The sequence below is a fragment of the Geodermatophilaceae bacterium NBWT11 genome (assembly GCA_014218215.1).
GTDB lineage: Bacteria > Actinomycetota > Actinomycetes > Mycobacteriales > Geodermatophilaceae > Klenkia.
The window spans coordinates 4,528,871-4,586,541 of record CP043652.1; the positions used below are offsets into that span (position 1 = coordinate 4,528,871).

At 74.9% G+C, this 57,671-nt stretch carries 46 protein-coding genes and 5 pseudogenes (2 of these 51 running past the window's edge); 32 read left to right on the forward strand and 19 right to left on the reverse strand.

The annotated features are described in order from the left end of the window. The 5 genes and pseudogenes from F1C76_21940 to F1C76_21960 all read left to right on the forward strand — a co-directional run. Positions 1 to 98, forward strand: partial view of a cyclase family protein gene (locus F1C76_21940; protein QNG39470.1) — the 3' portion only. Its footprint begins 880 nt before the window's first position; 98 of the gene's 978 nt are visible here — the last part of the coding sequence; its start codon lies off the left edge, out of view; it ends in the stop codon at positions 96 to 98. Between the two features lie 9 nt (positions 99 to 107). Beyond that, positions 108 to 1,238, forward strand: a complete 1,131-nt coding sequence (locus F1C76_21945; GenBank protein QNG38842.1) for a 2-polyprenyl-6-methoxyphenol hydroxylase — start codon at positions 108 to 110, stop codon at positions 1,236 to 1,238. Between the two features lie 17 nt (positions 1,239 to 1,255). Beyond that, positions 1,256 to 2,194, forward strand: coding sequence for an oxidoreductase (locus tag F1C76_21950; GenBank protein QNG38843.1), 939 nt, complete (start codon positions 1,256 to 1,258; stop codon positions 2,192 to 2,194). Then, positions 2,194 to 3,156: a DUF2437 domain-containing protein gene (locus F1C76_21955; GenBank protein QNG38844.1), complete on the forward strand. Its 963-nt coding sequence runs from the start codon at positions 2,194 to 2,196 to the stop codon at positions 3,154 to 3,156. Before F1C76_21950 ends, F1C76_21955 begins: the two co-directional genes overlap by 1 nt. 12 nt (positions 3,157 to 3,168) lie before the next feature. Then, positions 3,169 to 4,349, forward strand: a pseudogene (locus tag F1C76_21960) (alpha/beta hydrolase). Positions 4,350 to 4,435: 86 nt separating this feature from the next. Here F1C76_21960 and F1C76_21965 read toward each other — a convergent pair. Next, positions 4,436 to 5,458: a zinc-binding dehydrogenase gene (locus F1C76_21965; protein QNG39471.1), complete on the reverse strand. Its 1,023-nt coding sequence runs from the start codon at positions 5,456 to 5,458 to the stop codon at positions 4,436 to 4,438. A 2-nt stretch (positions 5,459 to 5,460) separates the two neighbouring features. Next, complete coding sequence (locus tag F1C76_21970; GenBank protein ID QNG38845.1) at positions 5,461 to 6,945, reverse strand: MHS family MFS transporter; 1,485 nt, start codon at positions 6,943 to 6,945, stop codon at positions 5,461 to 5,463. Between the two features lie 94 nt (positions 6,946 to 7,039). On the opposite strand from F1C76_21970, the gene F1C76_21975 reads away from it, so the two are divergent. The 6 genes and pseudogenes from F1C76_21975 (at position 7,040) to F1C76_22000 (ending at position 13,310) form a co-directional block, all read left to right on the forward strand. Next, positions 7,040 to 8,656: an AMP-binding protein gene (locus tag F1C76_21975; GenBank protein QNG38846.1), complete on the forward strand. Its 1,617-nt coding sequence runs from the start codon at positions 7,040 to 7,042 to the stop codon at positions 8,654 to 8,656. After that, positions 8,653 to 9,528: a cyclase family protein gene (locus F1C76_21980; protein QNG38847.1), complete on the forward strand. Its 876-nt coding sequence runs from the start codon at positions 8,653 to 8,655 to the stop codon at positions 9,526 to 9,528. Before F1C76_21975 ends, F1C76_21980 begins: the two co-directional genes overlap by 4 nt. Beyond that, a pseudogene (locus tag F1C76_21985) lies at positions 9,525 to 10,738 on the forward strand (acetyl-CoA transferase). The gene F1C76_21980 and the pseudogene F1C76_21985 overlap by 4 nt, the downstream one beginning before the upstream one ends. Next, positions 10,735 to 11,757, forward strand: coding sequence for a phosphotransferase family protein (locus F1C76_21990; protein ID QNG38848.1), 1,023 nt, complete (start codon positions 10,735 to 10,737; stop codon positions 11,755 to 11,757). The pseudogene F1C76_21985 and the gene F1C76_21990 overlap by 4 nt, the downstream one beginning before the upstream one ends. A gap of 2 nt (positions 11,758 to 11,759) precedes the next feature. Further along, positions 11,760 to 12,167, forward strand: a complete 408-nt coding sequence (locus F1C76_21995) for a hypothetical protein (GenBank protein QNG38849.1) — start codon at positions 11,760 to 11,762, stop codon at positions 12,165 to 12,167. A 15-nt stretch (positions 12,168 to 12,182) separates the two neighbouring features. Then, a complete protein-coding gene (locus tag F1C76_22000) occupies positions 12,183 to 13,310 on the forward strand; it encodes a hypothetical protein (protein QNG38850.1) in 1,128 nt (375 codons plus the stop codon). On the opposite strand, the gene F1C76_22005 is transcribed toward F1C76_22000, so the two are convergent. Further along, the gene (locus F1C76_22005; GenBank protein ID QNG38851.1) at positions 13,307 to 14,752 is read right to left on the reverse strand and encodes a SidA/IucD/PvdA family monooxygenase; all 1,446 of its coding nucleotides are present in this window, start codon (positions 14,750 to 14,752) and stop codon (positions 13,307 to 13,309) included. The two genes, F1C76_22000 and F1C76_22005, sit on opposite strands and share 4 nt — an antisense overlap. Then, positions 14,602 to 16,530 carry an NAD(P)/FAD-dependent oxidoreductase gene (locus tag F1C76_22010; GenBank protein QNG38852.1) on the reverse strand — a complete coding sequence of 643 codons (1,929 nt, stop codon included), beginning with the start codon at positions 16,528 to 16,530 and terminating at the stop codon, positions 14,602 to 14,604. The genes F1C76_22005 and F1C76_22010 overlap by 151 nt, the downstream gene beginning before the upstream one ends. 63 nt (positions 16,531 to 16,593) lie before the next feature. Here F1C76_22010 and F1C76_22015 point away from each other — a divergent pair, with 63 nt between their 5' ends. The 4 genes from F1C76_22015 (at position 16,594) to F1C76_22030 (ending at position 20,111) form a co-directional block, all read left to right on the forward strand. Continuing rightward, positions 16,594 to 17,241, forward strand: a complete 648-nt coding sequence (locus F1C76_22015; GenBank protein ID QNG38853.1) for a TetR/AcrR family transcriptional regulator — start codon at positions 16,594 to 16,596, stop codon at positions 17,239 to 17,241. A gap of 85 nt (positions 17,242 to 17,326) precedes the next feature. Further along, positions 17,327 to 18,109: an AMP-binding protein gene (locus F1C76_22020; protein ID QNG38854.1), complete on the forward strand. Its 783-nt coding sequence runs from the start codon at positions 17,327 to 17,329 to the stop codon at positions 18,107 to 18,109. After that, a complete protein-coding gene (locus F1C76_22025; GenBank protein ID QNG38855.1) occupies positions 17,632 to 18,948 on the forward strand; it encodes a long-chain fatty acid--CoA ligase in 1,317 nt (438 codons plus the stop codon). The genes F1C76_22020 and F1C76_22025 overlap by 478 nt, the downstream gene beginning before the upstream one ends. Next, a complete protein-coding gene (locus F1C76_22030) occupies positions 18,945 to 20,111 on the forward strand; it encodes a CoA transferase (GenBank protein ID QNG38856.1) in 1,167 nt (388 codons plus the stop codon). Before F1C76_22025 ends, F1C76_22030 begins: the two co-directional genes overlap by 4 nt. On the opposite strand, the gene F1C76_22035 is transcribed toward F1C76_22030, so the two are convergent. Next, complete coding sequence (locus F1C76_22035) at positions 20,099 to 21,850, reverse strand: AMP-binding protein (GenBank protein QNG38857.1); 1,752 nt, start codon at positions 21,848 to 21,850, stop codon at positions 20,099 to 20,101. The genes F1C76_22030 and F1C76_22035 overlap by 13 nt on opposite strands. Here F1C76_22035 and F1C76_22040 point away from each other — a divergent pair. The 9 genes from F1C76_22040 (at position 21,697) to F1C76_22080 (ending at position 30,687) form a co-directional block, all read left to right on the forward strand. Then, a complete protein-coding gene (locus tag F1C76_22040; protein ID QNG38858.1) occupies positions 21,697 to 22,608 on the forward strand; it encodes an IclR family transcriptional regulator in 912 nt (303 codons plus the stop codon). The two genes, F1C76_22035 and F1C76_22040, sit on opposite strands and share 154 nt — an antisense overlap. Before the next feature lie 119 nt (positions 22,609 to 22,727). After that, positions 22,728 to 23,888: an acyl-CoA dehydrogenase gene (locus tag F1C76_22045; protein ID QNG38859.1), complete on the forward strand. Its 1,161-nt coding sequence runs from the start codon at positions 22,728 to 22,730 to the stop codon at positions 23,886 to 23,888. Then, the gene (locus F1C76_22050) at positions 23,885 to 25,195 is read left to right on the forward strand and encodes a SidA/IucD/PvdA family monooxygenase (protein QNG38860.1); all 1,311 of its coding nucleotides are present in this window, start codon (positions 23,885 to 23,887) and stop codon (positions 25,193 to 25,195) included. Before F1C76_22045 ends, F1C76_22050 begins: the two co-directional genes overlap by 4 nt. Next, positions 25,192 to 26,340, forward strand: a complete 1,149-nt coding sequence (locus tag F1C76_22055) for a transporter (protein ID QNG38861.1) — start codon at positions 25,192 to 25,194, stop codon at positions 26,338 to 26,340. Before F1C76_22050 ends, F1C76_22055 begins: the two co-directional genes overlap by 4 nt. After that, on the forward strand, positions 26,337 to 26,732 hold the full coding sequence (locus F1C76_22060; protein QNG38862.1) for a hypothetical protein: 396 nt from the start codon (positions 26,337 to 26,339) through the stop codon (positions 26,730 to 26,732). The genes F1C76_22055 and F1C76_22060 overlap by 4 nt, the downstream gene beginning before the upstream one ends. Further along, positions 26,729 to 27,853: a nitronate monooxygenase gene (locus F1C76_22065; GenBank protein QNG38863.1), complete on the forward strand. Its 1,125-nt coding sequence runs from the start codon at positions 26,729 to 26,731 to the stop codon at positions 27,851 to 27,853. Before F1C76_22060 ends, F1C76_22065 begins: the two co-directional genes overlap by 4 nt. A gap of 40 nt (positions 27,854 to 27,893) precedes the next feature. Next, positions 27,894 to 28,658: a crotonase/enoyl-CoA hydratase family protein gene (locus F1C76_22070; protein ID QNG38864.1), complete on the forward strand. Its 765-nt coding sequence runs from the start codon at positions 27,894 to 27,896 to the stop codon at positions 28,656 to 28,658. 8 nt (positions 28,659 to 28,666) lie between these two features. After that, positions 28,667 to 29,839, forward strand: coding sequence for a CoA transferase (locus tag F1C76_22075; GenBank protein QNG39472.1), 1,173 nt, complete (start codon positions 28,667 to 28,669; stop codon positions 29,837 to 29,839). Positions 29,840 to 29,910: 71 nt separating this feature from the next. Then, on the forward strand, positions 29,911 to 30,687 hold the full coding sequence (locus F1C76_22080) for an alpha/beta hydrolase (GenBank protein ID QNG39473.1): 777 nt from the start codon (positions 29,911 to 29,913) through the stop codon (positions 30,685 to 30,687). On the opposite strand, the pseudogene F1C76_22085 reads toward F1C76_22080, so the two are convergent. Next, positions 30,677 to 31,748: pseudogene (locus F1C76_22085) on the reverse strand (winged helix-turn-helix domain-containing protein). The gene F1C76_22080 and the pseudogene F1C76_22085 overlap by 11 nt on opposite strands. A 32-nt stretch (positions 31,749 to 31,780) precedes the next feature. Between F1C76_22085 and F1C76_22090 the strand changes: the two are divergent. Together F1C76_22090 and F1C76_22095 are read left to right on the forward strand one after the other, a co-directional pair. After that, complete coding sequence (locus F1C76_22090; protein QNG38865.1) at positions 31,781 to 32,164, forward strand: hypothetical protein; 384 nt, start codon at positions 31,781 to 31,783, stop codon at positions 32,162 to 32,164. 15 nt (positions 32,165 to 32,179) lie between these two features. Beyond that, complete coding sequence (locus tag F1C76_22095) at positions 32,180 to 33,076, forward strand: alpha/beta hydrolase (protein QNG38866.1); 897 nt, start codon at positions 32,180 to 32,182, stop codon at positions 33,074 to 33,076. A 1-nt stretch (position 33,077) separates the two neighbouring features. Here F1C76_22095 and recD read toward each other — a convergent pair whose 3' ends face one another. The 5 genes from recD to F1C76_22120 form a co-directional block, all read right to left on the reverse strand. Continuing rightward, on the reverse strand, positions 33,078 to 34,835 hold the full coding sequence (gene recD, locus F1C76_22100; GenBank protein QNG38867.1) for an exodeoxyribonuclease V subunit alpha: 1,758 nt from the start codon (positions 34,833 to 34,835) through the stop codon (positions 33,078 to 33,080). Next, positions 34,832 to 38,089, reverse strand: a complete 3,258-nt coding sequence (locus tag F1C76_22105; GenBank protein QNG38868.1) for an AAA family ATPase — start codon at positions 38,087 to 38,089, stop codon at positions 34,832 to 34,834. The genes recD and F1C76_22105 overlap by 4 nt, the downstream gene beginning before the upstream one ends. Continuing rightward, on the reverse strand, positions 38,086 to 41,343 hold the full coding sequence (recC, locus tag F1C76_22110; protein QNG38869.1) for an exodeoxyribonuclease V subunit gamma: 3,258 nt from the start codon (positions 41,341 to 41,343) through the stop codon (positions 38,086 to 38,088). The genes F1C76_22105 and recC overlap by 4 nt, the downstream gene beginning before the upstream one ends. Beyond that, positions 41,337 to 42,644: a DUF222 domain-containing protein gene (locus F1C76_22115; GenBank protein QNG38870.1), complete on the reverse strand. Its 1,308-nt coding sequence runs from the start codon at positions 42,642 to 42,644 to the stop codon at positions 41,337 to 41,339. Before F1C76_22115 ends, recC begins: the two co-directional genes overlap by 7 nt. 350 nt (positions 42,645 to 42,994) lie before the next feature. Beyond that, a complete protein-coding gene (locus F1C76_22120; GenBank protein ID QNG38871.1) occupies positions 42,995 to 43,441 on the reverse strand; it encodes a hypothetical protein in 447 nt (148 codons plus the stop codon). A gap of 83 nt (positions 43,442 to 43,524) precedes the next feature. Here F1C76_22120 and F1C76_22125 point away from each other — a divergent pair, with 83 nt between their 5' ends. Next, on the forward strand, positions 43,525 to 44,988 hold the full coding sequence (locus tag F1C76_22125) for a YdiU family protein (GenBank protein ID QNG38872.1): 1,464 nt from the start codon (positions 43,525 to 43,527) through the stop codon (positions 44,986 to 44,988). A 65-nt stretch (positions 44,989 to 45,053) separates the two neighbouring features. Further along, positions 45,054 to 45,425, forward strand: coding sequence for a hypothetical protein (locus tag F1C76_22130; GenBank protein QNG38873.1), 372 nt, complete (start codon positions 45,054 to 45,056; stop codon positions 45,423 to 45,425). 51 nt (positions 45,426 to 45,476) lie between these two features. Here the strand turns inward: F1C76_22130 and F1C76_22135 are convergent, their stop codons facing one another. From F1C76_22135 to F1C76_22145, 3 genes and pseudogenes are all read right to left on the reverse strand, one after another. Further along, complete coding sequence (locus F1C76_22135) at positions 45,477 to 46,301, reverse strand: hypothetical protein (GenBank protein QNG39474.1); 825 nt, start codon at positions 46,299 to 46,301, stop codon at positions 45,477 to 45,479. A gap of 376 nt (positions 46,302 to 46,677) precedes the next feature. Continuing rightward, positions 46,678 to 47,277, reverse strand: coding sequence for a pentapeptide repeat-containing protein (locus tag F1C76_22140; GenBank protein ID QNG38874.1), 600 nt, complete (start codon positions 47,275 to 47,277; stop codon positions 46,678 to 46,680). A 67-nt stretch (positions 47,278 to 47,344) separates the two neighbouring features. Beyond that, positions 47,345 to 48,424, reverse strand: a pseudogene (locus tag F1C76_22145) (RNA polymerase sigma factor). Between the two features lie 382 nt (positions 48,425 to 48,806). On the opposite strand from F1C76_22145, the gene F1C76_22150 reads away from it, so the two are divergent. Next, the gene (locus tag F1C76_22150) at positions 48,807 to 50,129 is read left to right on the forward strand and encodes a carboxylesterase family protein (GenBank protein QNG39475.1); all 1,323 of its coding nucleotides are present in this window, start codon (positions 48,807 to 48,809) and stop codon (positions 50,127 to 50,129) included. Here F1C76_22150 and F1C76_22155 read toward each other — a convergent pair. Then, entirely contained in the window at positions 50,119 to 51,039 is a 921-nt protein-coding gene (locus F1C76_22155; protein QNG38875.1) for an aldose 1-epimerase family protein, read from the reverse strand. The two genes, F1C76_22150 and F1C76_22155, sit on opposite strands and share 11 nt — an antisense overlap. 124 nt (positions 51,040 to 51,163) lie before the next feature. On the opposite strand from F1C76_22155, the gene F1C76_22160 reads away from it, so the two are divergent. From F1C76_22160 to F1C76_22170, 3 genes and pseudogenes are all read left to right on the forward strand, one after another. Further along, on the forward strand, positions 51,164 to 52,159 hold the full coding sequence (locus tag F1C76_22160) for a LacI family DNA-binding transcriptional regulator (protein ID QNG39476.1): 996 nt from the start codon (positions 51,164 to 51,166) through the stop codon (positions 52,157 to 52,159). An 82-nt stretch (positions 52,160 to 52,241) separates the two neighbouring features. Continuing rightward, positions 52,242 to 53,196 (forward strand): annotated as a pseudogene (locus tag F1C76_22165) (Gfo/Idh/MocA family oxidoreductase). Further along, on the forward strand, positions 53,193 to 54,275 hold the full coding sequence (locus F1C76_22170; GenBank protein ID QNG38876.1) for a zinc-binding alcohol dehydrogenase: 1,083 nt from the start codon (positions 53,193 to 53,195) through the stop codon (positions 54,273 to 54,275). The pseudogene F1C76_22165 and the gene F1C76_22170 overlap by 4 nt, the downstream one beginning before the upstream one ends. Here F1C76_22170 and F1C76_22175 read toward each other — a convergent pair. The 4 genes from F1C76_22175 to F1C76_22190 all read right to left on the reverse strand — a co-directional run. Continuing rightward, positions 54,220 to 55,440, reverse strand: a complete 1,221-nt coding sequence (locus F1C76_22175) for a glycosyltransferase family 4 protein (GenBank protein QNG38877.1) — start codon at positions 55,438 to 55,440, stop codon at positions 54,220 to 54,222. The genes F1C76_22170 and F1C76_22175 overlap by 56 nt on opposite strands. Further along, positions 55,437 to 56,387, reverse strand: coding sequence for a glucosyl-3-phosphoglycerate synthase (locus F1C76_22180; protein QNG38878.1), 951 nt, complete (start codon positions 56,385 to 56,387; stop codon positions 55,437 to 55,439). The genes F1C76_22175 and F1C76_22180 overlap by 4 nt, the downstream gene beginning before the upstream one ends. A 110-nt stretch (positions 56,388 to 56,497) precedes the next feature. Further along, positions 56,498 to 57,244, reverse strand: coding sequence for a hypothetical protein (locus tag F1C76_22185; protein ID QNG38879.1), 747 nt, complete (start codon positions 57,242 to 57,244; stop codon positions 56,498 to 56,500). Between the two features lie 43 nt (positions 57,245 to 57,287). Next, positions 57,288 to 57,671: the 3' portion of a helix-turn-helix domain-containing protein gene (locus tag F1C76_22190; GenBank protein ID QNG38880.1), read on the reverse strand. Its footprint extends 438 nt past the window's final position; 384 of the gene's 822 nt are visible here — the last part of the coding sequence; the start codon falls outside the window, past its right edge; the stop codon is at positions 57,288 to 57,290.

Here is a 57,671-nt window from a genome sequence, read left to right on the forward strand (position 1 = left end):
GCGCCACCTCGGGGGTGCACGAGTTCCTGCTCGCCGCCGCACCCCTGCCCGTCACCGGAGCGGTCGGTGCCCCCGTGGCCCCGATCGCCGTCCTCTAGGAGAGCCCCGTGAGCGCAGTGCAGGACGTCCTGGTCATCGGCGGCGGGCTGGCCGGGGCCGCCGTCGCGGTCCACCTGGCCCAGGCCGGCGTGGCGGTGGACCTGGTGGAGATCAAGCCCGACGCGCACGCCCTCGGGTCCGGCATCACCCTGCAGGGCAACGCCCTGCGGGAGCTGGACCACCTCGGCGTCTGGGACCGGGCGAAGGAGCGCGGCTACCCCTTCGACGTGACCGGGATCCGGGCCCCCGACCCGGCCGGCACCGTCCTCTTCGAGATCCCCGACGCCCGGACCGGCGGCCCGGACTACCCGGCGGCCATGGGCATGACCCGGCCCGACCTGGCCGGCCTGCTGCACGACCGGGCCCGCGAGGTCGGCGTCCAGGTCCGGTACGCGACCACGACCACCCAGCTCGCCCAGGACGACGACGGCGTCGACGTCACGTTCTCCGACGGCACCTCCCGCCGCTACGACCTGGTGATCGGCGCCGACGGCGTCCGCTCCTGGACCCGTCGCATGCTCGGCATCGGGCTGGAGACCCGGTCGATCGGCATGGGCATCTGGCGCGCGTTCGGGCCGCGGCCCGAGAGCGTCACCCGCACCGATCTCTTCTACGGCGGACCGGCCTACATCGCCGGCTACTGCCCGACCGGGGAGGACTCGATCTACGCCTACATCGTCGAGGACGCCCAGGACCGCTCCACGCTGACCCCGCAGGAGCAGCTGGACACCATGCGCGGGCTCGCCGGGGCCTACCACGGGCCCTGGGACGAGATCCGCGAGACGCTCACCGACCCCGAGCGGGTCAACTACACCTGGTTCGAGACCCACCTGCTGGCCGCCCCGTGGAACCGCGGCCGGGTCGTCGTCATCGGCGACGCCGCGCACACCTGCCCGCCCACCGTGGCCCAGGGCGGCGCGCAGGCCCTGGAGGACGCCGCCGTCCTCGGTGACCTGCTCACCTCCCGAGACACCCTCGACCAGGACCTCTGGGACGCCTTCCACGACCGCCGGGTCGAGCGCGCCCGCACCGTCGTCGAGGCCTCCAACCAGCTCGCCCAGTGGCAGCTGGACCACGTGCAGGGCGACATCCCGGCGCTCATGCGCAGCGTCGCCACCCTCGTCAGCCAGCCCGCCTGATCCGCCAGGAGACCGTCATGACCGAACGCCTCATCACCCACCTGCGGCACATCGACCTCGCCGTGCCCGACCTGCGCACCCAGACCGACTTCTTCACCCACACCTGGGGCCTGAAGGAGGAGACCACCGACGGCGGGCTCTCCTTCCTGGCCGCCGAGGGCAGCCCGGAGGCCTACGTCGTCCGGCTGCGGGAGGCGAGCGAGAAGCGGATCGACCTGGTCTCCTTCGGCGCCGCGACCGCCGCCGACGTCGACACCCTGGCCGCCCGGATGGCCACCGCCGGCGTGCAGCTGGTGCACGAGCCGACCGACCTGCAGACCCCCGGCGGCGGCTACGGCTTCCGGTTCTTCGACAACGAGGGCCGCACCGTGGAGGTCTCGGCCGACGTCGCCGTCCGGGAGCACCGCAGGATCGAGGAGGGCGAGTCGATCCCGGTGCGCCTGTCGCACGTGGTGCTCAACTCGACCGAGCCGGAGAAGACGGTGGCCTTCTACGAGCAGCACTTCGGGTTCGCACTCTCGGACACCCTGATGCACCCGCGGATGGGCTCGATGATGTGGTTCATGCGCACCAACGCCTGGCACCACAGCATGGCCGTCGCCCGCGGCCCGCACGCCTCCCTGCACCACGCCTCCTTCGAGCTGCGCGGCATCGACGAGTACATGCGCGGCACCGGCCGGGCACTGCGCGCCGGCGTGGAGAAGATCTGGGGTCCCGGTCGGCACATGGCCGGCAACAACACGTTCTCCTACTTCCTCGACCCGCACGGCAACACCGTGGAGTACACGACCGAGCTCGACCTGGTCGACGAGGACACCTGGCACCCCTCGCTCTACGACTTCAGCAACCCCGAGGTCAGCGACCAGTGGGGCACGGCCAACGCGATGAACGAGTTCGTCGCCCAGAAGTCGTTCAACGACCCGGACACGGGCCTCTTCGTGGCCCCTCCCGTCTGATGCGCTTCGCCACGTACGTCCACGACGGCGAGGTCTCCGCCGGGGTCGTCTCCGACGCCGGCGTCCACGCCCTGCCCGGGACCACGGTGCTGGACCTGGTCCGCGCCGGACTGCCCACCGCGATCGCCGCCGGCGAGCAGGCCCTGGACGGCCCGGCCGTGCCGCTGGACGCCGTCCGGCTGCTGCCGCCGCTGGAGGCGCCCACGGTGCGCGACTTCGTCGCCTTCGAGGAGCACGTCGAGGGCGTCGTCGCCGGCATGGGGATGGGGGCCGGGGTGGTGCCCGAGTGGTACCAGGCGCCGACCTTCTACTTCACCAACCCCTACGCCCTGCACGGCGCGCACGACGACGTCGCCGTCCCACCGGGCTCGCAGCGGTTCGACTTCGAGCTGGAGGTCGCCGTGGTCGTCGGTCGGGACGGCGCCTCGCTGACCCCGGAGGCCGCCCGCGAGCACGTCTTCGGCTACACGGTCCTCAACGACTGGTCGGCCCGGGACCTGCAGCGCCGCGAGATGCAGGTCAGCCTCGGCCCGGCCAAGGGCAAGGACTCCGCCACCACGCTCGGGCCGTTCCTGGTCACCGCCGACGAGCTGGAGCCCTACCGCGACGACGAGGGCTTCCTGGCCCTGGACATGCGGGTGTCGGTCAACGGCGAGCTGGTCGGGCAGGACCTGCTGTCGAACATGGGCTGGCCGTTCGAGGAGCTCGTCGCCTACGCCTCCCGCGGCACCGAGGTGCGGGCCGGCGACGTCCTCGGCTCGGGCACCTGCGGCAACGGCGGCTGCCTGGCCGAGCTGTGGGGCCGCCGCGGCCCCGAGTCGCTGCCCTCCCTGCAGCCCGGCGACGTGGTCGAGATGACCGTCGAGGGGCTGGGCACCATCCGCAACACCGTCGTCGCCGGCGTCGAGCTGCCCCCGGTCGCCGCCGCCCGGCCGCGCCCCCGCACCCGCACCCGTTCCTGAGAGGACACCCCCGTGTTCGAGTACTTCCCCGGCAACTACGTGTGGAACCTGGGCGTCGTCGCGACGCTCAACTCCGGCGGCCTGATCGACGAGGTCGACCGGGCCTGCCGGCCGATCAAGGACGCCGCGCAGCAGGGCGAGGACGCCGGGACGTCGGACTTCCTGCGCGCCTGGCGGGCGCTGACCGACCAGCTGGTCGGCCAGGCCGAGGACGCCGAGAAGGCCGGCCACACCCGCACCGCGGGCCAGCTGTACTCCCGCGCCACCAACTACCTGTGCCAGGCCGAGCGGATGCTCGCCCACACCGACCCCGACCGGGTGCCCACCTACCGGCGGGTGCTGGAGCTGGCGGAGAAGGCGTTCGAGCTGCACAGCCCGCGGGTCAGCCGGGTGGAGATCCCCTACGAGGGGCAGACCCTGCCGGCCTACTTCAGCGCCGCCCCGGCCACCGACGACGGCCCGGCACCGGTGATCGTGCTGGTCAACGGGCTGGACTCCACCAAGGAGCACATGTACTCCTCGGGCTTCTGGCTGGAGCTCGCCGAGCGCGGCATCTCCTGCCTGATGCTCGACCAGCCCGGGACCGGTGAGGCGCTGCGCCTGCAGGGCATCACCGCCCGGATCGACACCGAGGTGTGGGCCGGTGCCGCCGTGGACTGGCTGGAGGGCCGGTCCGACGTCGACACCACGAGGATCGGCATCGTCGGCTGGTCGCTGGGCGGCTACTTCTCCCCCGGGCAGCCGCGTTCGAGAAGCGCTTCGCGCTCTGCGTGGCCTGGGGCGCCAACCACGACTGGGGCGCCGTGCAGCGCCGGCGGGCCGAGCGCGAGGGCGAGCGCCCGGTGCCGCACTACTGGTCGCACGTGCTGTGGGTGTGGGGCATCGAGGGCGACGAGCACCACCTCGACGCCTTCCTGGACTTCGCCGACGGCGTGCACCTGGACGGGGTCGTCGAGCACATCACCGTGCCGTTCCTGATCGCGCACGGGGCGAACGACCGGCAGATCCCGCTAGAGTATGCGCACCGCTCCTACGACCAGGCGGTGAACTCCCCCAAGCGCGAGCTGCGGGTGTTCACCCCCGAGGAGGGCGCGACCGAGCACATCGGCCTGGACCACCTGCCGCACGTCAGCGTGTTCGTCGCCGACTGGGTGGCCGACACCTTCGCCGAGCTGGAGGCTGCGCGGGTCTGACCCGCGTCGGGCGGGGTGGCGGGTCGTTCTGTGCGGCGGCGGGTCGTTGCAACGGCCGGCCACCGCACAGAACGGCACGCCACCCCTCAGGGCCGCAGGACCGCCCGACCGACGAGGGATCGGGCGTCGAGCGCGGCGTGCGCGGCGGCGGCCTCGGCCAGCGGCCACACCCGGGCGGCCAGCGGGCGGACGACGCCGCGCCGGACCAGCTCGACCACCTCGACCAGGTCGGCGCGGGTGGCGTGCGCCGAGCCCAGCACGGCGAGCTCCCGGACGATCACCAGCCCCGGGTCCAGCGGGAGCTCGCCGGGCACGGTGTTGCCGACCAGCACCAGACGACCGCCCGGGCGCAGCGACCGCAGCGCGGTGGCGAAGGTGGGGGCCCCGGTGGTCTCGACGACGACGTCCACCCCCCGCGGCCGGTCCAGCCGGGCGGCGATCGCCCGCAGCTCGCGGCCGTCGGGGCGGACGGCGACCTCGTCGGCCCCGGCCTCCCGCAGCGCCTGGACCTTGGCCGCGTCCCCGGTCACCGCGACGACGACGGCGCCCAGGTGGTGGGCGACCTGCACGGTGTGCACGCCCACCCCGCCGCCGGCCCCGGTGACGACGACGACGTCCCCGGCCCGGACGCCGGCGGTGTGCAGCGCCTTCAGCCCGGTGCCCACCGCGCAGGAGAGCAGGGCGCCGGTGACGTCGTCCACCTCGTCGGGCAGCGGCACCGCGTTGAGCGGGCTGGCCAGCACGAACCCCGCGTAGCCGCCGGGCAGGTCCTCGCCGTAGAAGCCGGGCCCCTGCCGGCAGCGGGCGGTGGTGCCGGCGGCGCACTCCGCGCACGCCCCGCACGGGATGCGCTGCACGAGGGCCACCCGTCGGCCGACCCACCCGGTGACGTCGGCCCCGGCGGCCTCGACCCGGCCGGCGATCTCGTGGCCGAGCACGCTGCCGACCGGGGCGGCGAGCAGGCCGCGGCGGGCGAGGGCGTCGTGGCCGCAGACCCCGCACGCCCCCACCCGCACCAGGAGCTGGTCCGCGGCGGGGACGGGCACCGGACGGGTGGCCGGGACCAGCACCTCCGGGCCGCCGTGGGCAGCCAGTTCCACCACCGGCATGGTCACCGGGACGGTGCGGTGACCTCGGCGGCCGCCGCTGCCGCAGCAGCCGCTGCGGCGCGGGGGGCGTCCTGGGTGGCGTCGTGCTCGGCGAGCAGGTCACGCCCGGCGGTCTCGGGGAGCAGCCGCCAGAGGATCAGCCCACAGATGACGGCGACGCCGGCCAGGAAGAACCCGGGGGCGTAGTCCAGGCCGGTGCTCACGACGAGCGCGGCCCCGATCAGCGGGCCGAAGCCCGAGGGCGCCCCGACACCGAGGTTGAACCCGACGGAGCCGGCGGTGAGCCGGGTGGAGGCCGGGAACATCTCGATGAGGATCAGGGAGGTGTTGGCGTTGATCGGGGCCTGGAACACCGCGTAGACCACCAGCGCCAGCACGACGAGCACCGGGTTGCCGCCGCTGAGCACCAGGAACACCGGGATGCCGAGGACGGCGTGGCCCAGGCACCCGAAGAGCACCGTGCGCCGCCGGCCGAACCGGTCGGAGAGCCGACCGGCGATCGGGCAGAACACCGCGTAGACCGCCAGGCCCAGCGAGGCCAGCAGCACCGCCTCGGTGCGCGGCAGCTCCACCGTCGTCGACAGGTAGTTCACGACGTAGGAACCCAGGTAGTAGAGGCCCACCCCGCAGATCCAGGAGAAGCAGAAGGTGATGAGCAGGGCCTTGGCGTGGTGCCGGCTGAACGCGTCGCGCCAGACGGCCTTGGGCCGCTCGCCACCGGACTCCAGCGCCTGGAAGACCGGGGTGTCCTCGAGCTGGCGGCGGATGTAGAGACCCACCATGGCCAGCGGCAGGGCCAGCAGGAACGGGATCCGCCAGCCCCAGGTGGCCAGTGCGTCCTCCGACAGCAGCAGGCCGAACAGCAGCGCCAGCAGTCCGCCGCCGACGAGCCCGAGGGCCGCGGCCATGGACGGGTAGCTGCCCCGCACCCCACGTCGTCCCGGGGCCGCGGTCTCGATGAGGTAGGCCGAGCTGGCCCCCCACTCACCACCCACCGACATGCCCTGGATGCAGCGCAGCAGCACCAGCAGGACCGGGGCCAGGATGCCCACCTGGGCGAAGGTGGGCAGCACGCCGATGAGCGCGGTGGCCAGGCCCATCAGCACGATGGACAGCGAGAGCGAGAGCCGGCGGCCGTGGCGGTCGCCGATGAGCCCGAAGACGAGCCCGCCCAGCGGGCGGACGACGAAGGCCACCCCGAACACCGCCAGCGAGGACAGCAGCTGGACGCTGGCCGACTCCCCGGGGAAGAAGGCCGCCCCGATCGCGACGGCGAAGAAGCCGTACAGCGCGAAGTCGAAGTACTCCAGGAAGTTGCCGATGATGCAGGCTGCGGCGACCTTGCGCTGCGAGCTCTTCGAGTAGATGTCGCTCGTCACGGAGCGTCTCCTTGCCGGGTGGCCCTCACGGGCTTCGTGATGTCGAATGGTCCTTCGAACTCCGACCAGTAGAACCCACCGAGACCTGGGACACAAGGCGCCCCGCAGCGCCTTGACCGTGCCGAGTCCGGCTGCGTACCTTTGCGAGAGCTCGAAGAGTCATTCGATTTCGCGAACACCACCACCGCCAGGAGGTCCCGGCATGACGCCCGTCCCGACCGCGACCACGCTGCCCGAGCTCCTCCGAGTCACGGCGGCCGCCACCCCGGACGCGCCGGCCCTGGTCGCCGGGGACACCCGCTGGACGTACGCCGAGCTCTCCGCCCAGGCGGACCTGGCCGCCGACGTGCTCGCCGGCCTCGGCGTCGGACCGGGGGACACGGTGGCGCTGCTGGCCCCCAACACCGCCTCCTGGGTCCCGATCGCCGTCGGCGCGATGACGCTGGGCGCCCGGGTCGACGCGTTCAACACCTGGGTCAAGGCCTACGACCTCCAGCACCTGCTGGCCAGCTCCGCGGCCTCGGTCCTGGTGCTGGCCGACCGGGTGCGCGGCAGCGACCTGCTGGGCGAGCTCGAGTCGCTGCTGCCCGAGCTGACCGGGTCCGCGGACGGCAGCTGGCACAGCGACCGGTTCCCGGCGCTGCGGCACGTGGTGGTGCTGGGCGACCGGGTGTCGGCCGGTGCGACGTCCTGGACGGCGCTCGCGGCCACGGCCACCCCGACGACGCGGGAGCCGGCCGCCCGGGGCGAGGACCCCGCCTTCGTGCTCTACACCTCCGGCTCCACCAGCCGCCCCAAGGCGGTCCCGCTCTGCCACCGCGACCTGGTGCTCAACGGCTTCCACATCGGCGAGCGGATGGGGGTCACCGCCGCGGACCGGGTCTGGTTCGGCTCGCCGCTGTTCTGGAGCTTCGGCTGCGCCAACGCCCTGATGAACGCCCTGAGCCACGGCGCCTGCTTCGTGCTGCAGGAGCAGTTCACCCCGCAGGACGCCGCCGGGCTGATGGCCGCCGAGCAGGTCACCGTGGCCTACCTGCTGCCCTCCATGGTCGACGCGCTGGTCGGGGCGGTCGCCCCGCAGGTGCGCGCCGTGGAGTCGCTGCGCACGGGGGCGACGATCGGCCGCCCCGAGGAGGTCCGCCGGGCCGTCGTCGACCTCGGCATCACCGGGATGTGCAACGTCTACGGGGCCACCGAGACCTACGGCAACTGCTGCGTCACCGACCACCGCACCCCGCTGGAGGTGCGGGTGACCACCCAGGGCCGACCGCTGCCCGGCGTCGAGGTCCGGGTGGTCGGCGCGGACGGCGAGGTCCTCCCGGCCGGCGAGCCCGGGGAGATGCAGGTCCGCGGCCGGGTCACCCCCGGCTACCTCGGCGACGACGACGCGACCGCGGCCGCCTTCACCTCCGACGGCTGGTACCGCACCGGCGACCGGATGGTCGTCGACGACGAGGGCGTCGTCTCCTTCGTCGGCCGCACCACCGACATGATCAAGACCTCCGGGATCAACGTGTCCCCCGCGGAGGTGGAGAGCTTCCTCGCCTCGCACCCCGACGTCGTGGAGGTGACCGTGCTGGGCGCCCCGCACCCCTCCCGCGACGAGGTGGTGGTGGCCTTCGTCGTCTCCCGCTCGGCGGACCTGACCGCGGCGGACCTCATCGCGTGGAGCAAGGACCGGGTCGCCGGCTACAAGGTGCCCTGGGTGGCCGCGGTGGTCGACGAGCTCCCCCGCACCGGCACCGGGAAGCTCGCCCGGCGCACCCTGCAGCAGGACGCGGCCGACCTGGTGACCGCCCGACTCGAGGAGACCGCGTGACCGGCAACTGGGGACGCTGGGGTGCCGACGACGAGGTCGGTGCGCTCAACCTGGTCACCGCCGACGTCACCCGGCGCGCGGTGGGCCTCGTCCGGTCCGGACGCACGCTCTCCCTGGCGATGCCGCTGGGCCCGGGCACCCCCGGCCCCCCGCACCGGCACCGGCCCTCCCGCTTCATGGACCGGGACGCCGGCGACTACGCCCTGGGCGCCCGGACCCCCGGTGGCTTCCGCTTCGCCGAGGACACCGTGCAGTTCGCCACGCACAGCGGCACCCACCTCGATGCGCTCTCGCACGCCTGGTCGGGCGAGGAGCTCTACAACGGCCACCCGCAGGCGGGCACCCGCAGCACCCGGGGGGCCGGTCGGCTGGGCGCGGAGAAGCTCGTCCCGGTGCTCACCCGCGGGGTGCTGGTCGACCTGGTGGCCGCCACCGGCGGGCCGCTGGCACCCAGCGCCCCGGTCGGCGTCGCCGACCTGGAACGGGGCATAGCCGAGTCCGGGGTGACCCCCGAGCCCGGGGACGTCGTCCTGGTGCGCACCGGCTGGCTGGAGTCCCGCGGGGACGCCGCCGACTACTTCGCCGACGAGCCCGGCATCACCGAGGACGCCGCCCGCTGGCTGGCCGAGCGGGACGTCGCCGTGGTCGGCGCGGACAACTACGCCGTCGAGCAGCAGTCGGCCACCGCCGGCTTCCCCGCCCACCTGGTGCTGCTGCACCAGCACGGGGTGCCGCTGCTGGAGAACGTGGTGCTGGCCGAGCTCGCGGCCGCCCTCGCCGCGCAGGACCGGTCCACCTTCCTGGTGGTGCTGGCCCCGCTGCCGCTGGTCGGGTCGACCGGTGCGCCGGTGACCCCGGTGGCCGTGCTGTGACCGCCGGCTGGATCACCGACGTCGTGCGCCCGGGTGACCTGGTCGTCGTCGCGCAGGGCTCGGGGGAGCCGACGCCGCTGCTGGAGCAGCTGGTGGACGCCGCGGCGTCGCTGACCGACGTCGAGGTGTTCGTCGGCCTGAGCCACTCCGGGGCGCTGCGCCGACCCGAGGCCGCCGGGTTGTCCCTGGTCTCCTTCGGCGCGATGGGCCCGCTGGCCCGGCTCGCCGCCGAGGGCCGGGTCGCCGTCCTGCCCTGCCACTTCTCCGACGTGCCCCGGCAGCTGACCCGGCGGGCCCCCGGCCGGGTGGTCGTCGTCGTGCAGGTCTCCCCCGCCGACGCCGACGGCCACCACTCCCTCGGCCTGGCCGTGGACCACACCTGGGAGCTGCTGGCCGGCGCCCGGGCCGTGGTGGCCGAGGTCAACGACCAGCTGCCGCACACCTCGGCCCCCCGGGTGCACGCCTCGCAGCTCACCGCCACGGTGCCCACCTCCCGCCCGCAGCCGCAGGTGACGGGCGGGACCCCGGGCGAGGTGCACCGGCAGATCGCCGCCCACGTCGCCGGCCTGGTGCCCGACGGCGCCACCCTGCAGCTGGGTGTCGGCGTCCTGCCGTCGGTGGTGGCCGCCGCGCTGCGCGGACGGCGCGGGCTGCGCGTGCGCTCCACCCTGGTCGGTGACTGGCTGTGCGAGCTGGCCGCCGCCGGAGCGCTGGCCACCGACCCCGACGCCGTCGTCATCAGCGAGGCCGCGGGCTCCCCCGGGCTCTACGAGCACGTCGCCACCGGCGGCGTGCGGATCGTCCCGGTCGGCGAGCTCAACCGGCCCGACGTGCTCGCCGGCACCCCGGGCTTCGTGGCGGTCAACGCCGCCCTGCAGGTCGACCTCACCGGCCAGGTCAACGCCGAGGAGCTCGGCAGCGGCTACGTGGCCGGCATCGGCGGGCAGCCCGACTTCCTGCGCGCCGCCCAGCGCTCCACCGGCGGGCTGGCGGTCGTGATGCTGCGGCCACCGCCCGCTCGGGCCAGGAGTCCCGGATCGTCCGCCGGCTGCACGCCGGCGCGGTCACCACCCCCCGGTCCGGCGTCGACGTCGTCGTGACCGAGCACGGCACCGCCGACCTGCGCGGCCGCAGCCTGACCGAGCGCGCGCAGGCCCTGACGGCCATCGCCGCCCCCGACCACCGCGACGCCCTGGGAGGCCCCGCGTGACGACCACCGTCACAGAGACCGCGACCGACGACGGCTCCACCATCCTCGAGCGGCTGACCCGCTTCCTCGCCACCCAGGAGGGCACCGCCGGCACCCGGATCGCCGACCTCCGCCGGGCCGGTGCCGGACGCTCCCGGGAGAACTGGCTGTTCGACCTGGTCGGGCCCGGCCCCGACGACCGCGAGCCGCTGATCCTGCGCAGCGACCCCGACGGCGGGCTGGTCGACACCAGCCGGGCCGTGGAGTTCGCCGTGCTGCGCGCCCTGGAGCCCAGCCCGCTGCCAACCCCGCGGGTGCGCTGGCTGGACGCCACCGGCGGGCAGCTGGGCAGCCCCTCGCTGCTCATGCGTCGCGAGCCCGGCACCTGCGACTACCGGGTGGTCAACGGCGACCGCCCGCTGCCCGCGCGCCGGGCGCTGGCCGAGACGTTCTGCGACCTGCTCGCCGACGTGCACGCCACCGACTGGCGCGGGCTGGGCCTGACCGACGTGCTCACCGACCCCGGCGAGCAGGCCGCGCTGCACGAGCTGGACCACTGGGAGCAGGTGCTCCGGCACGACCAGCTCGAGGCCCACCCCGAGCTGGACCTGGCGATCGACTGGCTGCGGTCCCGGGCCCGGCCCTCGCGGCGCACCGTGCTGGTGCACGCGGACTTCAAGCCCGGCAACATCCTGCTCGAGGGCGACCGGGTCAGCTCGCTGCTGGACTGGGAGCTCGCGCACCTGGGCGACCCGCTGGAGGACCTCGGCTGGGTGACCCAGCCGCTGCGGGCCGGGGAGCACCTCATCGAGGGCAGCTGGACCGCCGCCGACCTGGTCGCCCGCTACACCGCGGCCACCGGCCTGGAGGTGGAGCCCGACGAGCTGCGCTGGTGGGTCGTGTTCTCCACCTTCAAGACCGCCGTGATGCAGGTCAGCGGGCTGCGCGCGTTCCTCGAGGGCCGCGCCGACGAGCCCTACCGGCCGACCCGCCGGGTGCTGTCCACCCTGCTGACCGCCATCACCGGACCGAGGAGCTGACCGTGCACCCGACCATCGACGAGCAGCTGGGCGGCGCACTGCGCCTGCTGGACGTGCTGGAGACCGAGGACGAGCTGTCCACCGCGTCCCAGGAGGTGCTGGCCAACGTGCGCCGGCTGCTGGGCAAGGTGCAGCGCTCCTGGTCCGCGCAGCTGCCCTTCCACACCGCCGACAACGCCGCGCTGACCGACCTGCTCGAGCGCACCGCCCCGCTGGTGGACCCCGCCCTGGTCCCGAGCGTGACCGCGGTCGAGCCGCTGGACGCCGTGGCCGTGGCCACCCGCAACAGCGAGCTGCGGGCCCTGCTGTCCCGGGTGGTCACCGGCCTCCCCCACTCCCCCGCCGGCGACGCCGCCCGTGCCGAGATCGGCGACCACCTGCGCCACCGGGTCGACACCGACCCCACCTGACGGAAGGCCTGACACGTGACCGACCTGAGCATCGGCGACGACCACTTCGCCGAGCAGTTCCCGCTGTCCCCGATCGACGACTTCATGGTCCACCAGACGCCGGACCCGGTGCGGGTGTCCTGGACCGGCGACCCGCGGGCCTACGAGCGCTACTGGATGATCGCCCACGACGCGACCGGTGAGGTGATGGTCGCGACCGGGGGCAGCATCTACCCCAACCTCGACCGGGCCGAGGCGTACGCGATCGTCGTCCGCGGCGGGAGGCACACCGCCGTCCGCAGCTTCCGCCCCCTGGGCGTGGACCGGACCGACCTGCGGGTCGGCCCGATCGCCCCGGTGATCGTCCGCGGCCTGCGCGAGTGGCGGTACGTGCTGGAGCCCAACGACCAGGGCATCAGCTGGGACCTCACCTTCACCGACACCACCCGCCAGGTGTTCCGCGAGCCGCTGTCGGACTCCGCGCACGGCACCCCGTCCGGACGACGCAACGACGTCACGGCCGGGTTCGAGGGCTTCGGCTCGGTGTCGGGCTGGGTCGAGGTCGACGGCGAGCGGGTCGAGCTCGGCGAGGGCTCGTTCGGCACCCGGGACCGGCACTGGGGCACCGGCCGCGGCGTCGGCGGCCCGACCATGTCGCTGGGGGGCCGGCTGCACGTGGGGGTCAACGGCAACGCCTTCGTGCCCTTCGCCGACTGGACGCTGTGGGGCGACCGGGTCTACTACCCGTTCGGCCACGCCACCCCGGGTGCCACCAAGGTGCTCAAGCCGACCCGCCGGCTGCGCTTCGACCCGGAGACCCAGGTCTTCGTCGAGGGCGTCGTGGACTACCGGCTGGTCACCGGGGAGACCCGGCAGCTGCACTACGAGCGGATCGGCGAGCAGACGGCCTACCTGCGCTGCGGCATGTACGGCGGCACCCCCGACGGCGACATCCACCAGGGCTCCTACGACGGCCCGGCGATGACCGAGGGCGAGTCCTACGACCTCACCGACCTGCGGCAGCGGATCGGGCTGCGCGGCCTGGACGAGCACCTGTGCCGGGTCACCTGCGACGGCGAGACGGTGCTCGGGGTCTACCAGACGATCGACCCGGTCGCCTTCGAGCAGTGCACCGCGGGCCGCCCGGGCTGGGCCTTCCTCTAGACCCCGACGCCGCGGCGCTCCGCCGCCGCGGCGACCTCGGCCCGCAGCTGCAACTGGTAGTCCTTGGGCGGCAGGTCCAGGGCGGCCCGCATCGTGTCCGGGCGGGCCGCCCCGGCGTGGTGCTCGGCGGCGAGCTCGGCGTGCATCGCGTCCCTCCCGGGCAGGTCGATCTCGCCGTCGACGAGAGCGGCCAGCCAGCGGCACTGCCAGTCCATCATCCGGATGTTGCCCCCGCCGTTGACGTCGAAGAGACCGACGAAGGCCAGCCCCGGGTGGTCCGGGTGCACGATGCGCCGGTGCAGCCGCACCTGGTCGGGGGTGACCGGGCGCAGCTCCGGGGCCAGGAACGGCAGGTCCACCGTGTACCCGGTGGCGGCGACGAGGACGTCGAACTCCGCCGAGGTGCCGTCGGCGAAGTGCACCTCGCGGCCGCTGACGCCGGTCACCCCGGGCTTCACCGCCACCCGACCCCAGCTGATGTGGCTGAACAGCGTGGGGTGGCTGGAGGGGTGCGCCTCCTCGGTGGGGGTGACGAAGCCGGCGTCCTCCATCCGGCCGTGCACCGCCCGGGTCAGCTGCTCGCGGAGCCTGCGGCGCATCGGCCAGGTCATCCAGGGCTTCTCGACCTTGGCCAGCACCCGGGAGAAGGGCACCCCGAACATCATCCGGGGCATGACCAGCACCGGGGAGCGGGCCGAGAGCACGGTGGAGGCGGTGACGGCGCAGACGTCGGCGGCGATGTCCAGGCCGCTGTTCCCGGCCCCGACGACCAGCACGTCCCGGTCGGTGAACTCCTCGGGCGACCGGTAGGAGAACGCGTGCCGGTACTCACCGGTGAAGTCGGCCGCGAACGGCGGGTGCAGCGGCTCGGCCTGGTGGCCGTTGGCCACGACGACACGGTCGAAGGCGACGGGCTGCTCGCCGTCCACGGTGACCTCGAAGCCCGACCCGACCGGCTCCACCGCCGTCACCCGGCTGTGGAACCGGATGTGCTCGCGCAGCCCGAACTCCTCGGCGTAGGCCTCCAGGTAGGCCCGGACGGCGGTGTGCGACGGGTAGAGCCCGGCCTCCGCCGGGATCGGGAAGTCGCGGTAGCCGGTCACCCGGGCCTCGGAGTTCAGGTGCAGCGAGCGGTAGGCGGGGCTGCGGCCGCTGTCGTTGCCGTAGACCCACAGCCCGCCCACGTGCGAGCCCAGCTCGAAGACCGTCACCCGGTGCCCGCGGGCCAGCAGGTGCTTGGCGGCACCCAGCCCGGCCGCGCCGGCTCCCACGACAGCGATCTCCTGGGCGCTCACGCCGGCACCCGGGCCGGGGTGGTCACGTACTCGGCCAGGTCGGCGTGCCGCAGCCGGTGCCAGAAGTCCACGACGGTGAACGGGTTGTTGACCACCACCCGGCCGCGGGAGTTGCGGTAGTAGACGTCCATCCCGGGGTGGGTCCACACCATCCGGTCGTGGGCGGCGTCGACGTCGTCGTTGTAGGCGTCGTGCACGTCCTGCCGGCACTCCACCGCGCCGATCCCCTGCTCCACCACCTGGCGGAGCAGGTCGGCCACGTAGTGCAGCTGGAGCTCGATCATGAACAGCAGGCTCCCGCCGTGGCCGAACTGCAGGTTCGGCCCGTAGAGGGTGAAGAAGTTGGGGAACCCGGGCACCGTGGAGCCCAGGTAGGCGCGCGGGTCGTCCCCGGCCCACTCGTCGTGCAGCACCCGGCCGTCCCGGCCGGTCACCCGCATCGGGGCCAGGAACCGGACGACGTCGAACCCGGTGGCCAGCACCACCACGTCGACCTCGTGCTCCTCGCCGGCCTCGGTCACCACGGCGTCCGGGGTGAGCCGGGCGACCCGGTCGGTGACCAGCTCGACGTCGTCCCGGGTCATCGTGGCGAACCAGCCGTTGTCCAGCAGCATCCGCTTGCCGAACGGCGGGTAGGTGGGCAGCACGGCCGGCAGCAGGTCCTGCCGGTCACCGAGCTGCTCGACGATGTAGCGGGTGAAGGCGCGCCGGTGGCCGTCGTTGGCCGCGCTGATCGACCGCTCGGGGTGCTCCCACGCCGGGTCCTTCTGCAGGGCGCCGTGGATCCGGTCGTTGAAGGTCCAGCCCAGACGCAGCCGGTACCAGGTCTCGTAGAGCGGCACCTCGCGGTAGAGCCAGTGGACGGCGGGCGGCACGTCCTGGTGGAACTGCTCGAAGGGCGCGGCCCACTGCGGCGAGCGCTGGAAGACCGTGACCGTGCGGGCCCGGTCGGCGATCGCCGGCACCAGCTGCATGGCGCTGGCACCGTTGCCGAGCACGGCGACCCGCTGGTCGGTGAGGTCGAGGTCCTCGGGCCAGCGGGCGGTGTGCGCGACCGGCCCGCGGAAGTCGGCCAGGCCGGCGATGTCGGGCACCTTCGGCTTGTTGAACGCGCCGACCGCGCTGATCAGCACCGAGCAGCGCAGCGTCTGCTCGCCCTCCGCGGTGCGCGCGGTGATCTCCCACTCCTGGGCGTCGTCGTCCCAGGTGGCGGCGGTGACCTCGACCCCGAACCGGGTGTTCGCCCGGACGCCGAAGTCGTCGGCGACCCGATCGAAGTAGTCGCGGATCTCGTGCTGGGCGGCGAACCAGCGGGACCAGTCGTTCGGGGCGAAGGAGAAGGAGTACAGGTGGCTGGGGGTGTCCACCCCGGCACCCGGGTAGCGGTTCTCGTGCCACACGCCGCCGACGTCGTGGTTGCGCTCGAGCACGGTGTACGGGATGCCGGCCCGGCCCAGGTGCACCCCGGCGCAGAGCCCGGAGGCGCCGGCTCCGATCACCACCGCCCGGAACCCCGGTGCCGGAGGCGTGGCCGCCGGGGGCGCGTCGTCCAGGCCCAGCTCGTGGGCCAGCATGTCGGCGTAGTCCAGCGGCACCGGCTCGCCCATGGAGGCCCCGAGCATCTGCACCAGCAGCTCGGCGGAGGGCTCGGGGACCGCCACCGGGGTCCCGGCCCGCCACGCTGCGACGGCCTGCACCGCGGCGGCCCGGACCTCGTCCTGCACCGCCTCGTCCAGACCGCCGGTCGGGTTGTCCCCCAGCCCCCGGCTCCGGGTCGGCCGGTAGGGCTCCTCCAGCCAGCGCAGGTCACCGGTCAGCTGGACCAGGACCAGCAGCAGCGTCGGGATGTTGCCGACGGCGACCGCTGCCTCGAGCGCTGCCCGGTCGGCGTCCTGGTCGGTGGGGTCCTGCTCGTCCTGGGGCACCGTTGCTCCTCGACCTCGAGTTCACCTACTGGTCGTTCAGTAGATCGACGGTAGGGTCCGAGGGTGACGGTGGTCAACCCGGGCCGCCGAGCACAGCGGGAGGCCCCGGTGCCGGACACCCCCACCGCGCGCCGTCGGCAGGCCGCGGCCACCGAGGACGCGTTCATCGCCGCGGCGACCGCGCTGTTCGCCCGGCGCGGCTACCACGGCACCTCGATCGCCGACCTCGCCGCCGAGCTGGGGCTGACCACGGCGAGCCTCTACTACCACGTGGCCTCCAAGCAGGAGCTCCTGATGCGGGTGCTCACCAACGGCATCACGCCCTACCTGGACCGGCTCGAGGCGATCGTGGCGGCCGGTGAGGACCCGCGCACCACGCTGCGCGCCGCGGTGCACAACCACCTCTCCTCGGCCCTGCACGACCAGGACGCCGTCGCCGTCTTCCACCGCGAGCGGCGCTTCCTGGAGGCACCGCACCGCGAGCTGCACGAGCAGCGGGTGGCCCGCTACGACCAGTTGTTCACCGGTGTGATCGCCGCCGTGCTGGCCGAGGGGGACGTCCCGGGCGACCCCGACCTGCTCCGGCTGGCCGCGCTCGGGCTGATGAACTGGACGGTCGAGTGGTACGAGCCCGGCGGCCGGCGCAGCGCCGACGAGGTGCTGGAGACCTTCACCGGGCTGATCACCGACCGGCTGCTCGGGCCGGCTTGACGCCGTCCCCGGGGCTGGTGCAGGGTTCGACGAGCTGCAGGTGGATTCGAAGTCTCGAAGCAGTGCACCTGAGTCAGGAGGCCCGATGACCCGCCCCAGCACCCTCCCCGCCGTCCTGTCCGCGCACGCCTCCGCCGACCCGTCCGCGGTGGCGCTGGTCGACGACGCCGGCCCGCTGTCCCGCGGCGAGCTCGCCGGCCGGGTGCGGCGCTGCGCTGCCGGGCTGCGTCGGGCCGGGGTGCGACCGGGCGGCACCGTCGGGCTGCTGTGCACCAACCGGGCCGAGTGGGTGGTCGCCGCCCTCGGTGCGATGGCCGCCGGCGCGCAGGTCGCGGCGTTCACCACCTGGTCGCGCAGCTGGGACCTCGACCACCTGCTCGAGCACTCCGGTTGCCAGGTGCTGATCAGCGTCGGCACGGTCGGGGACACCGACCTGCTGCCGGTGCTCACCGAGCTGGTCCCGGAGGCCCTCGCCGCCCCCGACCGCAGCTGGGTCTCGGCCCGCTACCCCCGGCTGCGCGCGCTCGTGCTGATCGGCGACGCCCCGGACCCGCCTGGAGTCACCCCCTTCGCCGAGCTGCTGGCCGACGACGACGGGGCCGACAGCGCTGCCGACCCCACCGCCACCGCCCTGGTGCTCTACACGTCGGGCTCCACCGCGCGGCCCAAGGCGGTGCAGCTGCGGCACGACCACGCCGTGGCGCACGCCGAGCAGGTCGCCGGGCGGATGGGCGTCACCGCGGCCGACCGGGTGCTGGTGCCGGTGCCGCTGTTCTGGAGCTACGGCGGCGCCAACGCCCTCGCCGTCTGCCTCACCACCGTGCGACCGCGGTGCTGCAGGAGACCTTCGACGCCGGCCGGGCGCTGACCGCCGTGCACGAAGAACGCTGCACCGCGGTCTACACCCTCCCCAACATCACCCAGGCGCTGCTCGAGCACCCCGACTTCTCCCCCGACCGGGTCGCCACGCTGCGCCGCGGGATGACCATCGGGCCGGTGCGCGACGTCCGGGCGGCGGCGGAGGACCTCGGCGTCACCGACGTCGTCAACGCCTACGGGTCGACCGAGGTGTACGGCGGGGCCGCGGTGACGCCGTACGACTGGCCGCTGGAGCGCCGGCTGGCCTCCCAGGGCCTGCCGCTGCCCGGCATGACCGTGACCGTCCGCGACCCCGCGACCGGGGACCTGCTGCCCGTCGGGGAGATCGGTGAGCTGACCGTCGCCGGGCACGTCACCACCGGCTACCTCGGCCAGCCCGAGGCCACCGCGGCCGCCTTCGCCGACGACGGCGCGTTCCGGACCGGCGACCTGGGGTTCCTCGACGAGGACGGCGAGCTGCACTTCGTCGGCCGGGCCTCGGACATGATCCGGATCGGCGGCATCAACGTCTCCCCGCTGGAGGTGGAGGAGTTCCTGGGCCTGCACGAGGACGTCGCGGAGGTGCTGGTGGTCGGCACCGAGGACCCCGGGCGCGGGCAGGTCGCGATCGCCTTCGTCGCCGCGGTCGGCACACCGGACGACGCCGCCCGGCGGGGACTGGAGGAGGAGCTGCTGACCCGCTGCCGCGACCGGCTGGCGGGGTACAAGGTGCCCGCCCGGATCGTGGTGGGCACCGACGAGCTGCCGCGCACCCCCACCGGCAAGCTGACCCGCTCGCCGCTGGCCGATGCGGCGGCGCGCGCCTGGGCCGCAGGCGGCGCGGCGTGACTCGACGTTCGGGACCCCTGGCGGGCACGCGCGTGGTCGAGTTCGCCGGGCTCGGCCCGGCCCCGTTCGCGGCCATGCTGCTGGCCGACCTCGGCGCCGACGTGGTCACCGTCGACCGGGTCCCCACCGGCGGCGCCGGCGACGGCCTGGCCGCGATGACCACCGGGGCGCTGGGCCGCGGCCGGCGCTCGATCGCGGTGAACACGAAGGACCCGGCCGGCCGGGAGCTGGTGCTCGACCTCGTCGCCGGGGCCGACGCGCTGATCGAGGGCTTCCGCCCCGGGGTGATGGAGCGCCTCGGGCTGGGGCCGGAGCCGTGCCTGGCCCGTCGTCCCTCGCTGGTCTACGGCCGGATGACCGGCTGGGGCCAGGAGGGTCCACTGGCGATGTCCGCCGGCCACGACGTCAACTACATCGCCGTCGCCGGGGTGCTCGAGCACATCGGGCACGCCGACGGCCCGCCCGTCGTCCCGCTCAACGTCATCGGCGACTTCGGCGGCGGCGGGATGCTGCTGGCCCTCGGCGTGCTCGCCGCGATGCTCGAGGCACGCGGCTCCGGCCGGGGCCAGGTGGTGGACGCCGCCATGGTCGACGGCTCCGCCCTGCTCATGACGATGATGTACGAGCTCGCCGGGCGGGGGCAGTGGAACGGCGCCCGGCAGTCGAACATGAACGACGGCGGCGCCCACTTCTACGGCGTCTACGAGACCGCCGACGGCAAGCACGTGTCGATCGCGGCGATGGAGCCGAAGTTCTACGCCGTGCTGCTGGACCTGATCGGGCTCTCGGCCGCCGACCTGCCCGACCAGTGGGACACCGCCGCCTGGCCCGCTCTGCGGGAGCGGCTGGCCGCGGTGTTCCGCACCCGCACCCGGCAGGAGTGGACCGACCTGCTGGAGGGCACCGACGCCTGCTTCGCCCCGGTCCTGTCGATGTCGGAGGCGCCGTCCCACCCGCACGCCGTGGCCCGGGACGCCTTCGTCACCGTCGACGGCACGGTGCAGCCCGCTCCCGCGCCCCGGTTCAGCCGCACCCCGGCCGCCGTCGACCGCGGCACCGCCCGGGCCGGGGAGCACACCACCGAGGTGCTCACCGAGCTGGGCGTCTCCGCGGAGCGGATCGCCGCCCTGGTCGCCGGCGGGTCGGTCGGTCAGGCGGACTGAGCGGCCAGCTCGCGCAGCCGGAAGCGCTGCACCTTGCCGGTGGGCGTCGTCGGCCAGCTGTCCGGGAACCGGATCTCCCGGGGCACCTTGAACCCGGCGAGCCGGTCCCGGCAGTGCGCGAGCAGGTCCGCCGGCGTCGTGGTGCTGCCGGCGCGGCACTCCACGAACGCGACCGGCACCTCCCCGAGCCGGGCGTCCGGCCGGGCCACCACGTGGGCCTGCACCACGTCGGGATGGGCGGTGAGCACGTGCTCGACGTCGGCGGGGTGCACGTTGAAGCCACCGACGATGAGCATGTCCGAGAGCCGGCCGGTGATCGCCAGGTAGCCCCGCTCGTCGAACACCCCCAGGTCGCCGGTGCGGAACCAGCCCTCGTCGTCCAGCACCGCGGCGGTGGCGTCGGGGTCGCGGTGGTAGCCCGCCATGACGACGTAGCCCCGGACGACGATCTCGCCCTCGGTGCCCACCGGCACCGGCTCGCGAGTGGCCGGGTCGACCAGCACCACGTCGTACCCGCCCAGCGGGAGGCCCTTGCCGGCGAGCAGGCTCTCGACCGGGTCGTCGGGGCGGCCCAGCGTCGTGGTCGAGGTCAGCTCGGTCATCCCGTAGACCGGGAGCAGCGCCTGCATGCCGAGGGTGTCCCGGGCCCCGGCAAGCACCTCGGTGGGCAGCGTCGAGCCGCCGATCCAGCCGGTGCGCAGCCGGGTGGTGTCGGTGCCGGGCAGGTCGGGGTGGTGCAGCAGGTCGATGAAGTGCGTGGGGATGCCGGAGAGCACCGTGACCCCCTCGTCCTCCAGCAGCCGCAGGGCGACCCCGGCGTCCCAGGTGTCCAGGGCGACGTAGGCGCCGCCGGTGAGCACGGTGGGCAGGAAGCTGGAGAACAGCCCGGAGACGTGGAACAGCGGCAGGTGGCCGAGCACGACGTCGTCCGGGCCGTACCCCATGACCGCGCCGACCGCCCGCATCATCGCCACGGCCGCGTGGGTGTGCACCACGCCCTTGGGCCGGCCGGTGGTGCCCGAGGTGTAGACGACGGCGACCGGGTCGGCGGGCTGCACCGCCCGGGTCGCGGCGGCCAGGGTCTCCTCGTCCACCTGCCCGGCGGAGGCGACCAGGTCCGCGAACGCCAGCGCCCCGGGCACCGGCGGGCCGCCGACCACGACCAGCCCGTGCAGGTCGGGCAGCCGCTCGGAGTGGGCGCCGTCCCAGTCGGGGCAGATCGTGGCGAACGCGGCCGGGTGGTCCAGGCCGAGGAAGTCGGCCTCCACCACGAGCAGCCGGGCCTGCGACTGCTCCAGCACGTAGGCAGCCTCGTCGGGGGTGTAGCGGGTGTTCACCGGGACGACGGCCGCACCGATCCGCACCGCGGCGAGCCAGAGCAGCAGCCACTCGGGGTGGTTGGGCAGCCAGAGCGCGATGCTGTCTCCCCGACGCACGCCCTGGGCCAGCAGCGCCCGGGCCAGGGTGCGGCTCTGCTCCGCGGTCTCCGCCCAGGTCAGCCGCCGGTCGCCGTGCACCACCGCGGTGCGCTCTCCGTGGGCGGCGGCGGTCGTGTCGAGGACGGCGGCGATCAGCTCGGCGGGGGGTGCAGGGGTCACGTCGTCGCCTCCCGGGCTTCGGTTTCCCGAACCTACACCGGGAGAACCGGGAGGGAACCGCCCCTCGAACGGGTCGGTCGGGGACCGGTCGCGCCCGTGTCGACCGCGCCGTCGGCGAGGATGGGCCGGTGACCGGAGCAACCGGAGAGTCCAAGGACCGCCTGTCCCGCATCTTCGAGGTGCTCGAGCTGCTGGCCGGGGAGTCCGGCGGGATGACCGTGACCCAGGTCAGCAAGGCGATGGGCATGCCGCTGAGCAGCACGCACAACCTGCTGCAGCGCCTGGTCGGGTCCGACGCCGCCGTGGTGAGCGAGGACCTGCGCTACTCCATCGGCGGTCGGGCCGTGCGCTACGGCATCCGCATCATGGACGCGCTGCAGGTCCGCGGCCTGGCCCGCAAGCACCTGCAGGAGCTGGCCCGCTCGCTCGGGGAGGACGTCTACCTGGCGGAGCGGTTCGGCAACCGGGTCACCTACACCGACCGGGTGGTCGGTCCCCGCGCGATGGCACTGGACATCCGGCTGGGCCAGCGACTGTTCCTGCACGCGACGTCGGTGGGCAAGCTGTTCGCCGCGCTGGACCCCGAGCTGCGCGCCGAGGCCCTGGCCGGGCCGCTCCCCCAGCTGACCCCGGCCACGCTGGTCGACCCGGACGCCCTGGCCACCGAGTTCGACCGCATCGCCGCCCAGGGCTACGCGGTCAGCGACCAGGAGTCCTACGCCGGGATCGTCGGCATCGCGGTGCCGGTGCGCGACGCCGGTGACCGGGTGGTGGCCGCCATCCACCTGTCCGCACTGGAGGCGCACCGCTCCCCCGACCAGCAGCTGGCCTGGCTGGAGCACATCCGGGAGACGGCGGCCCAGGTCGAGCGGTCGCTGGGCCGCGTGGTCCCGGACTGACCGACCCGCGGGGGCCGGGCTGTGCCTTGACACACACCCCGACCACTCGTAGCTTCGTTTCTCGAAGAGCCCTTCGATTATGCGAAGCTTGAGGCAGCGCAGCCTCAGAGGAGTCGGCCGTGGTCCCGCGGACCTTGTTCACCCCCGAGCACGACCTGTTCCGCAGCACCGTGCGGAGCTTCATCGAGACCCGGGTGCTGCCGGACTACGCGACGTGGGAGTCCGACGGCCTCGTCCCCCGCGACGTCTGGCTGGCCGCCGGCGAGCTCGGGCTGCTGTGCCCGATGACCCCGGAGGAGGACGGCGGCCTCGGCGGGGACTTCCTGTTCTCCGCGGTGCTCACCGAGGAGATGTCCCGGGTCGGTGCGGTGGCCCCGACGTTCTACCTGCAGTCCGACATCGTCGCGCCCTACCTGGTGCACCACGGCACACCCGAGCAGAAGGAGCGTTGGCTCCCCGGGATGGCCACCGGCGAGGTGGTCGCCGCCATCGGCATGAGCGAGCCGCACGGCGGCAGCGACCTGGCCCACCTCAAGACCTCCGCCGTCCGGGACGGCGACGACTACGTGGTCAACGGCCAGAAGGTGTTCATCACCAACGGGCACACCGCCGACCTGCTGGTGCTGGCCTGCCGCACCAACGACAACCAGGGCGCCAAGGGCGTGAGCCTGCTGCTCGTCGAGACCGACCGGGCCGGCTTCGAGCGTGGCCGCAAGCTGGACAAGTTGGGCTGCAAGGCCCAGGACACCGCCGAGCTGTTCTTCTCCGACCTGCGCGTCCCGGCCTCGAACCTCCTCGGTGAGGAGGGCGGCGGGTTCGCGATCCTGATGTCCGAGCTGGCCCAGGAACGGTTGGTGCAGGCCGTGCGCGCCGTGGCCGCCGCCGAGGCCGCGATCGACTGGACGATCGAGTACTCCCGCGACCGGGACATGTTCGGCCAGACCCTGGCCGACTTCCAGAACACCCGGTTCGTGCTCGCCCAGCTGCACGCCGAGGTCTCAGCACTGCGTGTCTACGTCGACCGCTGCATGGAGCTGCACCTCACCGGCGACCTGGACGCGCTGGAGGCGGCCAAGGTCAAGATGGTCACCACGCAGCTGCAGGGCCGGGTGATGGACGAGTGCCTGCAGCTGTTCGGCGGCTGGGGCTACATGACCGAGTACCCGATCGCCCGGGCCTGGGCCGACGCCCGGATGACCCGCATCGGCGGCGGGTCGATCGAGGTCATGAAGCACCTCATCGGCCGGGCGTTGGTCGCCGACCCGAAGCCCGCGCGATGAGCCGCACCGCCGTCCTCGGGGCCGGCGCCGGCGGGCTGGCCGCCGCCCGGCGGCTGCTGGAGGACGGGCATGACGTCGTGGTGTTCGAGCTGGGCTCGCGGATCGGCGGGCTCTGGGTCTACGACAACGACAACGGACTGTCCGCCGCCTACGCCTCGCTGCACATCAACTCCGAGCCCCGGGCCACCGCCTACCCCGGGTTCCCCTTCCCCGACGACAGCCCGCTCTTCCCCTCGCACACCGACGTCTGCGCCTACCTGGAGGCCTTCGCCGACCGGTTCGGCATCACCGGGCGGATCCGCTTCGGCAGCCGGGTCACCGCCGTCGAGCCCGACGGCGACCGCTGGACGGTGACCGTCGAGGGCGCCGCACCCGAGCCGTTCGACGCCGTCGTCGTCGCGACCGGCCACCAGGGCGTGCCGGCGCACCCGGCCATCGCCGAGGAGTTCACCGGTGAGTACCTGCACAGCAACGCCTACCGCGAGCCCGAGCCCTTCCGCGGGCGACGGGTGCTCGTCGTCGGGGTGGGCAACAGCGGTCTGGACGTCGCCGCCGACCTCGCACCGGTCGCCGCGCGCACCGTCGTCGCCGCCCGGTCCCCCGTGCTGATCATGCCGCGGATGATCCTGGGCGTGCCCTCGGCGCGGGTGATCGCCGCCGTCGCCAGGCCGTGGCTGCCCTGGCGGGTGCAGCGCGCGGCGATGCGGGCGATCAGCCGGGTCTTCCACGGCCGGATGGAGCAGTGGGGGCTGCGCACGCCGGAGACCCGCACGCACCCGGCCAGCAACCCCACGTTCATGGCGCACGTGTCCTACGACCGGATCACCTGCAAGCCGGGGATCGCCTCGACCTCCGGCACGACCGTGACGTTCGTCGACGGCACCACCGAGGAGGTCGACACCGTCATCGCCGCCACCGGCTACGTCATCGACCTGCCGTTCCTGGGCCCGGACGTGTCCCCCGTGCGGGGACGTCGGGTCGAGCTGTTCAAGCGGGTGGTCAGCCCCACCCACCCCGGGCTCTACTTCGTCGGGTTCTTCAACGTCAGCGGCGGTGCGAACGTCTCGATGATGGACGTGCAGGCCCAGTGGGTGGCCGCACTGGTGTCCGGCCGGGTGTCCCTGCCCACGCAGCGCGAGATGACCGCCGACCTGGCCGAGGAGCACCGGCTGATGGCCAAGCGCTACCCCGGTGCCGAGCGGTACGGCCTCGAGCTGGACCCGCGCCGCTACCGGGCGGCGGTCGCCGCCGAGCTGGCCCGACCCGCAGCAGCGCCCGCCCGCGTCCCCGTGGGGGTGTCGGCATGAGCCGGGCGTCCGTGGTGGGGGTCGGGGAGACCGAGTACACCAAGCGCTCCCCCCGCTCCGCCCTGCAGCACCAGCTCGAGGCCTCGCTCACCGCGGTCGCCGACGCCGGCCTCACCCCCGGTGACGTCGACGGTGTCATCCCGATCGGCATCACCGGCGCGCCGGTCGAGGAGTACGTGGCCGACTTCGGCATCACCGACCTGCGGTTCTCCGCCGTCGTGCCGCACGGCGGGGCCAGCGCCGTCGGTGCCCTGCAGCTGGCCGGCGCCGCGATCGCCGCCGGGCTGTGCAGCACGGTGCTGGTGCCCTTCGGGCGGAACACCAGCTCAGGCGCCAAGGCCGGGCAGCGGATCCACACCATGCCGCAGTTCCACTTCGTGTCCGAGTACGAGCGGCCCGCCGGCAACATCGCGCCGGCGCAGCTCTACGCCCCGATGGCCCGCCGGCACATGGAGCTCTACGGCACCACCAGCGAGCAGTTCGGCGAGATCGCGGTCAGCACCCGCGAGCACGCGCTGCTCAACGGTCGCGGTCTGATGACCAAGCCCATCACGCTGGCCGACCACCAGGCCTCCCGGATGATCACCGACCCGTTCCGGCTGCTGGACTGCAGCCTGGAGTCCGACGGCGGCGCCGCGTTCGTGGTGACGTCCCCGGAGCGGGCCCGCGATCTCGCGCAGACCCCGGTGGACCTGCTCGGCTCGGCGATGGGCCACCCCGACTCCCCCAGCTCGATCACCCAGCGGCCCGACCTCACCCGGGTCGGCGTCGCCAAGGCCGCGGCCCTCGCGTTCGAGGCGGCTGGTGTCACCCACGCCGACATCGACGTCGCCGAGGTCTACGACTGCTTCACCTACATCGTGCTGTGCCAGCTCGAGGACCTCGGCTTCTGCGCCAAGGGCGAGGGCGGCCCGTTCGTCGAGGGCGGCCGGCTCCGGCTGGGCGGCGAGCTGCCCACCAACACCCACGGCGGGCTGCTGTCCCAGTCGCACATGCTCGCGGTCAACCACGTCGTCGAGCTGGTCCGCCAGCTGCGCGGCACCGCCGGGGCCGCCCAGGTGGCCGGCGCCGAGACCGGCCTGGTCACCGGCTACGGCGACATGGGCGACGGCGGCGTCGCGATCCTCCGGAAGGGGACCTCATGACCTCGACACCCGAGCCCGAGGACATCGCTGCGCCCTACTGGCGCGGAGCTGCCGAGGGCGTGCTGGTCCTGCAGCGGTGCGGGAACTGCGGCGTCGTCCGGCACTACCCGCGGGCGATCTGCTCGGCGTGCCAGTCCCAGCTGGTCGAGCCCCAGCAGGCCGACGGCCGCGGCACGGTGCACAGCTGGACGGTCACCCACCACGCCTTCGACCCCCGACTGGCCGACGACCTGCCGTACACGCTGGTCACGGTCGACATGCGGGAGGGCGTGCGGGTGCTCGGTCGGCTGGACGGCGACACCGCCCCGGCCATCGACCTGCCGGTGCGGATCACGTTCGCCCCCGGGCTGGACGGCACCCCCGTGCCGCACTTCGAGGTGGAGACCTCGTGAGGACCCCCGTCTGCGAGCTCGTCGGCTGCGAGCTGCCGGTCTTCGCCTTCTCGCACTGCCGGGACGTCGTCGCGGCGGTGACCCGGGCCGGCGGCTACGGCGTGCTCGGGGCCTCCACCGTCTCCCCCGAGCAGCTGGAGGTCGAGCTCGCCTGGCTCGACGAGCACACCGACGGCAGGTCCTACGGCGTCGACGTGCTCATCCCGACCACCTACGACGCCCGCGCCGAGGTGCCGCCGGAGCAGCTGGAGGCCCTGGTCCCCGCCGAGCACCGCGCCTTCCTGGACGGCGTGCTCGACGAGGCCGGCGTCCCCCCGCTGACCGACGACGCCCGGGCACAGCTGCGCACCGACCTGGCCACCGGCCGCGGCGGGATGACCCCGGCCGGCGCCCGGAGGCTGCTGCAGGTCGCACTCACCCACCCGCAGGTGTCGATGGTGGTCAGCGCGCTGGGGGCCCCGCCGCCCGACGTGGTCGAGGAGCTCCGTGCGAAGGGCGTCGTCGTCGGCGCACTGTGCGGCAAGGCCCGGCACGCCGAGAAGCAGGTCGAGGCCGGCGTCCAGGTGCTGATCGCCCAGGGCACCGAGGCCGGCGGGCACACCGGGGACGTCGCCACGATGGTGCTGGTGCCCGAGGTGGTCGCCGTGGCCGGCGACCGGGCCCACGTGCTGGCCGCCGGTGGAATCACCCACGGCAGCCAGCTCGCCGCGTCGCTGGCCATGGGTGCCCAGGGCGTCTGGTGCGGCACGGTCTGGCTCGGCACCCGGGAGAGCGAGCTCGACGAGTTCGAGCGCCAGGTCCTCTTCGACACCCCCACCGAGGGCACCGTCCGCCGCCGCGCCCGCACCGGCAAGCCGGTCCGGATGGTCCGCAGCGAGCTCTCCGAGGTCTGGGAGCGCCCCGGGGCGCCGGCGCACCTGCCCACCCCGCTGCAGGGGGTGCTCTACAACGAGGCGCACGCCCGGGTCGTCAAGGCCCGTCGCGGCGACCTGTGGTCCTTCCCCGCCGGCCAGTCGGTCGGTGCCCTGCACGCCGAGACGTCGGTCGCCGACGTCGTCTACCGGCTCCAGCTGGAGTGCGCCGAGGCGTTGGAACGCGTCGTCGCGATCGCCGAAGGCTGACCGGTCCACCCCGCACCACCCACAGCCAGGAGGCTCCCCCGTGTCGGACAAGGTGCTCGTCGACGTCGACGACGGCCTGATGACCATCACGATCAACCGCCCCGAGGTCCGCAACGCGATCGACCGCGACGTCTCCTACGGGGTCTGCGCAGCGGTCGACGAGCTCGACCACCGGTCCGACCTCCGGGTCGGCATCCTCACCGGCGCCGGGGGCACGTTCTGCTCCGGGATGGACCTCAAGGCCTTCGTGCGCGGGGAGTCCACCCGGGTGAAGGGCCGCGGGCTGATGGGCATCGCGCTCACCCCGCCGACCAAGCCGCTGATCGCCGCGGTCGAGGGGTACGCGCTGGCCGGCGGGTTCGAGGCCGTGCTGGCCTGCGACCTGCTGGTCGCCGCCCGGGACGCCCGGTTCGGCATCCCGGAGGCCAAGCGCGGGCTGGCCGCCGCGGCCGGCGGGCTGATCCGGCTGCCCCGGGTCATCCCCTCCCGGGTGGCCATGGAGATGGCGCTGACCGGGGACCCGGTGACCGCCGAGCAGCTGCACGCCTTCGGTCTGGTCAACCGGCTCACCGAGCCCGGCGGCGCGCTGGCCGCCGCGGTCGAGCTGGCCCGCCGGATCACCGCGAACGCCCCGCTGTCGGTCACCGCCGCCAAGCGGGTGGTCACCGAGCAGCGCGACTGGTCCACCGCCGAGCAGTTCGAGCGGCAGGAGGCCATCACCCGGCCGGTGATCGACTCCGCCGACGCCCTCGAGGGCGCCGCCGCCTTCACCGAGAAGCGCCCCGCACGGTGGACCGGACGGTGACCCGCGAGCTGGCGCCCGGGCCCACCGGGCCGCTGACCGGCATCCGGGTCGTCGAGTGCGCCTCGATCGTGCTCGGGCCGATGGCCGCCCAGATGCTCGCCGACATGGGCGCCGACGTGATCAAGGTCGAGCCCCCCGAGGGCGACCTGACCCGCCGGATCGGTCCGCGCCGCTCCGAGGGCATGGGCTCCTTCTTCCTGTCCAACAACCGCAACAAGCGCAGCGTCGTCCTGGACCTGAAGGACCCCGGGGACCGCGAGGTGTTCGGCACCCTGGTCGACGGTGCCGACGTGCTGCTGCATTCGGTGCGCACCCCGGCCGCCGAACGACTGGGCCTGGGCTACGCCGAGCTCGCCCGCCGCAACCCGGGCCTGGTGCACTGCCAGGTCACCGGGTTCGCCGACGAGGGCCCCTACGGGGGCCGCGCCGCCTACGACGACGTCATCCAGTCGCTGTCCGGGCTGGCGATGCTGCAGACCGTCGTCACCGGGGTCCCGCGCTACATGCCGGCGATCTTCGCCGACAAGGTCACCGCGGTGCACGCGGCCTTCGCCGTCGCCGCAGCGCTCGTGCACCGCGGGCTGACCGGGCAGGGCCAGCAGGTCGTCGTCCCCATGTTCGAGACGATGACCGGCTTCAACCTGCAGGAGCACATCTGGGGGCACGCCTTCGAGCCCCCCATCGGGCCGATGGGCTACGAGCCGGTCAGCACCGCGGCGCGGCGGCCGTTCCCCACCCTGGACGGCTTCGTCTCGATGCTGCCGTACTCGGACTCGCAGTGGCGCCGGTTCTTCACCCTCATCGGCCGGGACGACGTGATGGCCGACGAGCGCTTCGCGACCTTCGCCGCCCGCCAGCAGCACGTGCCGCTGGTCTGGGGCGAGATCGCCCACCAGCTGACCCTGCGCACCAACGCAGAGTGGATGGCCCTGCTGGAGCCCGAGGACATCCCGTTCGCCGTGGTGAACACCCTCGAGGACCTCACCTGCGACCCGCACCTGGTCGCCACCGACTTCTGGCAGCTGATCGAGGACCCGGTCGACGGCGTCCGCCGGTTGCCCTCCCCGGCCACCCGCATGTCGGCCACCCCGCCCGCGGTGCACCGACTGCCCCCGCGGCTGGGTGAGCACACCGACGAGGTGCTGGCCGAGCTGGGCGTCCGCCACGCACCGACCGTCTGACACCGCTTGGCCGGCGCGGGCACGATGGCAGCGTGCACCCCTTCCGACGACGCACCCTGCTGGCCCTGGGCATGTGGGGCGCGGTCGGTTCGCTGGCCGCGGCGTGCGGGGCGCCCCCGGCCCGGGCCGGCGACCGCCGGGTCGCCTACGGCGAGGACGCCAGCCAGTACGCCGACCTCTACCTGCCCGCGGGCACCCCTCGGGGCGTCGTCGTGGTCGTGCACGGTGGGTACTGGATGAGCGGTTACGACGCCACGCTCGGCGCACCGTTGGCCGCCTCGCTGGCCGACGAGGGCTGGGCGGCGTGGAACCTGGAGTACCGCCGGGTCGGCAACGGCGGCGGGGTCCCGGCGACCCTGGACGACGTCGCCGCCGGCATCGACGCCCTCACCGGGACCGGACTGGACCTGACCACGGTGCTCGCCCTGGGCCACTCGGCCGGTGGCCAGCTCGCCGCCTGGTCCGCCGCCCGCGGCCGGTTCGACCGGTGGTCACCGGTGCGGGTGCCGGTCACCGGGGTGCTCTCGCAGGCCGGGGTGCTCGACCTGCGCGGGGGCGCCGCGGCCGGGCTGGGGGGCGGTGCGGTGCAGGCCTTCGTCGGCGGTCCTCCCGGCCCGGAGGTCGACCCGCTGCAGCAGGTGCCCCTCGACGTCCCGGTGCGGTGCGTGCACGGCCGCAGCGACTCGATCGTGCCGCTCTCCCAGTCCACCACCTACGTGGACGCGGCCCGGGCGGCGGGCGCGGACGCCTCGCTGATCGAGGTGGACGGCGACCACTTCGCCGTCATCGACCCCACGTCGCCGGCCTGGGCGACCCAGCTGGAGCTGCTGGCCGAGCTCAGCGGCTGAGGCCCAGCCACCCGGCCAGGTCGTCCAGCTCGGCCTGGACGGCGCCCCGGACCTCGGCGGTGAACGGCTCGTCCTCGTGCACCGCGTGGACGACGAACCGCCCGGCCTTCCGGTCGGCCTTGGCGTCGACCTTGCCCACCAGCCGGTCCCCGTGCAGCACCGGCAGCGCGAAGTACCCCCACCGGCGCTTCGCCGCCGGCTTGTACATCTCCAGGGTGTACTCGAACCCCAAGAGCTCCCGGGCGCGGCGCCGGTCGTGCACGAGCCGGTCGAACGGGGACAACAGCGCGGTGCGGCCGGTGAACGGCCGGTCCAGCTGCCCGGGGTCCACCCGCCACTCCCCCGGCACGCCCTCCACCTGCGCCGGGCTCCCCCGCCTCGCCGACGTCGTTCGTCTCGACCGAGGACTGGTCGGTCCTCGCCCGGGCGATGCCGAGCGCCTGCAGCCGCCGGCGGTCCCACTCGCGGACGGCGTCGGCCTCGGGCAGCGGGTCACCCGGGGCCGGGTAGACCCGCTCGGCCAGGTCCCACAGCCGTTGCTTGCCCCGCCGTCCGGCCACCGCGATCTCCCCGCGCCCGGACAGCACCTCCAGCATCTGCGTCACGTTCCGCTCGCCGGTCCACCCGGTCGACACCCAGGGCGTGCTGCTGGTGTCGGCCAGGTCGCGCGACTGCAACGGACCGTCGGCCCGCAGCCGGGCCAGCACGTCGGCCCGGAACCCCTCGTTGGCCGCCAGCCACTCCCGGGGCCGCAGGTACTGCGGCTCGCGGGCCATCGTCGGGCGGTAGAGCCGCAGGTCCTCGGCCGGCCGAACGGTGGCCCACAGCTCGACCAGGGTGCGGTCCACCTCGAGGGCGTGCCGCAGCTGCGCCGGGTCGTACGCCTGGCCCAGCCGGGTCCAGAGCACGAGGTCGGCGTTCGGGGCGACCGCCGCAGTGGGGTCCAGCTGCAGCAGGGTCAACCGCCGGACGACGTCGAGCAGGCCGGTCGGCCGGTCGGCGTCCAGCAGCTGCGCCCGGACGGCGATCCGGCGAGCGTCGGCGCGGGACAACCGGTGCATGCCGCACCGTAGCGCCGGGCAGACTCCGGTGGGTGGCCTCCTTCTTCCTGCCCCGCTCGACCGACGCCGACCAGGCCGAGCGGCTCTACGAGGCCCTCGCCGAGTTCGCCGCCTGCGAGCCCGCCCCGGCCGGGGAACGGGTGCAGGCCATCGGGTTCACCCAGGACGGCGCCGACTGGACCGCCGAGGTCGGCGAGGAGCTGACCGGCCGCCGGACGACGTCGAAGCTCCGCCGCGGCGAGCTGCTCGAGCACACCGAGGAGCTGACGACCGGCACGCTGGTGCTCGCCGTCTACCCGGGCGACCCGTTCGTCGTCGTCACCGATGCCGCCCCGATCACCGGCGCCCGGTCGGAGTGGGCCAATCCGTTCTCCGTGTCGAACCCCGGGCGCGTCACCCTCTTCACCGCGTCCTGACCCCTGGAGACCCCCGTGCCCAGCGCCCTCGCCCGCGCCGTCCCCCCGCTGCTGCGGCTGGCCCGCTTCCAGCGCACCTTCGCCACCCCGCAGGGCATGCAGGACCGGCTCGCCGAGGTCGCGCTGCGCCCGGAGGCCTACGGCCCGCCGAACCGGCTGCCCGGGGGCGTACGGGTCACCGTGGGGCACGACACCGGCTGGCCCGTCTACGTCGTCGCCCCCGCCGGGACACCCTCGGGCCAGCACGTCGTGTACTCCCACGGCGGGTCGTGGGCGTTCGAGATCAGCCCGTTCCACTGGCGGCTGATCGCCCGCGTGGTGGCCGAGAGCGGGGCCACGGTGACGGTGCCGATCTACCCGCTGACCCCGGTGGGGACCGCTGCCACCGTCGTCCCCGCGGTGGCAGACCTGCTCGCCGACCTGGTGGCGCGGCACGGCGCGGCGAACGTGACTGCGATGGGCGACTCCGCCGGCGGGCAGATCTCGTTGTCCGCGGCCCTGCTGCTGCGCGACCGGGGCGTGCCACCGCTGCGCCGCACGGTGCTCATCTCCCCGGCGCTGGACCTCTCCCTGGCCAACCCCGAGATCGACCGGGTGGAGCCCACCGACCCGTGGCTGGCCCGCCCGGGCGTGCGGGTCAGCATCGACCTGTGGCGGGACGGGCTGCCCTTCGACGACCCCCGGGTCAGCCCGCTGGCCGGCGACCTGACCGGGCTGGGCCCGATCACCGTGTTCGGCGGCTCGCTGGACATCACCCACCCCGACATCCGGCTGCTGGTCGCCCGAGCGCGGGAGGCCGGGGTCGAGGTGGACGACCAGGACGGACCCGGGATGGTGCACGTCTGGCCGCTGCTGCCCATCCCCGAGGCGCGGGCCGCGCGGCGGGTGGTCGTGGCCGGCCTGACGGGCTGACTCACCCGCCGATCTGCCGGCGCAGGCCGCTGGCGCGCACCACCGGGCGGGCCACGGCAGCGCGCACCGACTCCTCGCTGCCGACCACCCGCACGCGGGCGCTGGCCCGGGTGACAGCGGTGTAGAGCAGCTCCCGGGTGAGCAGCGGGGACCCCACCGGTGGCAGCAGCACGGTGACCGCCTCGTACTGGCTGCCCTGGCTGCGGTGCACGGTGAGCGCGTGCGCGGTGCGCACCGAGGACAGCCGGGACAGCGGCAGCGGCTCCCGCCCGTCGAACGCCGCCCGCAGCCCGTCGGGACCGCGGACCACCACCCCGGTGTCGCCGTTGAACAGCGCGTTGTCGTAGTCGTTGGCGGTGACCAGCAGCGGCTGACCCGGCCACCAGTCCCCGGGCAGCGCCCCCGTCCACCGGGTGACCTGGTCGTTCCAGTGCCCCACGCCGAACGGGCCGCTGCGGTGCGCACACAGCAGCCGGTGCCGCCCCAGCAGGGCCAGGGCCGCGGGCCCGTCCCCGGCCCGCGCCGCGGCGCCCAGCTCCTCGGCCGCGGCCCGGACCTCGGCGGCCAGCGCGTCGGGGGTGGGGTCCAGCGAGAGCCCCTCGCCGTGGGTGAGCAGCCCGACGACCTGGGAGGCCTTCCCAGCCCGCACGGCCTCGGCCAGCGCGCCGATGCTCCGGCCGTAGCGGTGCGACACCCGCAGCCGGACCACCCCGTTGCCCAACTGGTCGAGCTCGGTGGCGTCGAGGTCCAGGTCGTGGGCGGCCTCGGGAGGCGGGGCGGCCGCCCCGCCGGCGGCCGGACGGTGCACCAGGTCGCTCAGGACCGCCCCGGCCTCCACCGGGGTGAGCTGGTCGGGATCACCGACGAGCACCAGTCGGGCGGTGGGTCGCACCGCCTCCAGCAGCCGGGCCATCAGCGTCAGCGGCACCATCGAGGACTCGTCGACCACGACCACGTCGAAGGGCAGCCGGTTGCCCGCGTCGTGCTTGAACCGGCTGCGGCTGTCGGGCCGCCAACCCAGCAGCCGGTGCAGCGTGGAGGCGGTCAGGTCGTCGGGCAGCCCCAGCTCGGCGGCCTGGGCCCGGACGGACTCCTGCAGGCGGGCCGCGGCCTTGCCGGTCGGGGCGGCCAGGGCGATCCGCACCCGCGGGCCCTCCTGGGCGACCAGCAGCGCCAGCAGCCGGGCGACGGTGTGCGTCTTCCCCGTGCCGGGTCCACCGGTGATGACGCTGACCCACCGTCCGGCAGCCACCGCCGCGGCCAACCGCTGCCGGTCCGGCGCCGGCCCGGGGAACAGGGTGGGCAGCGACGAGAGGTCCACCGCCGGGGGCCGCTGGGCGGCCCGGGCGTCGAGCTCGGCCCGGACCAGCTGCTCCTGCTGCCAGTAGCGGTCGAGGTAAAGCAGCCCGTCGACCCAGCGCAGCGGCTGCCACGGCGCGTCGGGGCCGACGGCCACCAGCGGGCTGGCCGTCACCGCGGACCAGTCGGTCGGCCAGGGCAGCTCGACCGGGTCGGGTGCCGGCGCGTCCCCGACCACCGTGTCCTCCTCGGGCACCACGGTCTCGGCCACGGTGGACAGGTCGACGCACACCGAGCCGGTGCGCACCCCGCGGACGGCCAGCGCCGCGGCCAGCAGCACGGTCTGGTCGGTCTCCCCACCGAGCCGGGACAGCCGCAGCGCCACGTGCACGTCGGCCGGGGCGAGCACGCCCGCCTCGGCGAACACGGCGAGGAGGCCGGTGGCCCGGGTGGGGATCACGACCGGCCCGCCAGCAGGTCCGACAGCCCGGTGACCAGGGCGGTCGGCGGGGTCCAGGTGAAGACGCCGGCGCCGGGCTCGCTCTCGGGGCCGGCCATCCCGCGGACGAAGAGGTACAGCACGGGCCCGAGGTGCAGCGCGGGGTCGTAGCCGGGCTGCCGCCAGCGCAGGAACCGGTGCAGGGCGGCGGAGTAGAGCAGCGCCTGGAGCACGTAGTGGGCGTGCTGCATCTCCTCGGCCATGGCCTCGGCCGCGTAGTGACCGGTGGTCAGCGGCTCGGCGCCGAGCCGGTTGGTCTTGTAGTCCACGACCGCGTAGCGCGGCCCGGGCAGCCGCAGCACGGCGTCGATGCTGCCGGTGAGGAACCCCCGCAGCGCGGCCGGCTCCACCCCGGACAGCCGGTCGGCGTAGCCGGCGACCGGACCGAGGTCGTGAGCGCGCAGCAGCGCGACCACGTCGGCCAGCGTGCTGTGCGGCACGGCGTCGTCGCCACCGGCCAGCGGGAGCTCGAAGTCCAGCTCGGCGAGCCGGTCGGCGGCCGGGAGCGACGCGAGCGTCACGCCGGTGTCGTCCAGGGCGGTGTGCAGCACCGGCCGCAGACCGTCGGCGAGGGCGTCCGCGGCCACCCCGGGCACGGCGAACCGCCGCACCGCGTCGGCGCACCGCTCCTCCAGCGCTGCCGGGTCGAGGTCCTCCAGCACGGCGTGCACCAGGGTGCCGAACGCCGCCCCGCCGGGCAGGTCGGTCAGCGGGGAGGGCAGCCCCCCGGGCACCGCGCCGGCCGACTCGTCGGTGTCGGCCTCGTCGTCCTTCCCGGGCGCGTCGGGCTCGCTGGCCGCACCCAGCTCGTGCGCAGAGCGGGTGAGCGAGCTGTAGGAGGTGCGGCGCCAGTCCTCGTCGAGGGTGCGGGTGAAGGTGCTCACCGACAGCTCGGGGACCGGCTCGGTCGGCGGTGTCCACCGGGCGGACGAGGGGCGGCCCACCTCCTCGACGCTCGTGCGCCCGCCGGAGGCGTCGACCAGGGACTGCAGGTGGTCGGCCACCGCCTCGTCGGAGGCGGGCACCGGCACCGTGCCGGCGGGCTGATGGCCGGGTGCCGCGCCGCCGAAGAGCAGCCGGTGCAGCGGTGCGGCCGCGGTGTTGCGGCTGGGTGCCCAGTGCACGACCAACTGGGCCGCGGCCCGGGTCAGCGCGACGTAGAGCAGCCGCAGGTCCTCCCCCAGCTCCTCGTCGTCGTGCCGGGCCCGGGCCTCCCGGTACCCGGCCGAGCCCGGTCCGCCGACGTGCAGCACCCGGTGCCCGGCCTCGTCGTGCAGCCGGAGCACGTCGGGGTCGTCGGGCGACCAGCGGTCCCAGCCGAAGGGCACGTGCACGACCGGGAACTCCAGGCCCTTGCTGACGTGCACGGTCATCACCTGCACCGCGGCCGCGTCGGACTCCAGCCGCCGGCTGCGCTCGTCGGTGCCCTCGACCTCGGCCCGGGCGATCCGCCGGCGGAGCCACTCGACCAGCGCGGTGAGCCCGAGGGACTCCCGCATCGCCACGGCGTGCAGCACCTGTCCGACGTGGCGCAGGTCGGTGAGCACCCGCTCACCGTCGGGGCGGCGCAGCACCCGGGCGGGCAGGCCCTCCTCGGCCGTGAGCACCTCGAGGAACGCGGCCACCCCGCGCTCGCCGAGCAGGTCGGCCCAGCCCCGCAGCCGGGGGCCGAGGACGTCGGTGACGGCGTCACCGTGCTCGTCCAGCGACTCCTCGCTCTCGCCCAGGAAGACCGACAGGGCTGCGGCCCGTACCCGGCCGGCCCGGTGCGGCTGCTCCAGGGCCTCCAGCAGCACCAGCCAGGACTGGGCGCTGACGGTGCCGAACACGCTGCCGCCGCCGGCCATCACGGCCGGGACCCCGACCGCGCCGAGGGCCTCGCGCACCAGGTGGCCCTGCTTGTTGGTGCGTACGAGCACCGCGACGTCCCCCGGTGCCACCGGTCGGCCCTCGAACCGGGCGGGGCCGGACAGCAGGGTCACCACGTCGGCGGCGACGTCCCGGGCCACCAGGTCGCGCAGCCGGTCGACCCTCGGGAAGCCCCGGAACTGCGGGCCCGCCCCGACGCGCCGCAACCGGCGCAGTCGCAGCGGGGGTCCGGCGTCGGTCAGCCGGGCCGTGGGGTGCGCGGACCTCACCGGTCGCACCACGATCCGCGGGTCACCGAGGGCGGCCCCGCCGAACACCGGCTCCAGGGCCTCGAGCAGCACCTGGTCCGACCGCCAGTTGGTGGCCAGCGTGGAACGGCTGTCGGCGACGGACGCAGCAGCCAGGTAGGTCGTGACGTCGCCCCCGCGGAAGCCGTAGACGGCCTGCTTGGGGTCCCCGATCAGCACCAGGGTGGTGCGGCCGTGGAAGGCCCGCTGCAGCACCTCCCACTGGACCGGGTCGGTGTCCTGGAACTCGTCGACCATCACCACCCGGTAGCGGGAGCCGACCCGCTCGCAGGCCACCGGGCCGTGCTCGGGGTGGGCCAGGGCGTCCCGCAGCAGGGAGAGCCAGTCGTCGTAGTCGACCAGCCCGAGCCGGCGCTTGCGCCGTTCCACCTCGTCCCGGACGGCCTGCGCGGCCCTGCGTCGCCGGCCGGGCACCCCGGGGTCGGTGACCGGCTCCAGGCGGGCCTGCCGGTCGCTGCCGACGCTGCGCCGGCCCAGCTCCAGCAGCTGGTGGTGCTCCAGGAACGGCGGCACCGCCGGACCGGCGGTGGCGAAGCTGCGCAGGTAGAGGTCGTCGACCACCTCACCGACGAGGTCGTCGACGTCCTCGGTGAAGGTGGCGGTGGGGTCGCGGTCGGCGGCGGTGCCCAGCCCGGCGAGCATCTGGGAGCAGAACGAGTGCGTGGTGGCGATGGTGGCGGCGTCGAAGCCGGCGAGCCCGATCTCCAGCCGGACCCGGCGGCGCTCGACCTCGGCGTCCTCGACGGAGGCGAGCAGTGCCAGCACCGGGTCGGCACCGGACCGGGCGGCCACCGGGTCGCGCAGGCCCTGTTCGGCCGACACCATCCGCTCACGCACCCGGTCGCGCAGCTCGCGGGAGGCGGCGTTGCCGAACGTCACCAGCATGACCTCGCCCAGCTCGGCCACGCCCTCGGCGACGAAGCGGGTGGTGAGGGCGGCGATGGTGAACGTCTTGCCGGTGCCTGCGCTGGCCTCCAGGACGGTGGTGCCCACGGGCAACGGGCCGCAGACGTCGAAGGCCGCCGGGGTGTCGCTCACGAGGTGGTCTCCGCATCCAGCAGGGGGGTCCAGAACCGGCGGGCGAGCACGCCGAAGCGAGTGGTCTCGCCCGGCCACCGCTCGTCCTCCAGCGGACCGGGGTCGGTGAGCACGGTCAGCGGGGGCCGCTGGCCCCAGACGTGCACGTGGTGCCTCTCTTCCTGCTCGCCGGGGAAGCGCCCGCCGGTCCACTCCCGACCGGCCTGGTCCAGGGCCTGCTCGGGGACGTCGCCGCCGGCCCGGGCCCGGGCGTAGGCGTGCGAGGTCTTGACCGCCATCGGCAGCGGCTCGGCCGTGCCCCGGTCGTACAGGTCGAGCAGGTCGGCGAGCACGGCCCGCGCGTTCGCCGGAGCGAGCAGCGTCGAGGTGCGGGCCCGGGCGCCGTAGCGGCCCACGGTCACCGCCCGACCGGTGCCCTCGGTCGCGGCCAGTGCCAGGGCCTGTACCCACGCCCGGGCACGGTGCTTGGGGCCCAGGCTGGAGTACGTCACGCTGACCACGGCGTCGTCCCGGACCCCGTTGACCGTGCCGGCCAGTTCCCGGCCGCCGAGGTCCAGGCGCACGTCGACGGCCCGGGCCGGTGGGGCCAGCAGCGGGCCGGCGACCGCGACGAGCGGGCCGACCCGCCCCGACACCCGGCCCAGCACCGCGTCACCCAGGGCGCCCGGGGGCAGCGTGCCCCGCAGCCACTCGCTGCGCTCGGCGTCCGGGGTGGGCACCCCGGCCAGCCCGGCCCGCAGCAGCCGCTCGCCGACCGCCCACTCCTGCAGCGCGTCCAGGGACGCCGACAGCGCGTCGTCGACCTCGTCGTCCTCGCCGGGCAGGGTGATCTGCAACCGCTGACGCAGGTAGGCCCGGACGGGGTTCTCCACGAAGGAGACCAGGTCGTCCAGGGCCACCGCGCCCGCCCGGGGCCGCAGGGCGCGGCGCACCGGCGCCGGTTCCCGCGGCAGGGCGGCCTGCCGGGCCCCGGCCAGGCTGACCGGGTCGAAGCTGGTCGGCCGCGGACCCACGAACTGCCGGGCGTCGTGGGCCTGCAGCGGGTGGCGCACCACGAGGTCCTCCCGGGGCTGCCCGGTGGAGGTGGCCAGTGCGTCCAGCAGCTCCCCCACCGGCACCGCGGGCGGACGGCTCGCGCCGCTGACCGGATCGGCCCCGGTGTGGAAGACCAGCAGCCGGTCGGTGGCCGAGAGCACCGCGTCCAGCAGCAGCTGGCGATCCTCGCTGGGCACGTCGCGCTCCCCGGTGCGGGGGTCCCGGGCGAGCACGTCGTCGCCGTCGATGCCCGAGGTGCGGGGGAAGACGCCGTCGTCGAGGCCCAGGAGCACCACGACCCGGTGCGGCACCGAGCGCATCGGCACCAGCGTGCAGACGGTCAGGTTGCCGGTGCGGAAGTTGGCCCGGGTGGGGCGGCCCCGCAGCCGGTCGGCGAGCATCGCGCGCACGTCGGCCAGGCGGACCGTGCTGGACCCGCCCTCGGCGGCCTCGGTGAGCTCGCGGCGGGCCTGGGCCAGCTGCCACACCTCGTCGGGGCCGACGGCGGTGAGCGCGTCGAGGGCGTCGGTGAGGGTGGCGACCCAGTGGCCCACCGGGTGCTCGCCGTCCAGGGCGGCCAGCACGACTTCGAGCCGGTCGAGCAGCTCGGCCAGCCGCCCGGCCAGGTCGACGTCGCTGCTGTCCACGTCGTCCAGGGGCAACGCGGTGCCCAGCCAGACCGGGTGGTCCTCGGAGGTGGTGACCCCCAGCAGCACCCGGTCCAGGCCGGTGCGCCAGGTGTTCTGCAGGACCCGGTCCATCGCGTAGGGCGCCCGGGTGGCGGCGTCCAGGCCCCAGCGGACCCCGGAGCGGGCCACCCAGTCGCGGATGCGCTCGAGGTCCTCGTCGGTGAAGCCGAACAGGGCGCGGACCCCGGCGGTGGCCGCGAGGTCGAGCACCTGGCTGGCGGTCACCCGGCTGTGGGCGAGCTCCAGGAGCAGTGCCACCGTGTCCAGCAGCGGGTTGGTCTGGCGCAGGCTGCGGTCGGCGAGCCTTACCCGGAGCGCGTTGCCGGGGTGGGGCAGTCCCGGGCCGAGCCCGAAGGTGGCCGACACCAGGGGGGCGAAGGTCTCCACGTCGGGGCAGAGCACCAGCACGTCGCGCGGCTCGAGGGTGGGGTCGTCGGAGAAGAGCCCCAGGAGCACCTCACGCAGCACCTCGACCTGGCGGGCCGGGCCGTGGCACGCGTGCACCTGGACGGTGTCGTCGGCACCGACCGCGCCCGGTGCGGGGGGCGTGTCGTCGCGCAGGTCGCGCTGGACGCGGCTCAGCAACGTCTCCGGGACGTCGTCCGGGCCGGCGTGGTGGACGTCGACGTGCGTGGGCAACCGCAGCTGCAGCTCGCGCACGTCGCGGCCCAGGCTGCGCAGCAGCGGGTGCCGAGCTGCGGTGGTGGTCGGGTCGTCGCGGCGGCGCCCGGCAGCCGCCCCGGCGGTCGTGGCGATCCCGGCCCACAGCACCGGGCTGGGGTGCGGCAGCCACAGGTGCACGTCGCGGTGCTCGGCGAGGGCCTCCAGCACCGCGAGCGAGCGGGTGGACAGCCGGGTGGGGCCGAAGACGCTGACCCGGGCGGGCAGGTCGGACAGCGCCGGGTCCGACCGCAACGCGGTACAGGCCTCGGCCAGCCCCTCCGACGGCCCGGGGCCCAGGCGCTCGCGCAGCCGCCGCCACAGGTGGGCCTGCCACACCAGGTCGTCCGGCAGCGGACCGGTGCCGTCGGTGTCGTGGCCGGCGGCCCAGTCGCGCAGCATCCCGGGGCGGTGGGCGGCGTAGGAGGCGAACAGCCCGGACAGGTGCGCGGCGGCAGCCCAGCGACGGCCGCGGCGGGAGCCGTCGGCGTCGTCGCCGTCGGGCCCGGCGCCCAGGTGGTGGGCGAGCACCGCGCACCAGGGTTCGCCCAGGCTCTCGTCGACCACGTCGAGCAGCGACCACAGCGGCTGGGCCCACGGGTCGGACCGGGGGTCGACCCCGGTCGCGGCGGCCAGGGCCTCGTCGACCAGCCGGGCCGAGGAGGGGAAGCGCACCCCGGAGCAGATCCCGTCTCCGGAGTCACCGGCGCCCAGCACGGTGGACAGCCGCTGGGCCAGCCAGCGCTCGACGCCCTTGGCCGGGACGGCCACGACCTCCTCGGCGAACGGGTCGGGCAGCGGCCCCGCCAGCACCTCGGCCAGCGCGTCCGCCAACCGGTCGGCGCGTTCGGCCCGATGCACGTTCAGCACGCGGCCTGTCTACCCGACCCCACCGACAGAACCGTTGCTGCGCAGGTCAGCGGGCCGGTCGACGTGCGCACTCCCCTCGCAGGTCCGGCCAGCAGGCGGTCGAGGACGATCTCGGTGCCGTCGGGTCGGAAGGTGCGCCAGCGTTCACCGGGTGGTGCTGCGTCGTCGCGTTCGACGCGGAACCCGTGGTGGACCTTGGTGTGGTGGCGTTCGCAGAGCAGTGCTGAGTTGTCCAGCGAGGTGTCCCCGTCATCCCGCAGCCACTCGGCGAGGTGGTGGACGTCGCACCAGTGGGTGGGGTTGAAGCAGCCGGCGAAGACGCAGTGCCCGTCGCGTTGCTCCACGGCCCGGCGGATCTTCGGTGGCACGACCCGCTTGGAGCGGCCCACGTCCAGCGGCACCCCGTCGGGGCCCATCACGATCCGGGTGACCGCGGAGTCGCAGGCGATCCAGCGGGCACGGGCCGCGCTGATGGTGGCGCCGAAGCCGGTGGTCGCGGTGTCGTGGCCGGTGGCGGGGTCGACCATGTCTTCGAGGTCGATCGTGACGATCACCTGCGGCTTGACCGTGCGCAGGAACGGCAGGTCCCCCGCGGCGAGGGTGTTGTCGGCCCACTGCACCAGTGCGTCGGCCTGCTGCTGGGCTCGGTTCCGCAGGTCCCCGAGAGGCCTGTCGGCCTGCACCATCGACTCGATGACGGCCTGGACCTTCTCGAAGCCCACGGCATCGAGGTCGAAACGGCCCGAGCCGGACCCGTTGGCGTGCCGGGTCATCGTGAACCGGCGCTCCTCGGTCGGGTCGGGCTCCGGGCCGTCAGGGTCCAGCGCATTGCGGAACGCGTTCACCGCAGTCGCGAGCTTCGCGTGCGGCAGCGTGCGTGCGACCTGGGTCCAGGCCTCGTCGAACGCGTCCAGGTCGACGTCCTGCTCGGCGGCCGCCGCGATGTCGCACGGCCGCAGCGCGTCGGCCACGACCCCGACCTGGGCGGCGGTGACCGCACCCTCGGCAAACGCGGCCTCCAGGCGTGGCAGGTGCTCCAACACCCGCCCGGCCCTCACCACTGCAGCAGCTGCTCCGCTCGAGAAGTGGTGGTGCCCGCGCAGGTGGGACTGCATCGTCCTCAGCCCGTCGTGCTCGGCGGCGTCGACCACGTCGGCGTGCCGCACGGTACGGGTCAGCTCGGCGCTGAGCCGGTTGATCGACTGCACCAGCTCCGCCGTCCGGTCGAGCAGCTGACCGGCCGGCACTGCGTGCAGATCGTCACCGGCGAGGGCGTCCAGAGCCGACCGCAGTTCGCTCACGACACCTCCCAGGCCGTTCGATCAGGTGTTCGATCAGGTGTTCGAAGTCTACCGCACTGGGCAGCCTGTTGACACCTGAATCCCCAGCTCAGCGGCTTGTCCACAGATGCCGAGCACGCCTTGACATCCGCAGCTGCTCAGCTGGCACCACGAGCACACACCGGCGGGAGGACGGCCACGTCTCGGGTCGCGCGCGGCCGGCACCTCCGGCCCGAGAAGGGTCCGCACCGGTGCAACGAGATGCCGCAGCAGAACACCACCCTGCTGTCGGATCAGCCGGCGCGGAGTTCGCCTGCGCTCCATCAGCCCGCTCTCGTGGCGGGAACGGGCCGCACAGGCGCAACCGAGACTCAGCCGCGCGGCGGCCAGGGCACCAGCGGGGCCGACGAACCGTGGCTGCCACCGGCGTGCGCGACGGCCGCGAGCAGCAGGGAGAGGTCGCCCCGGTCCAGGCCCCCGGTGAGGTCGGCGAGGTCGACCGGGCGCCCCTCGGCCAGGGACTCCGCGGCGCGCAGCACCCGGCGCTGCCCGGAGTCACCGGCGACGTGCCCGGCGGCGAGGGCGGGATCGACCCGGGACCAGTCGACGGCGGCGAACACCTGCTCGCCCTGGCCGGGGTCGGCCTCGTACACGGTGAGGTCGACCAGGCCGGCCGCCCGCAGCTGGGGCACCCAGTGCCCGTGCACCGACAACAGGAGCACGGCGGCCTCGGCGGCGTAGTCGCCGACGGCGGCACGGAGCAGCGCCGCCTCCACCTCGTCGAGGTCGAGGTCGCTGGCGCGCGGTTCGAAGAGCACGGTGCCTCCCTGGGTCCGCTCACCACCATGCCCCAGGGGTGTGACAGGACGCCGTCCGCCGGGGGCGGTCGTACCGTCGAGGGGTGAGCATCGCGCCGTCCCCGACCGTCGTCCTCGGGACCTCCTTCGCCCGCGAGCTGCCCGAGCTGGCCCTCCCCTGGCAGGCCGAGGCGGCCCCCGCCCCCCGGCTGCTGGCGCTGAACGACGCGCTGGCCGCCGAGCTCGGCCTGGACGCCGACGCGCTGCGCACCCCCGCCGGCGTCGAGCTGCTGCTGGGCCTGGCGGTGCCCGAGGGCGCGACCCCGGTCGCCCAGGTCTACGCCGGCCACCAGTTCGGCAACTACAGCCCGCGGCTGGGCGACGGTCGCGCGCTGCTGCTCGGCGAGCTCACCACCCCCGACGGCGGCATCCGCGACCTGCACCTCAAGGGCTCCGGGCGCACTCCGGTCGCCCGCGGCGGCGACGGCCTGGCCGCGGTCGGCCCGATGCTGCGCGAGTACGTCGTCAGCGAGGCCATGCACGCCCTGGGGATCCCCACCACCCGCGCCCTGGCCGTCACCGCCACCGGCCGGGACGTCGCCCGGGAGACGATGCTGCCCGGTGCCGTGCTCACCCGGGTCGCCAGCAGCCACCTGCGGGTGGGCAGCTTCCAGTACGCCCGCGCCCTGGACGACGTCGACCTGCTGCGCCGGCTGGCCGACCACGCCATCGCCCGGCACCACCCGGAAGCCGCTGACGCCGAGCAGCCGTACCTGGCGCTCTTCGAGGCCGTCGTCGCCGCGCAGGCCGAGCTGGTCGCGAGCTGGATGGCCGTGGGCTTCGTGCACGGGGTGATGAACACCGACAACACCACGATCTCCGGCGAGACCATCGACTACGGCCCGTGTGCGTTCATGGAGGCCCACGACGCCGACGCCTCCTTCAGCTCGATCGACTCCGGCGGCCGCTACCGGTACGGCAACCAGCCGCTGGTCCTGCAGTGGAACCTGGCCCGGCTCGCCGAGGCACTGCTCCCCCTGCTGCACGCCGACCAGGAGCAGGCGATCGCCCTGGCCGTCCCCGCCCTGGAGCGGTTCGTGCCCGCCTACGAGGCTGCCTGGGTCGGGCGCATGCGGGCCAAGACCGGCCTGCCCGCCGGTCTGGCCGACGACGTCGCCGGCCCGCTGGTCCGAGACCTCCAGGCGCTGCTCCAGGCCGCCCACCCCGACCACACCACCTTCTTCCGGGCCCTGGGGCAGGCCGCCCGCGGGGACGTCGAGCCGGTGCGCGAGCTGGTGCTCGACCTGGCCGCGATCGACGAGTGGCTGGCCCGCTGGCGCGCCGTCGGTCCGGACGCCGACGCGATGGACCGGGTCAACCCCGCGGTCGTCCCGCGCAACCACCTGGTCGAGGAGGCCCTCGCGGCAGCCACCGACGGCGACCTCGAGCCGTTCACCCGGCTGGTCGCTGCGGTGACCTCGCCGTTCGACGTCCGGCCCGGGGACGAGCGGTACACCGAGCCGGCCCCGACCGACTTCGGCGCGTACACCACCTACTGCGGCACCTGACCCCCGGCGGGGCCGGTGGGGCTGCTGCGGTTGACGGACGGGCCCCCGACCAGGACCGTTCCCCCATGACGGCCTCCCCGCAGACCCACCGTCCCGGTGGCTGGGTGCTGGACCGCCGCGGCCTGGGCCGCGGGGTCCGGGTCACCCACCACCCCGAGCTCGGGGTGGTGAACCTCAGCGTCTGGCGGGAGAGCACCTGCGTGGGCACGGTGCACCTGACCGGTGCGGCGACCGCGCAGCTCATCGGGGCGTTGTCCACCGAGCTGGCGCACCTGGGCGCCGCGCCCTCCCCCACCGTCGGGCTGGTCGCCCTCGAGGAGCGGATCACTGCTCTGGAGCGCCGACGTCCGGCCTGGCGGCGGGCGATCGACCGGGTCACCGGCCCGCGGCGGACACCGCTCCCGCCACCCCCGTACCCGCTGCACGTGGTGCGCTGAGACGCAGCCGGGCCCGCCCCCACGAAGAGGACGGGCCCGGGGCGCGCTGGGTCAGCGGTAGTTCACGTGCACGTGGTCGAAGTGGTTCGCGGTCGTGCCGCCGCGGTCCTCCATCATCGACCAGGAGCCGTTCGGCGACCCGAGGTAGCGCTGCTCGTAGATCAGGTAGTCCACGCCGAGCTCGTCCCAGTGCGCGATGTGGTAGGCCACGATCGCGTCACCGAGGCTCTGGTTGGTCATCACCATGTAGTCCAGCGCCCTGCCCGACGGGTGGCCGCCCGGGTCGGTGGCGCTGGGCCGGGTGCCGCCCAGGGTGATGCTCCCGGCGCCGGGCACGTTGCTCACCACCGCGTCGGCGGCGGCCTGCACCGAGGAGGCCACCGGGCCGGAGGTGTTGGAGATCCGGGCGACCGAGCTGGCCGAGGTCGACGACGACGCGGTGACCGCGCCCGACCCGGCGGAGGACGAGGACGGGGACGACGCGGCCGCGGCGGCCTCGGCGGCAGCAGCAGCCTCGGCCGCGGCGGCAGCGGCCGCTTCGGCCTCTGCAGCGGCCGCAGCTGCGGCCTCGGCGGCCTGCGCGTCCAGCACGGCCTGGTCGGCGGCGGCCTGGACCTGCTGCGCGGCGGTCTGCTGGTCCTCGCGGGTGCTGCGGCTGGCGGCCATGTCCTGCAGGGCGGCGATGCTGCGCTCGGTGTCCAGCGCAGCGGGGTCGGCGCTGAGGCCCAGCTGCTGCGCGACGCTGGCCGGCTGGGAGGCGGCGGCCGACGCGTCGGCCTGCTCGGCCGGGGCGGAGGAGAGCACGACGTTGGCGATCAGCGCGCCGGCGGCGACGACGCCGAGGTACAGGCCCGGGCGGCGGCGGAGGGCGGCGATCCGGAACGCGGTGCCGGTGGCGCGACCACGCCCGGAGGCGGTCGATCCCGTGCGGGTGGTGCTCGAGGTGGAGCAGGGTTCCATGGGTGCGGTGGCTCCGTGGGGCAGGTGTCTTCCGACGTGCCGCCTACCAGGTCAGCTGACGGGTTCGGGCGGAAGCAGCCCTACCTGCACACCGGACGGAGGTCCGGAGCGCGGGATTCACCCCAGTGGATCGGTGGGTCCCCGGCTCGCCCGAAGGCGACTCAGCGGCGTCCGACCGGGCTCCCCGGGTGGGGACGTGACGGTCGGTCGGACCCGGCAACGGTAGCCGGGGCACCAGCTCCTGCCAATGCCGACGCGCGTTTTCGTCAGGTGACGGTGCTCGCGCACGACGTCAGCGGACGGCGATGCCCGCCGCCGCGGCCAGCGCGGGCGCCAGTGTCGTCAGGGTCGCTGCGTCCACGACGCCGTCCCGCAGCCCGGTGACGCCCTGCACGGCCGAGAGGTCGCAGCCGGTGAACGAGGTGCGCACCAGAGTGGCCTGGGCGAACCGGGCCTGGGCGAGCCGGCAGTCGACGAACTCCACACCGTCGAGGGAGGCGGCGGTGAGATCGGCCTCGGTGAGGTCGCAGCCGGTGAACCGGACCGCCCGCAGGGTGGCGAACCGGGCGTCGAGACGGGCGCCGCGCATCTGCGTGAACGCCACGTCACGCAGCCCGGCGCCGGCCAGCGACACCCCGGCGAGCCGGCTCTCCCCGACCGCGACCCGCTGCCACTGCGCCTCGCCCAGGTCGAGCCCCGAGAGGTCGCAGGCCTCGACCTCCAGGTCGGTGAACCGGGCCCGGCCCAGCCGCCCGCCGATCAGCCGCAGGTCGGCGAACCGGGCCGCGACGACCTCGACGTCCTCGGCGTGCAGCTCCTCGGCGTCCCCGCGCACCGAGACGCCGGTGACCAGCTGCTCGAGGTCGACGTCGGCCAGGTCGACGGTGCCCACACGCGACGGCACCACCGGCGCCTTCGGGCCGGTGGTGCCGGAGCGGGTGGTGCGAGGAGCCAACTGCTCAGTCGAGGTAGTCGCGCAGGACCTGCGAGCGGCTGGGGTGGCGCAGCTTGGACATCGTCTTGGACTCGATCTGGCGGATCCGCTCCCGCGTCACGCCGTAGACCTGACCGATCTCGTCCAACGTGCGCGGCTGGCCGTCGGTGAGGCCGAAGCGCAGCCGGACGACGCCGGCCTCGCGCTCGGACAGGGTCTGCAGGACCCCGGTGAGCTGCTCCTGCATGAAGCCGTAGCTGACGGCGTCCACGGCCACGACGGCCTCGGAGTCCTCGATGAAGTCACCGAGCTGGCTGTCGCCCTCGTCGCCGATGGTCTGGTCCAGCGAGATGGGCTCCCGGGCGTACTGCTGGATCTCCAGCACCTTGTCCGGGGTGATGTCCATCTCCTTGGCCAGCTCCTCCGGGGTGGGCTCGCGGCCCAGCTCCTGGAGCATCTCGCGCTGTATGCGGCCCAGCTTGTTGATGACCTCGACCATGTGCACCGGGATGCGGATGGTGCGGGCCTGATCGGCCATCGCGCGGGTGATCGCCTGGCGGATCCACCACGTCGCGTAGGTCGAGAACTTGAAGCCCTTGGTGTAGTCGAACTTCTCCACCGCGCGGATCAGGCCCAGGTTGCCCTCCTGGATCAGGTCCAGGAAGGCCATGCCGCGGCCGGTGTAACGCTTGGCGAGGGAGACCACGAGGCGCAGGTTGGCCTCGAGCAGGTGGTTCTTGGCGCGCTCGCCGTCCCGGATGATCCAGTTCAGGTCGCGCCGCATGGTCGTGGACACCTTGGTGTCGGTGTCGGCCAGCTTGTGGGTGGCGTAGAGCCCGGCCTCGATCCGGCGGGCCAGGTCCACCTCCTGCTCGGCGGTCAGCAGCGCGACGCGGCCGATCAGCTTGAGGTAGGCGCGGACGGCGTCGGTCGAGGTCGCCATCGCGGCGTCCTTGCGCGCCTTCTGCAGCGCGAGCGACTCCTCCTCGTCCCACTCGAAGGACCCGGCGGGAGCGGCGTTCTTGTCCTCCTCCTCCGGGGTGTCCGTCGAGTCGGTGTCCTCGTCGGTCTCCGTGGGGGCGATCTGGACGGCCTCGACGTGGTCGCCCGCCAGGCGGGCTCCGGCTCGACCCGCGGTGGGAGCGGGAGCGGTCTCGGGGGTGTTCTCGTCGACGACGGTCTGGGTCATCTCGCCTCTCTCGTTCAGAACATGCGGCATCGCGACGACGCGGGGCGTCTGCGCGGAGGGGCCGGCCGGGCAGGGCGGTGGGTACCGCCGGAGCTGGAGTGGGGGGCGGGAGCGGCATCGCCGTTCCTGACTCACTGGACATGGTAGTCCGCTCCGGGCCGGAGTTCGACGATGCAACCACTTCCGTCCCCGTGGACACCTGTGCTCGCCCTGTGCGACGGGGCCGACGGGGCTCGTAGGGTGCCCCGTCGTGAGCTCCCCGCACCAGGACACCGGGCCGGATCCACAGGCCGCTGAGCTGCACGTCGTCGACACCCCGGTCGGTCCGGTGCGGGCCCGGCGGGACGGTGACGTGCTCCGGGCGACGGGCATCCGGTACGCCCGGGCCGGCCGCTTCCAGGCACCGGTCGCCGAGCCGCCGTCGACCACGCCGCTCGACGCGACCCGGCCCGCACCCGCCTGCCCGCAGCTCCCTGTGCCGCTGCTGGACCAGGTGCTGCCCGGCCTGTCCGCCGGCCTCGGTGCCGACGAGGACTGCCTGCGGCTGTCGGTGACCGCCCCCGCCGACGTCGTCCCCGGCGAGGCCCTGCCGGTGCTGGTGTGGCTGCACGGCGGGTCCTACGTGTCCGGCGCCGGCGACCTCCCGGTGTACGACCCGACCGCGATGGTGCGCGAGCAACGGGTGGTGGTCGTGGCGGTGACGTACCGGCTCGGGGTGCTCGGCTTCGTCGGGGACGGCGGGGACCGCCCGGCCAACCTGGGCCTGCTCGACCAGCTGGAGGCGCTGCGGTGGGTGCAGCGAGCGGTCACCGGCTTCGGCGGCGACCCCGGGAACGTCACCGTCTGGGGCCACTCGGCGGGGGGTGACGCCGCTGCGCACCTGATGGTCGCCGCCGGCTCCCGGGGGCTGGTGGCCCGGGTGATCGCCCAGAGCGCCCCGTTGGGCATCTCCCGCGGCCGGGCGGCGATGGGCGACGCGATGGCCGCCCGGGCCCGCGAGCTCGTGGACGTCGACACCCCGGTGGCGGACGCCGTCGCCGCGCAGCCGGCGGTCGCGGCCGCCGCCCGCCGGGCCGGACTGCGCGCCACCATGCCCTTCGGTACCCGGTACGGGCACGCCCCGCTGCCCGCGGAGGACGCGGTGGACGACGCCTGGCGGGCGGTGGCCCCCGACGTCGACGTGCTGATCGGGCACACCGACCGGGAGGTGGCGCTGTTCACCGGCGCCCTGCCGCCGCTGGTGGCGCTGTCCCGGGTCCCGGTGCTGGGGCCGCTGGTGCTGCGCGGGGTGGTCGGGCTGCTGACCCGCCGGGTCTACGGCGCGGCGTCCCGGGTGTTCGCCCGTCGGCACGCGTCCGCCGGGGGCAGGGCGTTCCACTACGTCCTGGACTGGGGCCCGCCGGGCAACCCGTGGGCCGGCGCGCACACCGTGGAGCTGCCGCTGCTGTTCGGCGACCGGGACACCTGGACCGGCGTCCCGCTCGTCGATGGAGCCCCCTGGGCGGAGGTGGACCGGCAGGGCCGGGCGCTGCGGGCGCTGTGGGCCGGGTTCGCCCGGACCGGCGAGGTGCCGGTCGGGCGGCACCCGGGCCTGCTCACCGTCGAGCGGGTCAGCGGCTGAGCGCCTCGATCTCCCAGCTGGTCGCGTGCGTCTCGCCCGGGGCCAGCACCACCAGGTCGGTGCCGGAGCTGAACGCGTCCGGCGGGCAGGTCATCGGCTCGACCGCCAGGCCCACCCGGTCGTCCTCGGGGTCGGGGCGGTCGGCGGTGTGCACCTGCACCCAGGGCATCTCGGCCGGCGACCAGTGCACGGCCACCCCGGTGCCCTCCGGTGCCCACACGGTCGCGGTGGCCCGGTCGGTGGCGGCCAGCCCGGTGTAGGCGTGGTCCACCTCCAGCCCGCGCAGCGAGCGGGGACGGCGGAAGTCCAGGTCGGTGCCCTCCACCGGCACCAGCCCCGTGGGCAGCAGCCGGACGTCGTCCACGGTCAGCACCCGGTCGGCGTCCAGCTCGAGCTCCCAGTCGTCGACCCGGCCCGCCCCGGCACGCACGTAGGGGTGCACCGAGCTGCCCCAGGGGGCCGGCGTCGTGCCGGCGTTGGTGCCCGACAGGGACCAGCGCAGCCCGGTCGGCGTCAGCGCGTAGCCGACGACGAGGTCCAGCACGTGCGCCCAGCCCTGCTGCGGCCAGACGCGCACCCCGAGCCGGACGGCGGAGGCGGTGCGGTCCAGCAGCTGCCAGGGCAGCCAGCAGGCCAGCCCGTGCAGGGCGTTGCCCCGGTCGGGCTCGGTGAGCGCCAGCTGCCGGGTCACCCCGACCTCGACGTAGCGGCCGTCGGCCACCCGGTTCGGCCAGGGGGCGAGCACCGACCCGCGGTAGTGCGGCCGGGGCTCGGCGGCGTCGAAGCCCTGCACGAGGTGCCGGCCGGCGACGGTCAGCTCGCGCAGGCCGCCGCCGACCTCGGTGACCACCGCGGCGACGTCGCCGAGCGCGAGCTCGTGCTGGGTGCCGCTGGGGTTCGGTGCAGACATGCGGTGCGCTCCTGGGTGCCGGTCGGACGGGCGGGACGGTGCACCATGCCACCACGAGCACCGGCGGCGGCCCGGGTGCGGGCGGGAGGTCGGCATGGGCGAGCGGCCCTCGCGCCCTGCGGTGATGGCCGACGTCGCCGCGCTGGCCGGTGTCTCCCACCAGACCGTCTCCCGGGTGCTCAACGACCACCCCTACGTGCGGGCGGAGACCCGGCAGCGGGTGCTGGCCGCGATGGCCGAGCTGGGCTACCGGCGCAACCTCACCGCCCGGGCACTGGCCCGCCGGCAGTCCGACACCATCGGCGTCATCGCGTTCGACACCACGCTCTACGGGCCGGCCAGCACGCTGTCCAGCCTCGAGCAGGCCGCCCGCGCCCGGGGGTACGAGGTGCAGGTGGTGACCCTGCCCGATCCCGACGAGCAGGCCTTCGCCGACGCCGTCGACCGGCTGCTCGCCCAGTCGGTGACCGGCGTGGTCGTGCTGGCCCCGCAGGCCGCGGCGGTCCGCGTGATGGCCGGGCTGCCGCCGGACCTGCCGGCCGTCGCGGTCGAGGGCGGGGCCGCCCCCGGGGTGCCCTCGGTCGTCGCCGACCAGGTGGACGGCGCCCTGCTCGCCACCGGCCACCTGATCGGGCTCGGGCACACCGAGATCGCGCACCTGCGGGGCCGGGCGGACTGGTGGGAGGCCGCCGCCCGGCTCGAGGGGTGGCAGCAGGCGATGACCGGCGCCGGGCTGACCGTGCGGGAGCCGCTGCCCGGGGACTGGAGCGCACGCTCGGGCTACGCGGCCGGCCAGGAGCTCCTGCAGCGCTGGCCGGAGGTCACCGGGCTGGTCGTGGCCAACGACCACATGGCGCTCGGGGTGCTGCGCGCGCTGGCCGAGGCCGGGGTCGACGTGCCCGGCGACGTGAGCGTGGTCGGCTTCGACGACGTCCCCGAGGCCGCGTACCTGCACCCGCCGCTGACGACGGTGCACCAGGACTTCCCCGAGCTCGGCCGCCGGTGCGTCGATCTGCTCGTCGCGCGCATCGAGGACCCGGCGCGCGCGCCGGCCGGCACCACCGTCGTCGTCCCGGTGCACCTGGTCCGGCGCGCGTCCACGGCGGCGCCCCGGAGGTGAGGTCCTGGGGTGCGCGCACGGCCCCGGTGGGGAACGGTCTCCCCATGCCCCTCACGACCTCCCCCACCACCGGCCTGCCCTCGTGACGGCCCGCGTGGGCCTGATCGGCGCCGGCGGCGTCGGCGCCCGGCACGCCCGGGTGCTCGCCTCCTTCGACGACGTCGAGCTGGTCGGCATCGCCGACCCCGCCCCGGACGCCGCGACCGCGCTGGCCGGTGACCTCGGCGTCGCCGTCCGCAGCGTCGACGAGCTGCTGTCCGCCGGCCTGGACGGCGTCTGGCTCTGCGTGCCCCCCTTCGCGCACGGCGAGCTCGAGCGCCGCGTCGTCGCCGCCGGGCTGCCGTTCTTCGTGGAGAAGCCGATCGCCGCCGACCTCGCCGTCGCCGAGTCCGTCGCGGCCCTGGTCGCCGAGGCCGGGCTGCCGACGGCGACCGGCTACCACTGGCGGCACATGGACACCGTCACGGCGGCCCGCGAGGCGCTGGCCGGCACCACACCCCGACTGGTGCACGCCCGCTGGTGGGGCACCACTCCCCCGCCGGCCTGGTGGAGCGACAGCGCGCGGTCGGGCGGTCAGCTGGTGGAGGCAGGCCACCCACGTCCTGGACCTGGTCCGGCTGCTGGCCGGCGAGGTCACCGAGGTGGTCGGCGGCTCGGCGGCCTCCACCCGGGACGGCCGGGACGTGCCCGACGCGACCGCCGCGGTGCTGCGGATGGAGTCCGGCGCGGTCGGCTCGGTGAGCACCTCCTGCGTGCTCCCGGTGCTCACCGCCGCAGGGCTGGACGTCGTCGCCGACGACCTGGTGGTGTCGCTGACCGAGACGACCCTGAGCGTGCGCAGCCGCACGGTGGACGAGCGGACCGAGCCCACCGTGGACGCCCGGGACGCCGTCGACCGGGCCTTCGTCGACGTGCTGGCCGGGAAGCCCGCCGCCCCCGGGCTGGTGGACGTCGCCGAGGCCCTGCGCACCCATCGGCTGGCGTGGGCGCTGGCCGAGTCCACCCGGACCGGCGCCGTCGTCCGGGTCGCGCCGTGATCAGCACCCTGGTGGTGCCCCGCGCCGGCGAGCTCGCGTGGGAGGAGACCGCGGAGCCCGAGCTCGCCGACGGGCTGTTCCGCGCCGAGACCGTCCACACCGGGCTGTCTGCGGGCACGGAGCTGACCTGGTACCGCGGCACCAGTCCGTACTTCGCTGCCGGCTGGGACGCCGACGTCGGCCTGTTCGAGCCGGAGAAGCCGGCGCAGTCCTTCCCGGTGCGGCGGCTGGGCTACATGGAGGTCGCCCGGGTCACCGACACCCGCACGTCCGCGGTCGCCCCCGGGGACCTGGTCGCCATGGCCTACGGGCACTCCACCGTGGTGCACGGCGACCCGCTGGGCCAGAACGTCGTCCCGTTGCCGGCCGACCTCGACCCGCTGCTGGGCGTGTACGTCGCCCACCTCGGACCGATCTGCGTCAACGGGCTGCTGCACGCCGCGGCCGACGTCGGCGGCCGGGAGCTGGGCGACGGCGTCCGGGGCCGGATGGTGCTGGTCACCGGCGGCGGCGCGATCGGGCTGCTGGTCGGGCTGCTGGCCCGGGTGCACGGTGCCGCCGAGGTGGTCGTGGTCGACCCCACCCCGGAGCGCCGGGCGGCCGCCGAGGCCCTCGGGCTGCGGGCGCTGGACGACACCCCCGACCTGGCCCGGGACCTCAAGACCCGCTGGCGGCACGCCGCCGGCGACCGCGGGGCCGACGTGGTCTTCCAGTGCCGGGGCACCGCGGCGGCGCTGGCCACCGCGCTGCGCTGCCTGCGCCCGCAGGGCACCGTCGTCGACCTGGCCTTTTACGTCGGCGGGGCCGACGACGTCCGGCTGGGCGAGGAGTTCCACCACAACGGGCTCTCGCTGGTCTGCGCGCAGATCGGCCGGGTGCCCCGCGGCCTGGCCCACCTGTGGGACCGTCGCCGGCTGTCCACCGCGACGCTGGACCTGCTCGCCGACCACGGGCCGCTGGTGCGCGACACCCTGGTCACCGACGTCGTCCCGCTGGAGACGGCCCCCCAGGTGTTCGCCGACCTCAGTGCGCGGAGACGGCACGCCCTGACGGTGGTGTTCGAGGGCCCGGCACGGTGAGCGGCCGGGTCTGGGTGCCGGCCCGGCCCAGCACCCGCTCGTAGAGCCGCTCGTAGGCCCCGGCCATCACGGCCGGGGCGAACCGCTCCCGGGCCACCGCGGCGCACTGCCCCGGGTCGATCTCCTCGACCCGGCGCAGCCCGTCGACGAAGCCGTCGAGGTCGGTGGCCAGGAAGCCGGTCACGCCGTGCTCGACGAGGGTCGGCAGGCAGCCGCGGGCCATCGCGACCACCGGGGTGCCGGCGGCCAGCGACTCGCACACCGCGGTGCCGCCGGGCTCCTCCCAGTCGATCGGGAACAGCGACACCCGGGCGGTGCGGATCAGCTCGACCTTCTCCGCACCGGCCACGCTGCCCACCCAGCGGACCCGGTCGCCGTCCAGGTGCGGGCGGACGTGCTGGCAGAACCAGGCCACGTCGGCGTTGTCGTGCGCCCGGTGCTCGGGGTCGGCCAGGGCGGCGTCCAGGGCGGCCGCGTCGGGCAGCCCGCCGACCGGGCCGGCCAGCACCAGCGGCACCCCGGCCACGGCGCACGCGGCGATCGCGGTGTCGGCGCCCTTGCTGGCGGTCAGCCGGGCCAGCAGGAGCGCGTGCGGTGCGCGCACGCCTGCCGGGAGCGGCGGGACCTCCGGCAGCGGCACGGCCAGCGGCACGAAGCCCAGCGCCTGGGCCTTGAGCCGCTCGGGGCCGCGGTCGAGCTGGCTGGCCGAGACCCCGACGTAGGAGACCCGGCCGTGGCCGTCGAACTGCTCGTAGAAGTCCGGGTTGCGGTGCAGGTCCCAGTGCAGGGTGTGCACGACCGGCGGGGCGGACGGGCCCAGCGCGGCGAGGACCGCGGGGCCGACGACCTCCAGGTGGGTGTGCACGACGTCGAAGGGGGTGCCGGCGGCGGCGTACCGGGTCAGGGTGTCCAGGACGACCTGGGCGTGGGCGTGCGCGACCCCCACCACCGAGGGGTAGCTGCCGGCGAGCCGGGCGAACTGGCCGGTGGGGAACGCCCACACCCGCTCCTCGGCGGCCAGCGTGGACTCCCCCACCGTCACCAGCACGACCTCGTGCCCGCGGGCCCGCAGCTCGTCGGTCAGCGTGGCCACGACGTTCTCCAGCCCGCCGTACCCGACCGGGGGCACCGGCAGCCAGGGCCCGGCGTCCATCAGGACCCTCATCGGGTGGACCGGGCCAGCACCTGCGCCATCGGCGGGCGCTCGCTGACCGCGACGTCCCACCCGACGGCCTCGACGTCCTCCCCGGTGCGCACGAACTGCAGCAGCTGGTCGGTCGTCGTCGGCCCGCCGCCGGGCAGCCGGGCCAGCGCGGTCTGCAGCACCTGACCGGCCATCCGGCCCAGCGCCGCGTCGCTCTGGTGGCCGTGCCGGCGGACGCCGAGGTCCACCTGGGCCAGGGCCTCGATCCCGGCCAGCCGGGTCAGGTCGACCAGCAGGCCGAACTCCACGCCGTAGCCGGAGACGAACGGCACCCGCTCCAGCAGCGAGCGGCGTCCGGCGTACTCCCCGCCCAGCGGCTGCACGACGCCGGCCAGGTCGGGCCACAGCGCGTTCAGCAGCGGCCGGGCGAGCAGCTCGGTGACCCGGCCGCCCCCGGTGGGCACCAGGCCCTCGGTGGTGGCCAGCGGCCGGTCGTAGAAGCCCTTGACGAAGCCGACCCCGGGGTCGGTGAGCAGCGGGCCGACCAGCCCCAGCACGAAGCCGGGGTCGACGTCGACGAGATCGGCGTCCAGGAAGACCACGAGGTCACCGGTGGTGCAGGCCAGGGACTTCCACAACGCCTCGCCCTTGCCGGGCACCGAGCCCAGGTGCGGCAGCACGTCCTCGACGTGCACCACCCGGGCGCCGGCCGCCGCGGCGACGGCGGAGGTGGCGTCGGTGGAGTTGCTGTCCATCACGACGAGCTCGTCGACGAGCGGGACGTCGCGGGTCCAGGCCCGCAGCAGCGTCTCCACGATGGGGCCGACGGTGCGCTCCTCGTCCTTGGCCGGGAGCACGACGCTGACCGTCGTCTCCGAGGCCCGCTTGGCGGCCAGCAGGCGCTGCGGGTCGTGGTCGGCGGTGCGGGTCGTGCGCTGGGTCAGGAACTGCTGGACGTCTGCGCGCATGCGCGGGACCCCCTGTCGTCAGGTCGCGGCAGGAGCCGGGACGGTTGCCCGTGAACTCCCGGAGTGCCCGCTGAGGACCCGCCGCACACCTCGTGCCGGTGCCGGGGAGGTCACCCTGCCGGCGGCCGGTACCGGTCGGCGTCGCTGAAGTCGCCCCGCTCGGCGTCGGCGACCAGGAGCGTGGCCAGGTCGTCGACCGGGGTGCGGGTGGCGCTGGCGCGGCTGGCCACCGCGTCGCGTGCCTGCTCGACCGACAGCCCGAAGCGGCCGACCAGCACCCCGTGCGCCCGGGCCAGCAGGGTCTCCCGCGCCATCGTCGCCTGCATCGCGACCTGGGCCCGCTGGCACTCGTGCAGGGCGTGCATGTTGGCCAGCGGCACGCTGACCTCGCGCACCAGGGCCTCCGCGGCCACCCGCCCGGCGGACCCCAGGCCCGAGGGACGGCTGCTGTAGACGTCGAGGGTGGCCCGGGCCCCGCGCAGCGGACCGGGGACCGGCAGCGCCAGCCAGCTGAGCATCCCGAGCTCGACGGCCTTCGCCGCGAACGGCGGCCACCGGGTCTCGGCGTGCATGTCGGGGACCTCGGTGACCATCTCGATCCGGGCCGACTCGATCCGCCGCGGGTGGATCGGGCCGACCAGGTCCTCCGACAGCTGCTCGGACACGGTGCCGGTGCGTCCGAGCACGGTCTCGCCGTCCTCCCCGACGACCAGCACCGAGGCCTCGACCGCCCCGGGGACGACGTCCCGGGCGGCCTCGGCGATGCGCTGCAGCAGCTCCGGGAGGGTCTGCTCGGCCAGCCGCACCGAGGACAGCTGGGCGGAGACGGCGGCGATGGCGGGGTCCCGGTCGATCATGGACCCATGGTGTCCCATCCGGGACCGCAACGGGTCGCCGGGATCAGGCGGGTTCGGCGCGCCGGGCGGCCAGCTCCGTGTACGGGCGGCGCTGCCAGGTGGCCCACTCCCCGCTGATCTCCCCCGCCGTCCGCAGCAGGGCCGGCAGGTGCTCGGCGAGCAGCACGTCCCGGGAGGTCTCCGCGGCGTGCACGGTGACGTTGGCCGCAGCCCGCACCGCCCCCGTCCCGTCCCGCACCGGGACGGCGACCGAGCGCACCCCGGGGGCCAGCTCCTCGTCGGCCAGCGCCCAGCCGCGGGCCCGCACCTCGACCAGCTCGTCGGCCAGCTGGGTCGCCGTCCGGCCGATGTAGGGGGGCAGCCCCGACCGGCTGGGCTCGGCGAGGACGGCGGCCAGCTCGTCGGGGTCCAGCGCGGCGAGCAGCAC

Bases quoted from the DNA above. Each gene is read 5' to 3' on its own strand.
- F1C76_21950 (QNG38843.1), top strand. From the start codon at position 1,256: ATGACCGAACGCCTCATCACCCACCTGCGGCACATCGACCTCGCCGTG.
- F1C76_21955 (QNG38844.1), top strand. From the start codon at position 2,194: ATGCGCTTCGCCACGTACGTCCACGACGGCGAGGTCTCCGCCGGGGTC.
- F1C76_21965 (QNG39471.1), bottom strand. From the start codon at position 5,458: ATGCCGGTGGTGGAACTGGCTGCCCACGGCGGCCCGGAGGTGCTGGTC.
- F1C76_21975 (QNG38846.1), top strand. From the start codon at position 7,040: ATGACGCCCGTCCCGACCGCGACCACGCTGCCCGAGCTCCTCCGAGTC.
- F1C76_22020 (QNG38854.1), top strand. From the start codon at position 17,327: ATGACCCGCCCCAGCACCCTCCCCGCCGTCCTGTCCGCGCACGCCTCC.
- F1C76_22050 (QNG38860.1), top strand. From the start codon at position 23,885: ATGAGCCGCACCGCCGTCCTCGGGGCCGGCGCCGGCGGGCTGGCCGCC.
- F1C76_22055 (QNG38861.1), top strand. From the start codon at position 25,192: ATGAGCCGGGCGTCCGTGGTGGGGGTCGGGGAGACCGAGTACACCAAG.
- F1C76_22060 (QNG38862.1), top strand. From the start codon at position 26,337: ATGACCTCGACACCCGAGCCCGAGGACATCGCTGCGCCCTACTGGCGC.
- F1C76_22080 (QNG39473.1), top strand. From the start codon at position 29,911: ATGTGGGGCGCGGTCGGTTCGCTGGCCGCGGCGTGCGGGGCGCCCCCG.
- F1C76_22130 (QNG38873.1), top strand. From the start codon at position 45,054: ATGACGGCCTCCCCGCAGACCCACCGTCCCGGTGGCTGGGTGCTGGAC.
- F1C76_22155 (QNG38875.1), bottom strand. From the start codon at position 51,039: ATGTCTGCACCGAACCCCAGCGGCACCCAGCACGAGCTCGCGCTCGGC.
- F1C76_22160 (QNG39476.1), top strand. From the start codon at position 51,164: ATGGCCGACGTCGCCGCGCTGGCCGGTGTCTCCCACCAGACCGTCTCC.
- F1C76_22175 (QNG38877.1), bottom strand. From the start codon at position 55,440: ATGAGGGTCCTGATGGACGCCGGGCCCTGGCTGCCGGTGCCCCCGGTC.
- F1C76_22180 (QNG38878.1), bottom strand. From the start codon at position 56,387: ATGCGCGCAGACGTCCAGCAGTTCCTGACCCAGCGCACGACCCGCACC.
- F1C76_22185 (QNG38879.1), bottom strand. From the start codon at position 57,244: ATGATCGACCGGGACCCCGCCATCGCCGCCGTCTCCGCCCAGCTGTCC.